General features: G+C 66.6%; 54 protein-coding genes and 1 pseudogene (2 of these 55 only partly in view). 36 read left to right on the forward strand and 19 right to left on the reverse strand.

Annotated elements, in window-relative coordinates; translation table 11 throughout:
• Window positions 1-380, reverse strand: partial view of an ABC transporter substrate-binding protein gene (locus tag QW887_RS16055; RefSeq protein ID WP_316175799.1) — the 5' end (the start) only. 781 nt of this gene lie to the left of the window's left edge; 380 of the gene's 1161 nt are visible here — the first part of the coding sequence; its start codon is at window positions 378-380; its stop codon lies beyond the left edge, outside the window.
• Window positions 381-616: 236 nt separating this feature from the next.
• Between QW887_RS16055 and QW887_RS16060 the strand changes: the two genes are divergently transcribed.
• Window positions 617-3139, forward strand: a complete 2523-nt coding sequence (locus QW887_RS16060; RefSeq protein WP_315712764.1) for an EAL domain-containing protein — start codon at window positions 617-619, stop codon at window positions 3137-3139.
• On the opposite strand, the gene QW887_RS16065 is transcribed toward QW887_RS16060, so the two are convergent.
• The gene (locus tag QW887_RS16065; RefSeq protein WP_316175806.1) at window positions 3093-4157 is read right to left on the reverse strand and encodes a helix-turn-helix domain-containing protein; all 1065 of its coding nucleotides are present in this window, start codon (window positions 4155-4157) and stop codon (window positions 3093-3095) included. The genes QW887_RS16060 and QW887_RS16065 overlap by 47 nt on opposite strands.
• 383 nt (window positions 4158-4540) lie before the next feature.
• A complete protein-coding gene (locus tag QW887_RS16070) occupies window positions 4541-4786 on the reverse strand; it encodes an Lrp/AsnC ligand binding domain-containing protein (protein ID WP_315712762.1) in 246 nt (81 codons plus the stop codon).
• Between the two features lie 122 nt (window positions 4787-4908).
• Between QW887_RS16070 and thiD the strand changes: the two genes are divergently transcribed.
• Together thiD and QW887_RS16080 are read left to right on the forward strand one after the other, a co-directional pair.
• On the forward strand, window positions 4909-5709 hold the full coding sequence (gene thiD / locus QW887_RS16075; RefSeq protein ID WP_315712760.1) for a bifunctional hydroxymethylpyrimidine kinase/phosphomethylpyrimidine kinase: 801 nt from the start codon (window positions 4909-4911) through the stop codon (window positions 5707-5709).
• Between the two features lie 114 nt (window positions 5710-5823).
• A complete protein-coding gene (locus QW887_RS16080; RefSeq protein WP_409977945.1) occupies window positions 5824-6279 on the forward strand; it encodes an ester cyclase in 456 nt (151 codons plus the stop codon).
• A gap of 33 nt (window positions 6280-6312) precedes the next feature.
• Here the strand turns inward: QW887_RS16080 and QW887_RS16085 are convergent, their stop codons facing one another.
• Window positions 6313-7362: an AraC family transcriptional regulator gene (locus tag QW887_RS16085; protein ID WP_315712759.1), complete on the reverse strand. Its 1050-nt coding sequence runs from the start codon at window positions 7360-7362 to the stop codon at window positions 6313-6315.
• A gap of 140 nt (window positions 7363-7502) precedes the next feature.
• Here QW887_RS16085 and QW887_RS16090 point away from each other — a divergent pair, with 140 nt between their 5' ends.
• From QW887_RS16090 to QW887_RS16140, 11 genes are all read left to right on the forward strand, one after another.
• On the forward strand, window positions 7503-8327 hold the full coding sequence (locus QW887_RS16090; RefSeq protein ID WP_316169679.1) for an alpha/beta hydrolase: 825 nt from the start codon (window positions 7503-7505) through the stop codon (window positions 8325-8327).
• Between the two features lie 15 nt (window positions 8328-8342).
• A complete protein-coding gene (locus QW887_RS16095) occupies window positions 8343-8855 on the forward strand; it encodes a hypothetical protein (RefSeq protein WP_315753202.1) in 513 nt (170 codons plus the stop codon).
• Between the two features lie 27 nt (window positions 8856-8882).
• The gene (locus tag QW887_RS16100) at window positions 8883-9527 is read left to right on the forward strand and encodes a hydrolase (RefSeq protein WP_315828191.1); all 645 of its coding nucleotides are present in this window, start codon (window positions 8883-8885) and stop codon (window positions 9525-9527) included.
• A 14-nt stretch (window positions 9528-9541) separates the two neighbouring features.
• Window positions 9542-9829 carry a XapX domain-containing protein gene (locus tag QW887_RS16105; protein WP_315712754.1) on the forward strand — a complete coding sequence of 96 codons (288 nt, stop codon included), beginning with the start codon at window positions 9542-9544 and terminating at the stop codon, window positions 9827-9829.
• A complete protein-coding gene (locus QW887_RS16110; protein WP_316169678.1) occupies window positions 9826-11703 on the forward strand; it encodes an amidohydrolase in 1878 nt (625 codons plus the stop codon). Before QW887_RS16105 ends, QW887_RS16110 begins: the two co-directional genes overlap by 4 nt.
• 1 nt (window position 11704) lies before the next feature.
• A complete protein-coding gene (locus QW887_RS16115) occupies window positions 11705-12130 on the forward strand; it encodes a DoxX family protein (protein ID WP_316169677.1) in 426 nt (141 codons plus the stop codon).
• Between the two features lie 26 nt (window positions 12131-12156).
• Window positions 12157-13047 (forward strand): glyoxalase, encoded by an 891-nt coding sequence (locus QW887_RS16120; RefSeq protein ID WP_316175798.1) that lies wholly within the window; start codon window positions 12157-12159, stop codon window positions 13045-13047.
• Between the two features lie 12 nt (window positions 13048-13059).
• Window positions 13060-14475, forward strand: coding sequence for an alginate export family protein (locus tag QW887_RS16125; RefSeq protein ID WP_316175797.1), 1416 nt, complete (start codon window positions 13060-13062; stop codon window positions 14473-14475).
• 19 nt (window positions 14476-14494) lie between these two features.
• Window positions 14495-15187 (forward strand): YoaK family protein, encoded by a 693-nt coding sequence (locus QW887_RS16130; protein WP_315828186.1) that lies wholly within the window; start codon window positions 14495-14497, stop codon window positions 15185-15187.
• Between the two features lie 312 nt (window positions 15188-15499).
• Window positions 15500-16765, forward strand: a complete 1266-nt coding sequence (locus tag QW887_RS16135; protein ID WP_315753196.1) for an HlyD family secretion protein — start codon at window positions 15500-15502, stop codon at window positions 16763-16765.
• 12 nt (window positions 16766-16777) lie between these two features.
• Entirely contained in the window at window positions 16778-18361 is a 1584-nt protein-coding gene (locus QW887_RS16140) for a DHA2 family efflux MFS transporter permease subunit (RefSeq protein ID WP_315753195.1), read from the forward strand.
• Between the two features lie 122 nt (window positions 18362-18483).
• On the opposite strand, the gene QW887_RS16145 is transcribed toward QW887_RS16140, so the two are convergent.
• Genes QW887_RS16145 through QW887_RS16160 form a run of 4 tightly spaced genes read right to left on the reverse strand, consistent with a single transcriptional unit; the run spans window position 18484 to window position 23176 of the window.
• Window positions 18484-19335 carry a fumarylacetoacetate hydrolase family protein gene (locus QW887_RS16145; protein WP_316175796.1) on the reverse strand — a complete coding sequence of 284 codons (852 nt, stop codon included), beginning with the start codon at window positions 19333-19335 and terminating at the stop codon, window positions 18484-18486.
• A 9-nt stretch (window positions 19336-19344) separates the two neighbouring features.
• Window positions 19345-20667 (reverse strand): MFS transporter, encoded by a 1323-nt coding sequence (locus QW887_RS16150; protein ID WP_315753193.1) that lies wholly within the window; start codon window positions 20665-20667, stop codon window positions 19345-19347.
• Between the two features lie 27 nt (window positions 20668-20694).
• Window positions 20695-22251 carry a bifunctional 3-(3-hydroxy-phenyl)propionate/3-hydroxycinnamic acid hydroxylase gene (locus tag QW887_RS16155; RefSeq protein ID WP_315753192.1) on the reverse strand — a complete coding sequence of 519 codons (1557 nt, stop codon included), beginning with the start codon at window positions 22249-22251 and terminating at the stop codon, window positions 20695-20697.
• Between the two features lie 31 nt (window positions 22252-22282).
• Window positions 22283-23176, reverse strand: coding sequence for a VOC family protein (locus tag QW887_RS16160; protein WP_315753191.1), 894 nt, complete (start codon window positions 23174-23176; stop codon window positions 22283-22285).
• Between the two features lie 174 nt (window positions 23177-23350).
• Here QW887_RS16160 and QW887_RS16165 point away from each other — a divergent pair, with 174 nt between their 5' ends.
• Window positions 23351-24067: a GntR family transcriptional regulator gene (locus QW887_RS16165; RefSeq protein ID WP_315828184.1), complete on the forward strand. Its 717-nt coding sequence runs from the start codon at window positions 23351-23353 to the stop codon at window positions 24065-24067.
• A 2-nt stretch (window positions 24068-24069) separates the two neighbouring features.
• On the opposite strand, the gene QW887_RS16170 is transcribed toward QW887_RS16165, so the two are convergent.
• Complete coding sequence (locus tag QW887_RS16170) at window positions 24070-24726, reverse strand: TetR/AcrR family transcriptional regulator (protein WP_315753189.1); 657 nt, start codon at window positions 24724-24726, stop codon at window positions 24070-24072.
• A 189-nt stretch (window positions 24727-24915) separates the two neighbouring features.
• On the opposite strand from QW887_RS16170, the gene QW887_RS16175 reads away from it, so the two are divergent.
• The gene (locus QW887_RS16175; RefSeq protein ID WP_315828183.1) at window positions 24916-25344 is read left to right on the forward strand and encodes a CHRD domain-containing protein; all 429 of its coding nucleotides are present in this window, start codon (window positions 24916-24918) and stop codon (window positions 25342-25344) included.
• Window positions 25345-25374: 30 nt separating this feature from the next.
• Here QW887_RS16175 and QW887_RS16180 read toward each other — a convergent pair whose 3' ends face one another.
• The 5 genes from QW887_RS16180 to QW887_RS16200 all read right to left on the reverse strand — a co-directional run bounded on the left by QW887_RS16180 (window position 25375) and on the right by QW887_RS16200 (window position 30640).
• Entirely contained in the window at window positions 25375-26949 is a 1575-nt protein-coding gene (locus QW887_RS16180; RefSeq protein ID WP_315828182.1) for an EAL domain-containing protein, read from the reverse strand.
• Window positions 26950-27111: 162 nt separating this feature from the next.
• Window positions 27112-28299: an MFS transporter gene (locus tag QW887_RS16185; protein WP_316167148.1), complete on the reverse strand. Its 1188-nt coding sequence runs from the start codon at window positions 28297-28299 to the stop codon at window positions 27112-27114.
• A 27-nt stretch (window positions 28300-28326) separates the two neighbouring features.
• Window positions 28327-29691 (reverse strand): NAD(P)-binding domain-containing protein, encoded by a 1365-nt coding sequence (locus QW887_RS16190; protein ID WP_315753187.1) that lies wholly within the window; start codon window positions 29689-29691, stop codon window positions 28327-28329.
• Between the two features lie 48 nt (window positions 29692-29739).
• A complete protein-coding gene (locus QW887_RS16195) occupies window positions 29740-30057 on the reverse strand; it encodes a metalloregulator ArsR/SmtB family transcription factor (protein WP_315712726.1) in 318 nt (105 codons plus the stop codon).
• A 103-nt stretch (window positions 30058-30160) separates the two neighbouring features.
• A complete protein-coding gene (locus QW887_RS16200) occupies window positions 30161-30640 on the reverse strand; it encodes a hypothetical protein (protein WP_316167147.1) in 480 nt (159 codons plus the stop codon).
• Window positions 30641-30718: 78 nt separating this feature from the next.
• Between QW887_RS16200 and QW887_RS16205 the strand changes: the two genes are divergently transcribed.
• The 4 genes from QW887_RS16205 (at window position 30719) to arsB (ending at window position 33377) form a co-directional block, all read left to right on the forward strand.
• Window positions 30719-31369 (forward strand): Crp/Fnr family transcriptional regulator, encoded by a 651-nt coding sequence (locus tag QW887_RS16205; RefSeq protein ID WP_316167145.1) that lies wholly within the window; start codon window positions 30719-30721, stop codon window positions 31367-31369.
• Window positions 31370-31461: 92 nt separating this feature from the next.
• Complete coding sequence (locus QW887_RS16210) at window positions 31462-31824, forward strand: metalloregulator ArsR/SmtB family transcription factor (RefSeq protein ID WP_316167144.1); 363 nt, start codon at window positions 31462-31464, stop codon at window positions 31822-31824.
• Complete coding sequence (locus QW887_RS16215; protein ID WP_315753184.1) at window positions 31817-32344, forward strand: arsenate reductase ArsC; 528 nt, start codon at window positions 31817-31819, stop codon at window positions 32342-32344. Before QW887_RS16210 ends, QW887_RS16215 begins: the two co-directional genes overlap by 8 nt.
• 4 nt (window positions 32345-32348) lie before the next feature.
• Window positions 32349-33377, forward strand: coding sequence for an ACR3 family arsenite efflux transporter (arsB, locus tag QW887_RS16220; protein ID WP_315712719.1), 1029 nt, complete (start codon window positions 32349-32351; stop codon window positions 33375-33377).
• A gap of 33 nt (window positions 33378-33410) precedes the next feature.
• On the opposite strand, the gene QW887_RS16225 is transcribed toward arsB, so the two are convergent.
• Entirely contained in the window at window positions 33411-33692 is a 282-nt protein-coding gene (locus QW887_RS16225) for a hypothetical protein (protein ID WP_316167143.1), read from the reverse strand.
• A gap of 360 nt (window positions 33693-34052) precedes the next feature.
• Here QW887_RS16225 and QW887_RS16230 point away from each other — a divergent pair, with 360 nt between their 5' ends.
• From QW887_RS16230 to glgX, 9 genes and pseudogenes are all read left to right on the forward strand, one after another.
• Window positions 34053-34358 carry a PepSY domain-containing protein gene (locus QW887_RS16230; protein WP_315712717.1) on the forward strand — a complete coding sequence of 102 codons (306 nt, stop codon included), beginning with the start codon at window positions 34053-34055 and terminating at the stop codon, window positions 34356-34358.
• The gene (locus QW887_RS16235) at window positions 34359-35024 is read left to right on the forward strand and encodes a response regulator transcription factor (protein WP_315712715.1); all 666 of its coding nucleotides are present in this window, start codon (window positions 34359-34361) and stop codon (window positions 35022-35024) included. It abuts the gene before it with no gap.
• On the forward strand, window positions 35021-36439 hold the full coding sequence (locus QW887_RS16240; protein ID WP_315712714.1) for a sensor histidine kinase: 1419 nt from the start codon (window positions 35021-35023) through the stop codon (window positions 36437-36439). The genes QW887_RS16235 and QW887_RS16240 overlap by 4 nt, the downstream gene beginning before the upstream one ends.
• 108 nt (window positions 36440-36547) lie before the next feature.
• The gene (locus tag QW887_RS16245; protein ID WP_316167141.1) at window positions 36548-37096 is read left to right on the forward strand and encodes a cytochrome b; all 549 of its coding nucleotides are present in this window, start codon (window positions 36548-36550) and stop codon (window positions 37094-37096) included.
• Window positions 37097-37156: 60 nt separating this feature from the next.
• Window positions 37157-37848, forward strand: a pseudogene (locus QW887_RS16250) (VIT1/CCC1 transporter family protein).
• 1050 nt (window positions 37849-38898) lie between these two features.
• Window positions 38899-39378 (forward strand): cysteine hydrolase family protein, encoded by a 480-nt coding sequence (locus QW887_RS16255; RefSeq protein ID WP_315753179.1) that lies wholly within the window; start codon window positions 38899-38901, stop codon window positions 39376-39378.
• Between the two features lie 352 nt (window positions 39379-39730).
• Complete coding sequence (locus QW887_RS16260; protein WP_409998352.1) at window positions 39731-39979, forward strand: DUF3551 domain-containing protein; 249 nt, start codon at window positions 39731-39733, stop codon at window positions 39977-39979.
• A 652-nt stretch (window positions 39980-40631) separates the two neighbouring features.
• Window positions 40632-40904, forward strand: coding sequence for a DUF3606 domain-containing protein (locus QW887_RS16265; protein WP_316194690.1), 273 nt, complete (start codon window positions 40632-40634; stop codon window positions 40902-40904).
• A gap of 65 nt (window positions 40905-40969) precedes the next feature.
• Window positions 40970-43204: a glycogen debranching protein GlgX gene (gene glgX / locus QW887_RS16270; RefSeq protein ID WP_316167136.1), complete on the forward strand. Its 2235-nt coding sequence runs from the start codon at window positions 40970-40972 to the stop codon at window positions 43202-43204.
• 21 nt (window positions 43205-43225) lie between these two features.
• On the opposite strand, the gene QW887_RS16275 is transcribed toward glgX, so the two are convergent.
• Entirely contained in the window at window positions 43226-44143 is a 918-nt protein-coding gene (locus tag QW887_RS16275; RefSeq protein WP_315712703.1) for a LysR family transcriptional regulator, read from the reverse strand.
• 129 nt (window positions 44144-44272) lie between these two features.
• Here QW887_RS16275 and QW887_RS16280 point away from each other — a divergent pair, with 129 nt between their 5' ends.
• From QW887_RS16280 to QW887_RS16300, 5 genes are all read left to right on the forward strand, one after another.
• Window positions 44273-45568 carry a D-galactonate transporter gene (locus tag QW887_RS16280; RefSeq protein WP_315828171.1) on the forward strand — a complete coding sequence of 432 codons (1296 nt, stop codon included), beginning with the start codon at window positions 44273-44275 and terminating at the stop codon, window positions 45566-45568.
• Window positions 45569-45589: 21 nt separating this feature from the next.
• Entirely contained in the window at window positions 45590-46663 is a 1074-nt protein-coding gene (locus QW887_RS16285; protein WP_316194691.1) for a tartrate dehydrogenase, read from the forward strand.
• 155 nt (window positions 46664-46818) lie between these two features.
• Window positions 46819-48237 (forward strand): pyruvate kinase, encoded by a 1419-nt coding sequence (gene pyk / locus QW887_RS16290; protein ID WP_316175794.1) that lies wholly within the window; start codon window positions 46819-46821, stop codon window positions 48235-48237.
• A gap of 192 nt (window positions 48238-48429) precedes the next feature.
• Entirely contained in the window at window positions 48430-49242 is an 813-nt protein-coding gene (locus QW887_RS16295; RefSeq protein WP_315828168.1) for a UDP-2,3-diacylglucosamine diphosphatase, read from the forward strand.
• A gap of 47 nt (window positions 49243-49289) precedes the next feature.
• Window positions 49290-50279 carry a threonine/serine dehydratase gene (locus QW887_RS16300; protein ID WP_315828167.1) on the forward strand — a complete coding sequence of 330 codons (990 nt, stop codon included), beginning with the start codon at window positions 49290-49292 and terminating at the stop codon, window positions 50277-50279.
• 10 nt (window positions 50280-50289) lie between these two features.
• On the opposite strand, the gene QW887_RS16305 is transcribed toward QW887_RS16300, so the two are convergent.
• On the reverse strand, window positions 50290-51969 hold the full coding sequence (locus tag QW887_RS16305) for a caspase family protein (protein ID WP_315828166.1): 1680 nt from the start codon (window positions 51967-51969) through the stop codon (window positions 50290-50292).
• 205 nt (window positions 51970-52174) lie between these two features.
• Complete coding sequence (locus tag QW887_RS16310; protein WP_316194692.1) at window positions 52175-53785, reverse strand: hypothetical protein; 1611 nt, start codon at window positions 53783-53785, stop codon at window positions 52175-52177.
• A gap of 75 nt (window positions 53786-53860) precedes the next feature.
• Between QW887_RS16310 and QW887_RS16315 the strand changes: the two genes are divergently transcribed.
• Window positions 53861-55048 (forward strand): MFS transporter, encoded by a 1188-nt coding sequence (locus tag QW887_RS16315; protein WP_316194693.1) that lies wholly within the window; start codon window positions 53861-53863, stop codon window positions 55046-55048.
• Here the strand turns inward: QW887_RS16315 and dgcA are convergent.
• On the reverse strand, window positions 55030-56025 hold the full coding sequence (gene dgcA, locus QW887_RS16320; RefSeq protein WP_315712693.1) for an N-acetyl-D-Glu racemase DgcA: 996 nt from the start codon (window positions 56023-56025) through the stop codon (window positions 55030-55032). The two genes, QW887_RS16315 and dgcA, sit on opposite strands and share 19 nt — an antisense overlap.
• Window positions 56026-56183: 158 nt before the next feature.
• Between dgcA and QW887_RS16325 the strand changes: the two genes are divergently transcribed.
• Window positions 56184-56266, forward strand: the beginning of a protein-coding gene (locus tag QW887_RS16325; RefSeq protein WP_315713623.1) for an ABC transporter permease. The gene runs 1051 nt beyond the window's last position; only the first 83 of its 1134 coding nucleotides appear in the window; it begins with the start codon at window positions 56184-56186; its stop codon lies beyond the right edge, outside the window.

Consider the following 56266-nt stretch of genomic DNA (forward strand, 5'->3'; position numbering starts at 1 on the left):
TTCGACGCCGCGATCGGTGCGGTGGCCATCGCGGTCGGGGTGCCGACGGCGCCGATCAGCGCGAACACCTTGTCCTCGTAGATCAGCTTGATGGTCTCGACCACCGAACGATCGGGGTCGTAGCCGTCATTGCGGCTCGCCAGCTTGAGCCTGCGGCCGTAGACACCGCCCTTGGCGTTGAGCTCGTTGAAGGCCGCCAGCAGTCCCTGGCGCGCCGCCTGGCCCAGCGCGGCCGACGGGCCCTCCAGCGCCGCCACCTGGCCGAACATGATGGAGTCGTTGGTGACGCCGAGCTCGTCGGCGCGCGCAGACCCGGGCGGGAGCACGCCGGCGATCAGGGCGAGAACGATGGAGATCCGAAGGCTTGAAAACCAGTTCATTGCGATCTTCGATGCACGAGTACGCTTGATGACAACTCAGTCTAGGCGTGTTGAATGAAGACCTCGCTAAAGACGTGGCCCGCGCTTGATCGCGTTTTGGGCGGCCCTCAACAGTCAGCCGTTAACCAAGCCCGGTTTCTGGTACGCCACGACGGATCATCTTTGACCGTCCTTAACTTACCGCGGCCAGCATCGGCCGCATCGTGGTGAGGGGCAGCCGTTTGGCGGGGGCCATATTGCAGGTTGAAGAGTACAGCGCACCGACGCTGCAGGAAAAGGATGATGCTCGCAGCGGTAGCGGGCGCGAGAGGCTGCGCGCGTCGCTATCGCGATACCGGCTTTATCGCCCTGCGATCATCGCGGCATGCGTCGGCGTCGTGCTGTCGGTCGTCGGGACGGTTGCCGTGGGACGCTGGGAAAACCGGCTGGCGCGGACAGATTTCGAAGGCGTGGCCGAAGCTCAGGCGATCCTGGTCCAGAACGGTGTCAACGAATATGTCAGCCGGCTGACCGCGCTGCGCACCCGCTTCGAATCCGCCAACGACGACATCACCCGCAGCGAGTACCAGACCTTCAGCGCGCGCCTGTTCGAGGCGCATCGCGGCATGCTGCGCTTGGCGTGGCTGCCGCGGATCAAGCGCAAGGAGCGCGGCGAATACGAGGCGGCGGCGATCACCGATGGCGTTCCCGCCTTTCGCATCAAGTCCTATCCCGACGGCACGGTCGCGCCGGAGAGCGACGAATATTATCCGGTCTACTTCTCCACCGAGGCGAAGACCTCGCCGGTCTACGGTCTCGATTATTGGAGCATTCCCGACCATCGCGCCGTGCTGGAGCAGTCGCGCGACTACGACGTGATCGGCGCATTGCGCACGCGTCAGAACCTGATCAATCAGAACGAGCGCAACAACGCCGTGATGATCGGCATCCCCGTCTACGCCAAGGGGACGTCGCGCACGACGGTCGCCGACCGCCGCCGCAATCTCAGCGGCTTCATCATCGGCGTGTTCGACCTGCCGACGCTGTTGCAGTCGGTGCGCGCGAACAATCCCAACAGCCCGGCGCTCGCGATCAACCTTCTGCCGCCCGAGCGCGTGATCAACGCCTCCGGCGTGGACCCGCAGCGCTGGCCCGCGGACCCCAGCATCTGGTCGACGACCTTGCGCATCGGCGATGCCGACTGGGTGTTCCAGGCGGCGCCCGCCGGTGGCAGCCTGATGGCGAGCCACAACCGCGCGCTGGCGCTGTATGCGGCCGGCATGGCGACGACGATCTTCCTCGCCGTGTATCTCGCGCTGTCGAGCCGCAACGCCCTGCAGCTCGCGCTCGCCAATCGCCGCGTGCTCGAGCTGGCGCAGACCGACGCGCTGACGGGCCTTGCGAACCGCGCCTTCTTCCTCGAGGAAATGGAGCGCATCAACGACGAGAAGAGCGGCCGCTTCACCGTCTTCCTGCTCGACCTCGACCGCTTCAAGAACGTCAACGACTCGCTCGGCCATGGCGCCGGCGACGAACTGCTGGTGCAGGTCGCTCAGCGGCTGAGATCGCAGCTGCGCGACGAGGACGTGCTGGCCCGGCTCGGCGGCGACGAGTTCGCCCTGATCCAGGCCGGATCCGCCGACCAGCGCGCCGCCGCGATCGAGCTTGCGCAGCGCATCACCAAGCTGATCGCCGAGCCGTTCCAGCTCGGCGGGCAACGGGTCGAGATCGGCACCAGCATCGGCATCTCGCTCGCGCCCCAGCACGGCCGCGACCAGGAGCACCTGCTCAAGAAGGCCGACCTCGCGCTCTATCGCTCGAAATCCGCCGGCCGCAGCTGCTACACGCTCTATGACGATGCGATGTCGGCCGAGCTCGAGGCGCGCAACACGCTCGAGGGTGATCTGCGCGACGCCATCGCGCAGTGCCAGTTCGAGGTGCACTATCAGCCGTTCTACGACGCCGAGACACGCGAGCGCCGCGGCGTCGAGGCGCTGGTGCGCTGGCGTCATCCGGTCAAGGGGCTGGTGCCGCCGGACAAGTTCATCCCGCTTGCGGAGTCGACCGGCCTGATCGTGCCGCTCGGCGAATGGATCATCGGGCGCGCCTGCGACGACGCCACCGCATGGCCGGACGACGTCAAGATCGCCGTCAATCTGTCGCCCGTCCAGTTCAAGCAGGCCGAACTGTTCGACGTCATCCAGTCGGCGCTCGCGAGGTCCGGCCTCGATCCGAAGCGTCTCGAGATCGAGATCACGGAGTCGGTGCTGCTGGAGCGCGCGGCCGAGAACGAGAGCTTCATCGACCGGCTGAAGGGCCTCGGCATCTCGCTGGCGCTCGACGATTTCGGCACCGGCTATTCGTCGCTGCGTTCGCTGACGGCGTTCCCGTTCAACAAGATCAAGATCGACAAGTCCTTCGTCGCCAATCTGAGCGTGCGCGACGAAAGTGCCGCCGTCATCTCCTCGGTCGTGACGCTGGCGCGGGGGCTTGGCATCCAGATCACCGCCGAAGGCGTCGAGACCGAAGAGCAGCTGGTGCAACTTCGCGCGCTCGGCGTCAACTTTGCGCAGGGCTATCTGCTGGGCCGGCCGATGCCGGTCGAGCAGCTCGAGCAGCATCTGGAGATCGCGCGCGCTGCGTCCGATGCCGACGAGCCGCAGCCGGCCGAAGACGCATCTGAGGACGACGCATCCGAGGACGACGACCCGCACTCGGCGGCCGTCGTCGCGCTCATTCCCCGGTCCGGGGCGCTGCTATCCCTCGCATCCAACGGCTGAGCGTCGAGGCGGTTTCGGCGTCCGCGTCGACCGGCAGGCGTGGCGAGCCCAGCATGGCGGCCTCGCGCGCGGCGCTCGGCGTGATGCCGTAGGCGGCCTTGAACAGCCGCGTGAAATGCGCATCGGTCCCGAGCTGCCAGCGCCGCGCGACCTCGCTGATGCGCTGCGTCCGCGATCCCGTCCCGGCGAGATCGAAGAATGCGCGGTGCAGGCGGCGGCTGCGGATGTAGTCGGCGATGCCGCCGATCGGCGCGAACAGGCGATAGAGCGACGCGCGAGACATCCCGAAATGCAGCGCCACCGCGTCGGCGCTGAGTTCAGGGCTCGACAGCCGCGCTTCGATATATTGGCGGACGCGGAGCAGCGAGGCGTCCGGCGTCACGCTGCGGTCGGCATCGCGGCGTTCGAGCTCGCCGCGCAGGCACGCCGAGATCAGCGCGATCGTGCCCTCGACCGCGGCCTGGCACTCGTCGAAACTCATGCGCGGTGCACAGTCGAGCAGCGCGCCGAAATGCCGCGCCAACAGCGGCGCCAGCGCGCCGCTGCGCGGCAGCACCAGGCCGTGCAGGTCGTCGACCTGCAGCAGGCGCGCATCGAACATCGGACGCGGCACCACCAACGTGACGTTCTCGAACGGTGTCGCGCGCGTTTCGAGTGTCTGGGCGAGATCGAGCACGCAGAGGTCGCCGGCCTCGACCCGGATCGGCGAGGCGCCCGCGACGCCCTCATAGCTGCCGTTCACGTAGAGCTGCAGGATGATGTGATCCACGCCGCTGCGGGCGACGGTTTCGGCCGATCGCCGGAACCGCTGGCCGCTCGCACGGGCCGATCCCAGCAGCACGGAGCCCAGCGCATAGGACAGCACGTCCGCTCTGAACGGAGCGGCCTCGCCGGCCGCGAGCTGGTCGACCTCGAAGAACGTCGACGTGGCCTCGCGCCACGCCGCAATGTTCGCCTCGGTGTCCATCTGCTCGGCGCAAAAGCCGTAGCTCGGCAGCAGGGACGAAACGGCTTTGATCTCACTCTTCACGCGGCGCCGCAGTCATTCTTGAGTTTTCGTCTCAACTTCTTGATCGACCGTATCGGATCGGCCGCCCGCCTTGACCCGGTGCTCCGCGTACCCGCTATAGAACGCCTGTCGCCAAGTTGCCGAAGGGAAAGCCGGGCCGTTCGACGGTCCCCCCATTGCCCCTCACGATCGAAAGGTCCGGCTTTCCGGCCCACTGGTGCGAATTGGCGGACAACGGTCTCCGGCCGCCACCGTCTTTCATGACGAAACCATGCTTGACTCATTTTCAGGACCTCGGCGCCCGTCGGTCACGACGGGCGCCTTTGTCGTGAGGCAGGTGTTGAGGCAGGCGCCCGACGGGCAGGCCGCGCCGGGTGAGAAAGCGCGCCTCGTCAGGTGGCGCCGAAGGCCTTGAACGTGATGATGGTGTGGGTGTCCTGAATGCCGGGCAGGATCTGGACCTTCTCATTCACGAAGTGGCCGATGTCGGTGGCATTGTCGACGTAGAACTTCACCAGCAGGTCGTAATTTCCCGCCGTCGAGTAGATCTCGGAGGCGATCTCGGCTTCCGCCAGCGCATTGGCGACCGTGTAGGACTGGCCAAGCTTGCACTTGATCTGGACGAAGAAGGGAACCATTGCGGGCTGTCTCCGGAAGGCATCTTTCGCCTCAATATAGCGTTTTCCGACGAAGTCGATACGCTTTCTCCGGTGGGCCGGCCTGCTTGCCGGGCGCGGCCGGCCCGCGCTAGGAAGGGGGCATGAGCACCCCCGTCGCACTTACCATCGCCGGTTCGGATTCCTCCGGGGGAGCCGGTATCCAGGCCGACCTCAAGACCTTCGCGGCGCTCGGCGTCTATGGCGCCTCGGTGCTGACGGCGCTGACCGCCCAGAACACCAGGGGCGTGACCGGGGTGCATCTGGTGCCGCCCGATTTCGTCGCCGCGCAGATCGATGCGGTGTTCGATGACCTCGCGGTCGGCGCGGTCAAGATCGGCATGGTGGCGCAGGCGCCGATTGCCGACGCCATTGCGGCAAGCCTCGCGCGCTGGCGGCCGCGGCACGTGGTGCTCGATCCGGTGATGGTCGCAACCTCGGGCGCCCGGCTGTTGCCGGAGGATGCGATCGACGCGCTGCGCCGCGGGCTGATCCCGCGGGCGTCGCTGATCACGCCGAACCTGCCCGAGGCGGCCGCGCTGCTCGACGAGCCGGTCGCGACCTCGGACGAGGCGATCGCCGCGCAAGGCCGCCGGCTGCTCGCGCTCGGCTGTCCGGCCGTGCTGATCAAGGGCGGCCACGGGCAGGGCGCCGACAGCACCGATTACCTGATCACATCAGCAACCAGCATCCCATTGCCGTCGCCGCGCATCGACACGACGAACACCCACGGCACGGGGTGTTCGCTGTCGTCGGCCGTGGCCGCAGGGCTGGCGAAGGGGGAGAGCCTCGAGGCGGCCGTACGCAACGCCAAGGCCTTCATCTCCGGCGCGATCGCGGCTGCCGATCGCTTCACGGTCGGACGCGGCCACGGCCCGGTGCATCATCTCCACCGCTATTATTGAGGTCACTCATCTTTGAGGTCACTTCCCGTGGGAAGTCCGCTTAGCTGGCGACAGCCGAAATAGCTGGGGTGGGCAACGGCTGCATCATGTCTGCGCCCCGGGGGAGATGACGGAATGATGACGCGTTTCGCCGCGGTGGCCGCGGTGCTGTTCGCCACGGTCGCAACACCGGTGCTGGCTCAGCGGGCCTATTCGGCCCAGGAGGAGCGCAACAAGGCGATCGTGCTCGACTTCTATGAGCAGGGCCTCAATCGCAAGGATTTCGAGGCGGCGTCGAAATATCTCGGCACCTACATCCAGCACAATCCGAATGCCGAGGACGGCCCGGAGGGATTTCGCAAGTTCATCGAATTTCTGAAGGCCAAATTTCCACAGTCGCACAGCAGGATCACGCAGGTGCATGTCGACGGCGACTTCGTCGTGCTGCGCGTTCACGCCGTCCGCGAGCCCGGCACGCGCGGCAACGCCATCGTCGACATCTTCCGTCTCAAGGACGGCAAGATCGAGGAGCATTGGGATTCGGTTCAGCCCGTTCCCGAGCAGTCGGCCAATCCCAACGGGATGTTCTGAAGAACGCGTCTGAAGCCGTCTCCCGCCGGCGGATCATGGTCCGCGCGCGACAGCGACTTCCCGCCGCACGCCCTCCATCAGCCGCGAGCGGTATTCGCCCGGTGATTCGCCGAACCAGCGATTGGATGCGCGGAAGAAGGTGCTCTGGTCGGCATAGCCGAGCAGATAGCCGATGTCGGTGAGCGTCATGCGGAAATCGGCGAGATGGCGCTGGGCGAGCTCGCGCCTGACATCGTCGACGAGATCGCTGAAGGAGAGGCCTTCGTCCGCCAGCCGGCGCTGGAAGGTTCGGTCGCTCAAGCCCAGCTCGGCTGCGATGGCCGAGCGCAGCGGGCTGCCGTCGGGCAGCAGCCTGACGATCGCGGCGCGGGCGCGATACGCAGTGTCGGCCTTGACCAGACGCTCCAGCGCCTCGTCGGCGATCCGATCGTGGATTGCCGAAAGCTCGGGCGCCGAGGTCGTCAGCTTGCAGGCGAGATCCTGATCCGACACCAGGAAGCCGTTGAATGGCGCGTCGAATTCGAGTGGGGATTGGAACGCCCTGTTGTAGCACGCGATCGATAGCGGCACCGCATGCGAGAAACGCGTGGCGAGCGGCGTCAGCGGACGATCCAGCATCCACCGGCATAGATTGAGCAGATTGACGACGCCGTAGTCATAGCGCTGCCGCGGAATCGGGCATTCACCGCCGAACACGTCGGTCCGCACCCAACGGCCGCCATTGCCCTGCTCGAGCGTGATGGTCACCGCGTCGCTCACCAGGCACATGTAGCGGATCAGTCGCGTCAGCCCGGCGAGGAGCGTGGGGCTCGACATCATGGCATAGCCGGCGACGCCATAGTTGTCAGGTCGCGGCGCATCGAGCTTTGCCAGCCCGATGTCCGGATTGCCCGAACGCTCGGCCGCCAGCACCCACAACCGGCTCAGCGCCTCGGTCGGCCAGCGGCGATCGCAATCGTCGAGATCGTCGATCGACAGGCCTACGTCGGCGAACAGCGCAGCCGCATCCAGACCTTGCTCGTTCAGCGTCGTCGCGACGCCGCGCATCCAGGACGACGATGTGGTTCGAATCTGCTGAGCCATCCCTTGGCCTTCTGGGGCCAGTGCTTTGGCCTCCTCGGGTCATTGTGCAGATGCACATGAGATTGCATAGCACCGGGTATTGGCGATCGCGACACGAAATTCGTTGGTGCGACCGCATGGCTGGCGCGCAGGAGAAAATCATGCCCGTTCTGAAAACCAATGACGGCACAGAGCTTTACTACAAGGATTGGGGCTCCGGCCAGCCGATCGTGTTCAGCCATGGCTGGCCGCTGTCAGCGGATGATTGGGATGCGCAGATGCTGTTTTTCCTCAATCACGGCTTTCGCGTCATCGCCCATGATCGCCGCGGCCATGGTCGTTCGGCCCAGGTCGCCGACGGTCACGACATGGACCACTATGCCGACGATCTCGCGGCCTTGACCGCGCATCTCGATCTCAAGCGCGCGATCCATGTCGGCCATTCCACGGGCGGCGGCGAGGTGGTGCATTACCTCGCGCGCCATGGCGAGAGCCGCGCGGCCAAGGCTGCCATCATCGCCGCGGTGCCGCCGCTGATGCTGCAGACCGCGGCCAATCCGGGCGGGCTGCCGAAGTCGGTGTTCGACGACTTTCAGACCCAGGTCGCCACGCGCCGCGCGGAATTCTATCGCGACGTCGCCGCTGGGCCGTTCTACGGCTACAACAAGCCCGGCGCCAAGCCGTCCGAGGCCGTGATCCAGAACTGGTGGCGGCAGGGCATGATGGGCAGCGCCAAGGCGCACTACGACGGCGTCGTCGCCTTCTCGCAGACCGATTTCACCGAGGATCTCAAGAAGATCACCTTGCCGGTGCTGGTCATGCACAGCGAGGACGACCAGATCGTGCCTTACGCGGATTCCGCGCCGCTGTCGGCCAGGCTGCTGAAGAACGGCGTGCTGAAGACCTACAAGGGCTTTCCGCACGGCATGCCGACCACGGAGGCGGAGACCATCAACGCCGACCTGCTGACCTTCATCAAGGGCTGATCAGAGGAGGCTTGCATGACCTGGGGAATTCCGACGGCCCTGTTTCTTCAGATCCACGTGGTGCTGAGCCTGATCGGAATCGCGACCGGGCTCGTCATGCTCGCCGGCATGCTGGCAGGCCGCCATCTGGCGGCCTGGGCGGCGCTGTTCCTGGTCACGACCTTCCTCACCGGCGTGACCGGCTTTCCGCTGCCGCCGTTCGGTCTCGACCCGCCGCGCATCATCGGCATCATCCTGCTCGCGCTGTTGATTGCGGCCAGCGCCGCACTCTATGCGTTCGCGCTGTCGGGATGGTGGCGACGGGTCTACGTCGTCACCGCGCTGCTCTCGCTCTATCTCAACGTCTTCGTCGCGATCGTGCAGTCGTTCCAGAAGATCGGCGTGCTCAATGTCCTGGCGCCGACGCAGAGCGAGCCGCCGTTCGCCGCAGCTCAGCTCGTCACGCTCGCTCTGTTCATTGCTTTCGGTGTCTTCTCGTGGCGGCGTTTCGCGCCAACCACGCTGGCGCCGCGAGCTTCTCTCACCTGATCGATTCGACCCTTCAAGGAGAACCTCGTGTCCAAGCTCGAAATGCTGACCCCGCAGAACTGCGCCGTGGCGCTGATCGACTATCAGCCCGCGATGTATCAGGGCGTGCAGTCTCATGACCGCCTCGGCGTGTTCAACAACATCCAGATCGTCGCCAAGGCGGCCAAGCTGTTCAAGATTCCGACCGTGCTCACCACGGTCGCCAAGGACTCGTTCTCCGGTCCCTTCATGCCGGAGGTGACCGAGATGTTTCCAGAGCACGACATCGTCGACCGCACGGCGATGAACTCCTGGCTCGATGCCGGCTTCCGCAAGCAGGTCGCTGCCACCGGTCGCAAGAAGTTCATCATCGCGGGACTCTGGACCGAGGCCTGTGTGCTGTTCCCGACGCTCGACATGCTGCGCGAAGGCTATGAGATCTACATCCCGGCCGATGCCTGCGGCGACCTGTCGCTCGAGGCGCACAACAGGGCGATGGACCGCGCGGTGCAGGCCGGCGCGGTGCCGATCACCTCGTGCCAGTTCGCCTTCGAGCTGCAGCAGGACTGGGCGCGTGCCGAGACCTATGACGGCATGATGGAGATCCTGAAGGCGCATTCGCCCTACGGCATCCAGATCCGCTTCTCCAAATGGGCGCTTGGAGAGCACGCCTCGGAGGGCGGGGCCAAGTAGTCCCGGGACGAACGATGAAGATCTATCTGTTTTCGCTCGGGGCAGGGCTGCTGGTCGGCGTGATCTACAGCCTGCTTCAGGTCCGCTCGCCGGCGCCGCCATTGGTGGCGCTGGTCGGCCTGCTCGGCATCCTCGTCGGAGAGCAGGTGATCCCCGTGGGCAAGCAGCTCCTGAACGGGACCACGCTTGCTGCCGCGTGGCAGAAGGCGGCCTGCGCCACGCACATCTTCGGCCTGCTGCCTGGCCACCACGGCCGGGCAGAGACGACCAATTCTACTGTGCAGAATGAGAAGGCCTCATGAGCGATTACCCCGATCTCATCCTCCATCACGGCCTGTTCACGACGCTCGATCGGTCCAATCCCACGGCGAGCGCGGTGGCGATCAAGGACGGCGCCTTCACCGCGGTCGGCCACGAGCAGGACGTGATGAAGCTCGCCGGTCCCCGAACGAAGATCATCGATCTCAAGGGCCGTCGCGTGCTGCCGGGGCTGATCGACAATCACCTGCACATCATCCGCGGCGGGCTCAACTTCAACATGGAGCTGCGCTGGGACGGCGTGCGCTCGCTCGCGGACGCGATGGCGATGCTCAAGGCCCAGGTCGCCATCACACCGCCGCCGCAATGGGTGCGCGTGGTCGGCGGCTTCACCGAGCATCAGTTCACCGAAAAGCGCCTGCCGACGATTGACGAGCTCAACGCCGTCGCGCCCGACACGCCCGTGTTCCTGCTGCATCTGTACGACCGCGCCATCCTGAACGGCGCCGCGCTGCGTGCCGTCGGCTACGACAAGGATACGCCGCAGCCGCCAGGCGGCGAGATCGCGCGTGACGCACAGGGCAATCCGACCGGCCTGCTGCTCGCCCAGCCGAACGCCGCGATCCTCTACGCGACGCTGGCCAAGGGTCCAAAGCTGCCGTTCGACTATCAGCTCAACTCGACGCGGCACTTCATGCGCGAGCTGAACCGGCTCGGCGTCACCGGTGCGATCGATGCCGGCGGCGGCTTCCAGAACTATCCGGACGACTACGCCGTGATCCAGAAGCTGGCCGATGACGGCGAGCTCACGATCCGACTCGCCTACAATCTGTTTACCCAGAAGCCAAAGGGCGAGAGAGACGACTTCCTGCGCTGGACGCAGAGCTCGACCTACAAGCAGGGCAACGACTATTTCCGCCACAACGGCGCCGGCGAGATGCTGGTGTTCTCTGCCGCCGATTTCGAGGATTTTCGCGTACCGCGGCCGGACATGCCGGCCGAGATGGAAGGCGAGCTCGAGGAGGTCGTGCGCATCCTGGTCCAGAACAAGTGGCCGTGGCGGCTGCACGCGACCTATGACGAGACCATCTCGCGCGCGCTCGACGTGTTCGAGAAAGTCAACCAGGATACGCCGCTCGAGGGTCTGCACTGGTTCTTCGACCATGCCGAAACGATCTCGGACCAATCGATCGACCGCATCGCGGCGCTCGGCGGCGGCATCGCCGTGCAGCACCGCATGGCCTATCAGGGCGAGTACTTCGTCGAGCGCTACGGCTTCGGCGCGGCCGAGGCGACGCCGCCGGTGAAGAAGATCCTCGACAAGGGCGTCAAGGTCTCCGCCGGCACCGACGCGACCCGCGTCGCTTCCTATAACCCCTGGGTGTCGCTGTCGTGGCTGGTGACCGGCCGCACCGTCGGTGGCCTGCGGCTGTATCCGCAGCGCAACTGCCTCGATCGCGAGACCGCGCTCAGGATGTGGACCGAGAACGTCACCTGGTTCTCCAACGAAGAAGGCAGGAAGGGCCGCATTGCGGTCGGGCAGTTCGCCGATTTGATCGTGCCGGATCGCGACTTCTTCTCCTGTGCGGAGGCCGAGATCGCCGATATCACCAGCGACCTCACCATGGTGGGTGGCCGCATCGTCTACGCCGCCGCCGCGTTCAAGCCGCTGGACGACGCGGCTCCGCCGCCGGCCATGCCGGAGTGGTCGCCGGTGCGCCGCTTCGGCGGCTACGGCGCCTGGCTGGAGAAGGACGATCACGGCGGCATCCGCGCCCAGGCGATGCAGATGTGCGGCTGCGCCAGCGCATGCGGCGTGCACGGCCATGACCACGCGCGGGCATGGTCCTCCAGCCTGCCGGTCTCCGATCTCAAGAGCTTCTGGGGTGCGCTCGGCTGCGCCTGCTGGGCGGTCTGAGATGGCGGGGATGTCCGACACGCCACGGCCGATCGCCGCGGTGCTCGACTGGCGCTGGCTGTGGCACGCGGCGCGGGTCGCGCTGGTTTCAGCCTATCTGATCGGCGGCATCCAGAAGTTCATGGACTTCCCAAGCGCGATTGCCGAGCAGGCGCATTTCGGCCTGCAGCCAGCGGCGCTGTGGGCGGCGGCCGCGATCGCCGTCGAGCTGATCGGCTCGGTGCTCGTCATCGCGAACCGGTTCGTCTGGCTCGGCGCCGGCGCGCTCGGTGTGCTCACGCTCGTTGCGATGCTCGCCGCCAACGATTTCTGGCACATGTCCGGCCATGACCGGTTCATGGCGCTGAACGCCTTCTTCGAGCATCTCGGCCTGATCGCCGGCCTCGTGCTCGTCTCGATCATCTCCTGGCGCACGCACCGCGCTTGATCCACATCTGCTCATTCGAGGTCGTCATGGTCCGTTCCTGTCATCTGCTCGGCGCCGTCATCGCCACCACGCTGCTCGCCGCGCCCGCTCTCGCCAAGGACGCGGCGCCGCTGATCGGCGTGGGCGCGCAATACGACACCACGCATGTCTATGTCGCGCCGGACGACGTCGAGAAGTTCGCCACCAGCTTCCTCGCCACCTTCGGCGGCCAGAGCACCAAGCAGGTGGTTGCGACGGTGACGCCTGCTCCGAGCAGCACGACCTCGCAGCTGTTGCAGACGCCAGTCGGCACGGTCTCGCTGTTCGGCTTCAAGACCGGAATTCCGTATCCGTTCGGGGCCGAACGCACCGGCTATCTGGTCACCGATCTGGACGCGGCGATCGAGGCGGCCAAGGCCGCCGGCGCCGACGTGCTGGTCGCGCCATTCCCCGATCCGATCGGACGTGATGCCGTGATCCAATGGCCGGGCGGCGTCAACATGCAGCTGTACTGGCACACGACCAAGCCGTCCTATCCGGCGTTCGACACCGTTCCGGACAACCGCGTCTATGTCTCGCCCGATCGCGCCGAGGCCTTCACCCGCGCCTTCCTGCGTTTCTCCAAGGGCAAGGTTGTCTCCGACGATGCCAAGGCGCCCGGCGTCGAGATCGGCCGCCCGAATGATCACTATCGGCGCATCCGCATCGGGTCGGTGTTCGGCCGCATGACCGTGCTCGTCACCGACGGCCATCTGCCGTATCCGTTCGGACGCGAGACGACCGGCTACGAGGTGACTGATCTCAAGGCGACCCTGGACAAGGCAAAAGCAGCGGGCGCCACCGTGCTGGTCGAGCCGTTCAACTCGGACAGGCGCGAGCAGGCGGTGGTGCAGTTTCCCGGCGGCTATGTCGCGGAGATTCATGCGCTGGTAAAGTAGGCGCACTCAACGATGAGGACGCGCGTGCGAATCGGTTGGGCACTGACGGGGACGGCGGCAGCGGTTGTGATGGTCGCTGCGTCATGCGGCGCGGCACTCGCGGAGGACACCGCCACACGTCCCGCCATCCGCACCAACCGCTGGCAGGAGGATTGGTCGGTGCTGGCCGATCCGGCGCTGCGCACAGGGCCGTTCGATCCCATCAAGTACATCCCGCTGCACACCGGCGTGCCGCAGAGCTATGTCTCGTTCGGCATGAACCTGCGCGAGCGGTTCGAGAGCCTGGATGCCGCGAGCTTCGGCATCGGTGGAACGAAACCCGATCAGCATGTCCTGCAACGGCTGCAGATCCATGCGGACGCACATCTCAACGAGAACTGGCAGTTGTTCGTCCAGCTGGAGGACGACCATGCCTTCGGCAAGGCCAAGATCACGTCCGTCGACCAGGACCCGCTCGACCTCCGGCTCGCCTTCCTCGCCTATGTCAATACGACGGACAGCGGCACGTTCAAGGCCCGGGTCGGGCGGCAGGATTTCGACTTCGACCTGCAGCGCTTCGTGTCGTCGCGCGACGGGCCGAACGTGCGCCAGTCTTTCGACGCGCTGTGGGCCGACTGGGAAAGCGGCCCATGGCGCTTCATCGGCTTCGTCAGCCAGCCGGTGCAATATAATCTGGTGCGTCCGTTCGACGACACGTCGAACGGATCGTTCCTGTTCCACACCTTCCGCGTCGAGCGCCAGGTGCTCGGCACCAACGAGTTGTCGTCGTATTATTCCTACTATCAGCGCGACAATGCGCGTTTCCTCGACGCAGCCGGCCTCGAGCAGCGCCACGTGCTGGACATCCGCTTCGCCGGCAAGCTCGCGGGCTTCGACTGGGATCTCGAGGCGATGGGGCAGGCGGGCTCGGTCGGGGCGAAGCAGATCCGCGCCTGGGGCGCCGGCGCCCGCGCCGGCTACACTTTCGCCGACCTCGCCTGGCAGCCGCGCATCGGCCTTCAGCTCGACGGCGCCTCCGGCGACCGCCATCCCGGCGACAACAGGGTCGAGACGTTCAATCCGCTGTTCCCGAACGGCTATTACTTCACGCTGGCCGGCTTCACCGGCTACACCAACCTGATCCATCTCAAGCCGTCGCTGACGGTGAAGCCGACCGCCGCGCTGTCATTCATGGCCGCGATCGGCCTGCAATGGCGCGCGACCGATGCGGACGCGATCTACGTCCAGCCCAATGTCGCGGTCGCCGGCACCGCGGGGCAGGGCAGCTCGTGGTCCGGCGTCTATGCGCAGTTGCGCGCCGACTATCGCTTCAACGCCAACCTCACCGGAGCGTTGGAAGCCGTGCACTATGAGATCGGCGATACGCTGCGCCGCGTCGGCGGCCATGACTCCGACTACATTGGCGTCGAATTGAAATACGCGCTCTGAGCAACGAAAGTAGGACGACATGTCGCAATTCGAGTCCCGCAACGTGGTGCCGCTGCTGCTCAGCGTCAATGCCGGCTATGTCGACACCGCCGGGTTCCTGGCGCTGCAGGGCCTGTTCACGGCGCATGTCACCGGCAACTTCGTGACGTTTGGCGCGGCGCTGGCGCTCGGGACCTCGGGCGCGATAGCCAAGCTGCTGGCGCTGCCGGTGTTCTGCGTGGTCGTGATCGCGACGCGGCTGACCGGGACCTTGCTGTCCCGGCTGTGGTCACGCGCCTTCGAGATCCTGATCGGCGTCAAGCTGGTGCTGCTCGTCCTCGGCGCCGTGCTCGCCATCCATTTCGGCCCGTTCCACAATGGCGACAGCCGCGAGGCGATCATCACCGGCATGGTGCTGGTCGCGGCGATGGCGATCCAGAATGCCGTGCACCGGATCCATCTGCCGAGTTCGCCGCCCTCGACCCTGATGACCGGCACCACGACGCAGGTGATGATCGACCTCGCCGACAGGATCTATGTCGGCGACAAGGGCCAGGCGTCGCCGCCGGCGCGGCTCATGCAGATGGCCATCAACGTGCTCGCCTTTGCGCTCGGCTGCGGCGCCGCCGCGCTGCTGTTCGTGCGGCTGGGCAGCTGGTGCTTCGTCGTGCCGCCGGTCATTGCCGCGCTGGCGCTCGGCGTGCGCCTCGCCGGGCCGGAGCCGGCGCGCTGAGGACGCCGTCAGGCGCCGGTGCCGCGCGCCGGCTGGACGTTCGGCGCCGGCGCCGTCGGCGGCAGCCGCGTGCGCGTGTTGTATTTGCCCGAGTTCATCGAGCCATCGCGATGACGTGAGACTGCAACCGCGGCGGCGGAACGCAGTTGACGTTGCTGACGGCGGACCGCGGTGAAGGCGCAGCGGAACGCGCGCCGGCGGCCTTCAATGACGAAAAGTTTAGCCGTCCGCATCGCGGCTCGCCATTGCGTCCCACCTGCCTCACCTCCAATTCTAGAAACGAAACGGTTCCGTTCTATTCAAGGAGACGTGATGACACGGCAAGCTCTGTCGTCGGCCGAGGTCCCATCGGCGGCCAACGACGATCCGGCGGTCTCGGCCCGCGATCGGGCCGTGCAGCAATGGCGCGGGCGGGCCTCCGGCGAGCCTCGGCAGCAGGTCGAGGCCAAGATGCCGGCGGCGGAGCCCGGCCCGCCGCCGACGGAGCACGGGGAGCGCCAGGAGGGGTCCCGGAGGAGCCTGATCCGGCGGCATCCGCTCGGGGCAGCGCTGGGTCTCGTGCTGCTGCTCGCCGTCGGCGCCGGCGGCTACGTCTACTACGATGCGGCCGGTCACTATGAGACCACCGACGACGCCTTCATCGCGGCCCGCCAGTTCTCCATTGCGCCGAAAGTCTCCGGCTACATCACCGCCGTCCCGGTCACCGACAACCAGCACGTCAAGGCCGGCGACGTGATCGCGCGCATCGACGATCGCGACTACAAGACCGCGCTGGCGCAGGCCGATGCGCAGGTGAAGTCGGCGCAGGCGGCGATCCGCAACATCGATGCGCAGATCGACGTGCAGCAGGCGCAGATCACCGCGGGCCAGGCCCAGGTCGAGCAGGCCCAGGCCGGGCTGACCTTCGCAGAGCAGCAGGCCAAGCGCTATCAGGACCTCGCCCGCACCGGCTCCGGCACGGTGCAGAGCGAGCAGCAATACACATCGCAGCTCCAGCAGCAGAAGGCGGCGCTGACCTCGGCGCAGGCCAACCTCTCGGTCGCGCAACGCCAGTTGGAGTCGCTGAAGGCGCAGCACGAGAGCGCCGACGCCAATCTCGCTCAGGCGCAGGCCCAGCGCGACCAGGCCCAGCTCAATCTGTCGTACACGACCGTGACCGCGGCGCAGTCCGGCCGCATTGTCAATCTCAGCGCCGCCGATGGTCAGTTCGCGGCACAAGGGACGGCGCTTTCGATGTTCGTGCCCGATGACGTCTGGGTGACCGCCAATTTCAAGGAAACCCAGCTCGACGAGATGCGACCCGGCCAGCCCGTGACCCTCGAGATCGATGCCTATCCGGAGCGCGAGATCCGCGGCCATGTCGCGAGCGTGCAGTCCGGCTCGGGCCCGGCATTCTCGCTGCTGCCGCCGCAGAATGCGACCGGCAACTACGTCAAGATCGTGCAGCGCGTGCCGGTCAAGATCGACATGGACGATCCGCCGACGGACGTCGCGCTCGGCCCGGGCATGTCGGTGGTGCCGACCGTTCGCGTCGATCCCAAGCCGTCGCTCTATGAGCGGCTGAAGGCCGTGCTGTGAGAGAGGTCGGCCATGAGTGAGGCTGCTCCTCTCGCCGCGTCGCGATCCGCAGGCAGTCCGTGGATCATCGCGGTGCTGGTGGCGCTCGCGACCTTCATGGAGGTGCTGGACACCACCATCGCCAACGTCGCACTGCCCTATATCGCCGGCGGCATGGGCGTCAGCCAGGACGAATCCTCCTGGGTGGTGACGACCTATCTCGTGTCCAACGCGATCATCCTGACCGCCTCGAGCTATCTCGCCAAGCGCTTCGGCCGCAAGACCTTCTTCCTGCTGTGCCTCGGCCTGTTCACCTTGAGCTCGGTGCTGTGCGGCTTCGCCTGGAATCTGCAGGTGCTGCTGCTGTTCCGGATCATGCAGGGCCTCGGCGGCGGCGGCATGGTGCCGGTGGCGCAATCGATCCTCGCCGACTCCTTCCCGCCGGAAAAGCGCGGCCAGGCGTTCGCGCTGTTCGGCGTCGCCGTCGTGGTCGCGCCCGTCGTCGGTCCGACGCTCGGCGGCTATCTCTCCGACAACGTCTCCTGGCACTGGTGCTTCCTGATCAACGGCCCCGTCGGCGTCGCCGCGATGATCCTGATCGGGCTCATCCTCAAGGAGCCAGAAGAGGTCACGGCCGAGCGGCGCAAGCAGGCGCATGGCTTTGACGTGGTCGGCTTCGTGCTGGTCGCGACATTTCTCGGCGCGCTCGAACTGATGCTGGACCGGGGCCTTGAGGACGACTGGTTCGACTCGCGATTCATCATGGTGACCGCCGCGGTCTGCGTCGCGGCCTTCATCGCCATGATCCCGTGGGAGATGAACCAGAAAAATCCGACGGTCGATGTCCGCATGCTGGCGTCGCGCCAGTTCGGCGCCAGCTTCCTGGTGATGCTGGCGACCGGCGCGATCCTGCTCGGCACCACGCAGATGCTGCCGCAGATGGTGCAGCAGGATTTCGGCTACACCGCGACCTGGGCCGGCCTCGTGCTGTCGCCGGGCGGCCTCGTCACGATGGCGATGATGTTCGTCGTCGGACGCCTCTCGGGCAAGGTGCAGCCGAAATACATGATCATGACGGGCGCGGCCGTCGTGGCGTTCGCGATGTACGACCTCACCCGGGTCTACGCCAATGTGGATTTCTGGTTCTTCGCCGAATCCCGCATGCTGATCGGAATTGGCCTGCCGCTGATCTTCCTGTCGATCACGACCGCGTCCTACAACGGCATTCCGCCTGAGAAGACCGACCAGGCCTCGGCGCTGATCAACGCCGCGCGCAACACCGGCGGCTCGATCGGCGTGTCGCTGGCCGCCAACATCCTGGCGCATCGAGGGCAGTTCCACCAGAGCCGGCTGGTGGAGAATGCGATTCCATCCAATCCGGCCTATCAGGACACGCTGCACCAGGTGACCAATTACTTCACCGCGCATGGCAGCTCGCTGGTCCAGGCGCAGCAGCAGGCGCTCGCCTGGATCGGCCAGACCGTGCAGATGCAGTCGTCGCTGCTCGCTTATGTCGACGTCTACTGGGCGCTGATGCTGATCTCGCTGTCGGCGATTCCGCTGGCGCTGACGCTCCGCAAGGTCAAGCTCGGCGGCGGGCCGGCGATGGCGCATTGAGTAGGCACTGTTGTTCGGCTGTCATTCCGGGGCGATGGCAAGCATCGAACCCGGAATCTCGAGATTCCGGGTTCAGCCCTGACGGGCTGCCCCGGAATGACGGTCAAGAACATCAGGGGCGCTTACACCGCCTCGTCGGCGATGCCGTTCCGCAACAGCCCGATGCGGTCGATCTCGACCTCCACCACGTCGCCCGGCTTCATCCACAGCGGCGGTGTTCGGCGCGACCCCACGCCGCCCGGCGTCCCCGTGGCGATCACGTCGCCCGGCTCGAGCCGGGTGAACGACGAGCAGTATTCGATCTGGCGCGGGATATCGAAGATCATCTGGCTGATCGTGGCGTCCTGCACCACCTCGCCGTTCAGCCGCGTCTGCAGCCGCAGCGGACCGAGATCGTCGATCTCGTCCGGCGTGACCAGCCACGGGCCGAACGCGCCGGTCGCGGGAAAATTCTTCCCCGGCGTGAACTGGTGGGTGTGGCGCTGGAAGTCGCGCACGCTGCCCTCGTTGTAACAGGCATAGCCGGCGATGTGCTGCCAAGCCTCGCTGCGCGGGATGTAGCGGCCGGGCTTGCCGATGACGATGGCGAGTTCGCCCTCGAAATCGAGATCGGTCGAGACGCGCGGGCGGATGATGTCGGTGAGATGCCCGGTCTGGCTGTTGGCGAAGCGGCCGAACACCGTGGGGTTCTCGACCTCGGAGCGGCCGGTCTCCTTGCGGTGCGTCTCGTAGTTCAGGCCGATGCAGAGGATCTTGTCCGGGTTCGGAATCACCGGCACGAAGCTGATGGCCGAGAGCGGATACCGCCTTGCGCCCGAGGCCGCTGCAGCCGCTTCCTTCAGCGCGTCCGCTGCGATCGCCGATTTCAGATCCGGGAAGCGGTCGCGCAGGACAGCACCGAGATCGGCGATGTCAGTGCCCTCGACCAGTCCCCAGGTCGGCGCATTGTCGATGGTGAAGCTTGCAAATCTCATCCGATGTCCTCAGGTCGAAACCGCCGCTACGGCGGAGGGAGAAGCCGGTTCTTGCGCCGATTTCGCGAAGCGCGCGATGGTGCGCTCCGGGAAGATCAGCGCGAAGGCCGAGATGGCGCCAACGATCAGCACGCCGGCGGTGAAGGTCATGGCGTGGGCGTAACCAAGCGGCGCGTTGCCGCCGGCCTCGCCGACGATCCAGCCGGTGAGCGCATTCGACACCAGCGCGGATGCCGCGTTGCCGGAATAGATCACGACGATGAGCCGGCCGCGCTGGATCGCCGGCGCCACGGCGCCGAGCGCGACGGGGCCGAAGATCGTGGTGAGGCTCGGTGCGGCGAAGGCGATCGCGATACAGGCGAGCTGCAGCGGGCCCGAGGTGACGATGCTCAACAGCAGTGCGCAGCCGGCGGCGAGCAGCGCGAGACCGGAGGCGTGGCCGAGGCAGGCACGCAAGCTGAAGCCTTTGCGCTGCAGAACTTGCGTCAGCCAGGAGCCGCCGAGCAGCAGCGGCGACTGGAACAGATAGATCCCTGAGATGATCCAGCCGACATCGACCTGCTTGTAGCCGAGCCCGAGCTGCAGATAGGGCGGCAGCCAGGTCGCGGACATGCCGACGATCCAGTACGACGCGGTCGACATGATGATGACGCCGATCACGGTCGGATCGGCCCACAGCACGCGCGCCGGCAACGCCTTGTCCTTGGCCGCCGCAGCCTCCGGCGCATGGGCGGAGTAGGGTCCTTCGCCGCCGATGAAGAACCAGCCGAGCATCCAGGCCAGCCCGAGCAGGCCGCAGAACAGGAAGCCGGTGCGCCAGCCATAGCTCACGATGACATAGGTCAGGATCGGACCGCCGGCCAAGAGGCCGACGCTGATGCCCTGCAGCACCACGGCGCTCGGCACGCTGCGCCGGTCGGCGGGAAACCAGTTGTAGCAGGCGTGCAGCGCGGTCGGCAGCCCAGGCCCTTCGCCGGCGCCGAGGATGATGCGGCAGATCACCAGCACGGCGATCGAGCCGGAGAAGAAGATCGGGATCTGCGTCGCCGACCAGACGCCGGCCATGATCAGGAGCAGCCATTTCACCGGGAAGCGGCCGACGACGAACATGCCGACCGCCATCCCCGACAGCGAGAACAGCAGGAAGAAGCTGCTGCCGATCAGCCCGAACTCCTTCGGGCTCAAGCCCAGCTCCTTCATCATCGGCACGGCCGAGAGGCCGAATACCAGCTTGTCGAAGAAGTTCAGCGTCTGGAACAGGAACAGCATGATGAGGACGGCGATCGCGCGTCCTCCCATACTGGATCTAGCGGTGTCCGATGATGTCGTCATGGCGTTTCCCCGTTTGATAGTCTCTTGTTATGATGAGTGCAGTCGTTCGTTCAGCTCGCTCAGCAGCGCGGCGAGCCCTGGCGCGTCCGTCGCGACGCCGTAGACATAATGGTCGGGTCGCACCAGCGCGGCGCCGCAGCCGTGGCGTTCGAACCAGCGTGCAACGACGGCGCTCTCCTCGTGCAGGCCGTGACCGCCGATGGCGATCAGACTGATCCCGGCGTCGCGGGTGGCAGCGTCGATCGCGCTCGAGTTCAGCGCACCCCGCCCGTCGAGGACGAGCCGCCATCCGGTGCCGGCCACGGTATCGAGCAGGGCCCGCCCACCGTCGCCGACGATCCAGGGCTGCGGAAACAGCGTGCCGTTGGCCGCATTTGCCTTGGTCGCGAGCAGTCCCTGCGTCAGCGGCGGCACGATCTCCTGCCGGGTGATGGTGCGCGGCGCGCCGCCGCCTTCGGCAAGGATACGCGCGTCGCGCGCCGCTGCGGCCTCCGGATCCTGCTCGCAGATGACGCGGCCGATCGCCTTGATGCGCGTGGTCAGCTCGCGCACATGCGTGCTGCGCTCGATCTCGTAGCTGTTGAGCAGCGCCGCGGTCGATTGGCCGCGCAACACGCGCGCGAGCTTCCAGCACAGATTGGCTGCATCGCGCAGGCCCTGGCACATGCCCTGGCCGATGAAGGGCGGCTGCTGATGCGCGGCGTCGCCGGCGAGCAGGACGCGCCCCTGGCGCCAGCGGCGTGAGACCAGCGCATGGAAGCGATAGCTGGCCGCGCGCCACAGCTCGCCATCGTCCGGAGAGAGCCAGGGCGAGAGCAATTGCCAGACCTGATCCGGCTGCTCCATCGCATGTCGGTCCTCGCCCGGCCGCAGCATGATCTCGAAGCGGCGATGGTTGCCGGGACCAATGATGTAGGTGGTCGGCCGCGCCGGATTGCAGAACTGAGCGGCTGTCTTCGGCAGCTTGCCGACGCCGCTGTCGTTGACGAGGAGGTCGACCACGAGCCACGGCTCGTCGAAATCGAGATCGTCGAAGCTGATGCCGAGCTTCTGGCGCACGCTGCTCGAGGCGCCGTCGCAGGCGATCACGTAGTCGGCGGTGACCTCGCGCGTGGTGCCGTCCTCGCGCTTCAGCACGACCGTCGCCGCAGAACTGTCCTGGCGGATGTCGACCAGCGTCGTGCCGAGCTCGATCGTCACGGATGGGCAGCGGCCGACACGATCGCGCATCACCTGCTCGACCGGCGGCTGGGTGAACACCATGCTCGGCGTGTAGCCGAGGGGATAGGGCGGGCCTACCATGTCGATGCGGCGGATCAACTGCCCTTGGGCGCCGAAATGCTCGGACGCCGGGAACGGCGCGACGTACCGGCTGACTTGTTCGGCGATACCGAGATTGTCGAACAGCCGCATGATCTCGTGATCGAGCGCGATCGCGCGCGGCTTGTCGTAGATCTCGACAGCGCGGTCGATCGCGAGCGTTTTGATGCCCTGCATGCCGAGCAGGCTCGCGGCGATGGCGCCGGTCGGACCGAAGCCGACGATCACGGCCTCGAAATGCTTGTGATCTGACGTGGCGGACATGGATCTGGAAACTCTGGAGTTGGAAAACGAGTCAGGCGGCGTAGCCGACCGCGAGCTGCGCGGACTTGACGTGCTCGGCCTTGGGCGGAGCGATGCCCCATTGATCGGTGCGGCCGGGCGGCCAGACCCAATGCTCCGGCCCGCGCACGACGTAGTCGTCGTCGACCTGCAGCACCTCGGCGGTGTATTCGATCACGGTCCCGACGGGATCGATGAAGTAGGCGAAGACATTGTCGCCGGGGCCGTGGCGTCCGACGCCCCACGCAATCGGATGGCCGGCATCGATCATGCGGCCCGCACCGCGCATCACGCCTTCCCAGGTCGGCATCAGGAAGGCGACATGGTTGAGCCCGTTGACCTTCGCCGCAGCGATCACGACGGCATGGTGGTCCGAATTGCAGCGAACGAAGGCCATCGCCGCGGAGCGGTCGGTCAGGCGGAAGCCGAGCGCCCTCTCGTAGAAGGCCGCCGAACGATCGACATCGGTGCTGTTGAGATTGACGTGGGCGAGCCGCTCCGGGAGCTCGGGCCGCGGCGGCCTGGCGTCGTGCCTGATGTCGCCATGCACGAAGCGCAGCACGCCACCTTCGGGGCCGCGCAGGCTCATGATCACGCCGCCGTCGGGGCCGGGGTTCGGCGCCGGCGCTGCGATCAGCGTCGCGCCTTCATGGATGGCGTTGCGGCTGACGGCATCGAAATCACTGGACTCGGCGAGGCGGAAAGTCACCGCCTGCAGCTCGGTGCGCTCGCTCTGGTGCAGCGCCACGACATGATGGTCGCTGCCGGTCGCACGGAGGTAGACGATGCCGTGGGCCTCCGCGACGCGCTCCAGCCCCCAGGTCTGTCGATAGAACGCTTCCGAACGCGCGAGATCTGGCGTGCCCAGATCGACGCTGCGCAGAGCCGTGACCGGAAACCGGGTCATGAGCGTGTCCTCCTGCGCGATGCCCGGATGAGGACGCGCGACGTTTCTGTCCCTGGCCGGCGAAACCGGCTCGTCCCTTTTATTACATAAAAAATCGAAATCAATCAGAATTTATAAATTTTATGTTCTGCAGCCTCGCTCTATACATGTCGTCTGATTCAGAGGAGATCGGGCGTGGATGCGGTTTTGGAGGCCGAGGGGCAGGGCCCGTCGACGCAGGCGAGTCATGTGTATGACCGGCTGCGCGAGGACCTGCTGTCCGGCCGGCTGGCGCCGTCGCGCAAGCTGCAGATGCGGTTTTTGACCGAGACCTATCAGACCGGGCAGACACCGCTGCGCGAGGCGCTCAACCGCCTGACTGCCGACGGACTGGTCGAGGTGCGCGAGCAGCGCGGCTTCTACGTCAAGGACATCAGCCGCGCCGAGCTCGCCGAGCTGACCAAGACGCGCTGCTGGGTCGAGGCGCTGGCGCTGCGCGAGTCGATGGCGGCGGCGACGCCCGATTGGGAAGAGCAACTGGTGCTGGCGCAGCATCGGCTCAGCCGCGCGCCGCGCTCGCTCAGCGCGACAACGTTCGAGGACAATCCGGAGTGGGAGAGGCTGCACCGGATCTATCATCGGGTCCTGATCTCGAACTGCGGCTCGCAGTCGCTGATCGCGTTCTGCGGCCAGCTTGCCGACCAGCTCTATCGCTACCGCCGGCTGTCGATCCGCAAGGCGTTTCCGTCACGCCCCGTCGGCGACGAGCACGCCGACATCGTGAACGCCGTGCTCGACGCCGACACCGAACGCGCGGTTGCGCTGCTCACGGCGCACTATCAGCGCACCGCGGACGTGATCCTGCAGGACGAGACGATCTTTCCGGAGCTGCGCAAGGACAGAAAGATTTAGGATCACGTCGTCGCGGCGAGGAAGAAGTCGACGCGCTTCTCGACATGCGCCTGGGCTTCCTTCTTCAGGGCGCGCATGTCCTCGCCGAGCAGGCTGCGGATCAGCACGGCGAACACGACGAGATCGAGGAAGATCCGTGCGCTGTCCTCGATGCGGTCGGCCGAGAACGCGCCCTTGCCGGCGAGACCTTCGGCGCGCGCGAGCTCGCCGATCGCGTGGCTCACATTGCAGGTGGCGCGCTTGCGCGCCGTGTCCTGGATCTCGAGCGTCAGCTCGGGAAAGCGCGGACTTTCCGCAATCGCGGTGCGCATCAGGCCGATCGTGTCCTCGACGAAGGCGCGCTCGATCAAGGTGAGCCCGAGGCTGATCAGCCGGGCGCGGAAGGTGCGGCCCTGCGGCACCAGGTTCTCATACTGCGTGTTGCGCGCGGCCTGGCGGCCGATGACGGCCGCGAACAGCGCGGCCTTGCTGGGAAATCGCGCGTAGATGGTCGGCTTGCCGGCGCGCGCGGTCTGCGCGATTTCGTCGACGCTCGCGCCTTCGAAGCCGTTTGCGAGGAACACCGTCTTTGCCGCGTCGAGAATGCGCTCCTCGACCTCGCCGGCACGTTCGAGCGGAGGCCGCCCCACCTTGCCGCGCGCCGTCCTGGAAGCAACCATTCGATCCGCCATGGCTTTCTTTCGAGGCCTTTGTGTTCCCGTCCTGTTTGGCACAGGGGTCGGGATTGTTCAATCAACGCGGCCGGGGCCGCTGCTCATGCCTGGGGTGTTAATGCGTTCCACGGAATATCAGCTTGCCCGTGGGGTCTCGAACACTGAAACTGCACATAACGAATTAGGAGGAAAATCATGGGACGGACATTCGTTCATTTGGCGTTGCTCGCCGTCGTCTGCGTCGCGGCCGCGCCGATGGCTCGCGCCGAAACCGTCGTCTTGAAGTCCGAGCTCAAGGCCGCCAACGAGGTGCCGCCGAACGCGTCCGCCGCGTCGGGCGCGGCCGAAGCGAGCTTCGACACCGCAACCAAGACGCTGAGCTGGAAGGTCACCTTCTCCGGCCTCAGCGGGCCGCCGATCGGCGCGCATTTCCACGGTCCCAGCGAGCCCGGCAAGAATGCCGGCATCGTGCTGCCGTTCAAGAGCCCGGAGCCGCCGATCACGGGCTCCGCCGTGATCACCGATGCGCAGGCGGCCGATCTGCTGGCCGGCAAATGGTACGCCAACGTCCACACCCAGGCGAATCCGGGCGGCGAGATCCGCGGACAGATGACCCGGCAGTGAGGCGCGTGCCCGACGCGCGCGGGCTCGCCGTCACGCGGCCAGTTCCGGCTCGCCGGCCTGGCCGGGAACGGCCGAGGCCCGGCGCACGTCGAGGAACTGCTTGAAGCGGCCGAGCGACAGCGGCGGCGCGACCAGGTAGCCCTGGCCTTCCTCGACGCCGCAGGCGATCAGCGCATCGACCTGCTCCTGATGCTCGATGCCCTCGGCGACCACGGACATGTCGAGCTCGCGCGCCAGCGCCACCAGCATCTGCACCACCACGATGGCGGACTGGTCGCGGGTGATCGCGTCAACGAAGAACTTGTCGATCTTCAGGATGCGCGCGCCGAGCCGCTGGATATAGGACAGGCCACTATGGCCGATGCCGACGTCGTCGAGCGCGACGCGGAAGCCGAGTTCGCTGAGCTCCCTTACGACATCAGTCGCCTTGGCGAGATCGGCGAGCTCCTCGCGCTCGGTGACCTCGAGCACGACCTGGCGGGTAGAGACCGACGACGACGCGACCGTCTTGCGCAGATCGTCGATGAAGCGGTCGCCGAGCAGATGGCGCGGGGTGATGTTGACGGACAGCTTGAACAGCTTGTCCTGCTTCATCTCCGGCTGCAGTTCGCGCAAGGCGGTCTTGAGAAGCTGCCAGGTCAGCTTCTCGATGCGGCCGGTGGTCTCGGCGAGCGGGATGAAGCTCATCGGCGGGATCAGCCGGCCGTCCGGCTTCTCCCAGCGTGCCAGGATCTCGCAGCCGACGATGTCGCCGGTCTTCAGTCGGAAGGTCGGCTGTACGTAGGGCTTGAACTCGTTGGCCGCGAGCGCGCGGTCGAGCTCGGCGACCGGGTCCACCGGCCGGCTGAGATAGCTCGCCAGCAGCAGGCCGAACATGCCGCCCAGCGTGCCGGCGGCGAGCATGGTCAGGAGATAAGCGAGGTCGCCGCGGGTGCTCAGGCTCTGCGGCCGCACATGGATCGTGGCCTGCAGCGGATAGCGGTCGGACACGGTGGTGAACGCGACGGTCTGCGCCGGAGACTTGGCGGATGCATCGGGATGATAGCCGGCCACCTGCTCGCCATCGGGCAGGGTCAGGGTGACGTTGCTCTCGGCGCGCAGGCCGACCGGCATCACGTCCAGCAGGTTGCCATCGATGCGCAGGATCGCAGCCAGAGACCGTTGCGCGTCGATGTCGCGCATCACGCCGAACGCGGCGCCGGTGAACTGCTCGACGCGGAACAGCCGCAGCTCGCCGTCGGCGGACTTGAACATCTCGTCGCGCCGCGCCCAGCCATTGTCGAATTCGAGCGTTTCGGAATAGGCCGCACACTCGACCGCGCCGTCGCGGTCGACGGTGCGGATGTCCTTGATGATGGTGCCTTGATAGACGTGAAGGCGCAGCGCCTGCAGCGCGACGGCGCTGCAGTCCATCGGACCTTTCGCGATCAGGCGGTTCAGGATCGATCCGGCCGAGTCGATGGCCGCCTCGGAGCGGCGCAGCGCCACCTTGCTGAGCTCGCTGAGCTGCCGCGCGGTCTGGTTGCCGATCAGCGCGGTCACGGCGAAATCGGCGCCGGCCAGGAAGATCCCGACGCAGGCGGCCACCGCCCCGACGCGAAGCATGTGTTTGCGCTGCAATGCCATCGTGTCGTGAATGACCCCCGTATGACCACGGGTATCCTTCAATCCAACCTTCAACTTTCCGTATATGCGCTCATGGATGCCCGTCCGCAGCGGCACGGTGAGCGGTGGGCGCAGAAAGCTGGTTAAGAAAGGGCTACCGGCTCAAGCCGCCTTGTCGGTGGTGTCGAGCGGCACCGCCGTCTCGGCGCGCTCGGCCGGCAGCAGCATCAGGGCGGCGAGCGCCGACAGGCTGAGGCTCGCCGACACGATCAGTACGCCGCGGCCGAGCCCATCGATCAGCAGGCCGAACAGCAGCGGCGCGAAGGCCTGGCAGATCCGCGACGGGGCCCCGATCAGGCCGAGCCGGTAGGCGTAGTTGACGGGGCCGAAGATGGCGAGCGGCAGGGTGCCGCGAGCGATCGTCAGGATGCCGTTGCCGGAGCCGTGCAGCAGCGCGAACGCCGCCGCGGCGCCCCCGCCGAACAGCCCGATCGTCACGGCGCCGATCGGATGGGTGATGCAGGCGAGCCGCGCCGAGGCGAGCGGATGGAAGCGGCTGAGGAAGCCGGCCTCGAACACGCGCGCCGCGACCTGCGCCGGCCCGATCATCATGCCGGCGAACAAGGCTTGCGCGGGCGTCGCGCCGAACGCCTGCATCAGCCGCGGCAGATGCACCGCCATCGCCGCGGTCACGGTCCAGGCCGCCGCCATCGCGAACGCGATCAGCACCATCGGGCGGTCGAGCGGGATGTTGGGCTTGCCCGTCGGGATATCGCCGGGCGCCATCACGGTCGCCCGCGGCAGCGACAAATTGAGCGGCAGGCCGATGACGAGATGCGCGATCGCCCAGGCGAAGCAGGTCTCGCGCCAGCCGATCGTCGCGAGCCCCCATGTGCTCAGCGGCCAGCCGACGGTGGAGGCGAAGCCCGCGATCAGGGTGATGCCGGTGATCGCGCCGCGCGCGTCCTTGCCGTAGATGCGCCCGAGCGCGCCGAACGCGGCGTCATAGAGGCCGAGCCCCATGCCGACGCCGAGCCACAGCCACGCCAGCGCCATCACCCACAGCGAATGCGACAGGCCGAGCAGTGCGAGCCCGATCGCCAGCACGATGTTGGAGGCGCACAGCACCTGGCGGCCGCCGACGCGGTCGATCTGGCGGCCGATGCGCGGACCCAACAGGCCGGAGATGATCAGCGAGGCGGAAAAGGCGGCGAAGAACCAGTTGTTGGACAGGCCGAGATCCCTGGCGATCGGGTCGGCGAGGATGGCGGGAAGATAGTAGCTCGATCCCCAGGCCAGCGTCTGGGCGGTGCCGAGAGCGATGACCACGCCCAGCCGTCTTGCCTGCATTCCCGTCGACCTCTCCTTGGCTCGGCGTCATGAGCAGCCGCAGCCGCTGCGGCCAGCCAGCTTGGCTTTGGCGTCATCGGCACAGCAACTGTCTACGCCCGATGGCGCCGGTCCGCCACAGCAGCCGGGCAGGGCTGCAATGCTCTCCACTCCGCCGCGGGTGCAGACGCCGGTCTCCGGCAGTTTCAACTCGACACGATGCGCGGCGGCCTTGTCCCCGGCGATGTCGGCGGTGATCGAACGGACCTGCTCATAGCCCGTCATCATCAGGAAGTTCGGCGCGCGGCCATAGCTCTTCATGCCGGCGAGATAGAACCCGGGCTCGTCGGCCTGCGCCAGCTCGCGCGCGCCATGCGGCCGCACCGTGCCGCAGGAATGCTCGTTCGGATCGATCAATGGCGCGAGCGCAACAGGAGCCTCGATCGCGGGATCGAGCCGCAGGCGCAGCTCCGCGAGCAGCGACAGATCGGGGCGGAAGCCGGTGGCGACGATAAGCTCGTCGGCGGTGATGCGGCGGTCGCCGTCCGCGGCGATCCGCAACCGGCCGTCCTCATCGGTGATCCCCGTGACGCCGAAGCCGGGCTCGAGCCGGATGCGGCCCGAACGTACCAGCGCGGCGAAGGCCAGGCCGAGTTCGCCGCGCGCGGCGAGCTGGTCGGCGCTGCCGCCGCCGAACGCCTTCGCGGGATCGTCGCCGCGCAACAGCCAGATCGCCTGCGTGCCCGGCGCGACCTCGGCCAATGCGGCCAGGTCGATCAGGGTGCCGATCGCCGAGTGGCCGGCGCCGAGCACCGCGACCGTCCTGCCAGCATAACGGCTGCGCTGCGCGCCTCGGACGTCCGGCATCGCGTAGGCGATGCGCGCCGCATGCGCGGCTTCGCCGAGCGCGGGCAGTCCGCTATGGCCGGCAGGGTTGGGCGAGAACCAGGCACCGGAGACATCGATAACGGCGTCGGCCTGCAGCGCCGCCTCGCCCTTGCCGTTGTGGATGCGGATCTCGAACGGCGCATCGGCGCGTCCCTTCGACGTGGCCTTGTCGAAGCCGGCCCGGCTGATCGCGGTGACGCGATGCGAGGTCCTGACGACGTCGCGCAGCGCAGTGCGCGTCGCCAGCGGCGCGAGATAGGATTCGATCAGCTCGCGCCCGGTCGGATAGACCTCGGGCTCGGGCGAATTCCACCCCGTCGCAGCGAGCAGCCGCGCCGCCGCGCTATCGATGTTGTACTTCCACGGCGAGAACAACTGGACGTGCTGCCATTGCCGCACCGCGTGCGCGGCTTCCGGACCCGCTTCCAGCACGACCGGGGTCAGGCCGCGCGCCAGCGCATGGGCCGCTGCCGCCAGCCCGACCGGGCCGGCGCCGATGATAGCGACAGTCTTGGCGTCCGTCATGTACGTCCTCCTATACTTCTAGAATAATCGAATTAAAGGGCGAAATCATCAGGCCGCCGGCCTCGCGGTGCCGCAGTCGCGCTCCTCGACGCAGCATTCTGAGACGAGAAAGCCGAGCAGGGAGCGCATCACGTCGTATTCGGCATGGCAGACCAGCGTCGTGCCCTCGCGCATTTGCGAGATCAGCCCGACCGCGACCAGCGTCTTGACGTGGTGCGACAGCGTGGAGGCCGGGACCTTCAGCCGCTCCTGCAGCCGGCCGACCGGCATCCCGGCATGCCCGGCGCGCACCAGCGCGCGGTAGATCTTCAGGCGCGTGGTGTTGCCGAGGGCTTCCAGGCGGGCAGCGGCGTCATCGAGCTTCATGGTGAGGAGGATGCGGCATGCGGCCCGCCGGAGTCAAACGATATTTCTAGAATATTGGAAATATCCATGAGTGCGCGCCGCGCGCGGTCGGTTGTCCGGCGCGCTATCGCAGCCGGTAGCCGGCATGGCAGCCGACGCAGGCCGCCATCGTCTGGCCGAGCGCCTTCAGCGCCGGCTTGAGGTCGCCGGTCACACCCGCATTCTGCGCTTCGATGGCGAAGCGGCTCGCCGCTTTGTGCATGGCGGTGCCGGCCTCCTGCATGCCCTGGGGCATGAACCCGGCGACCTCGGCGGCGCCGTGCAGCCGCAGCGAGCTCATGCCCAGGCGTTGCTCGGCGATCTGGCCGGCCTTGTCCGGCTCGCCCGCCGCAAGCGCGTCGTTGATCTGCTGCAGCGCCAGCAGATGGTCGCGCATGTTGGCGAGGGTGTGCTCGGCGAGATCGGGCGGAAACGCCACCCGCTCGCGCTGGTCTGGCGGAAGCGCCCCATGGCTGCCGTGGTCGTGATGGCCGTGGTGCTGCGCCGTGGCGATGCCGGCGGACGCAACAAGGGCCAGCGTGATGGCGGCGAGACGCAGGCGCATGAGGACCTCCCATTCGGGCGAACGCGGTGGCGTCTTCCCTAGACCGCGCAGCCGGGCGGCGCATATGATCCTGATCATATGCCGAGGACCTTCCATCTCTCGCCCGAGGGCACGCGCCCGTCGCTCGACTGGCGCGCTCTTGCACGGCTGTCGCCGTTGCTCGCCGCGCTGCCCGCGGCCGCGCGGTTGCAGACCCGGCGCATCCAGGTGCCGCGCCAGGGCACGGTGTTCTGCCGGGGGGATCGGCCGCGGGCGATGTTCTTCGTGCTGACCGGCGAGGTGAGGCTGGTGCGCCGCTCGCGCGCCGGCGACGACATCGTCCTGCAGCGGGCCCGCCGGGGCTTTCTCGCCGAGGCCAGCCTCGATCAGTCAACGTATCATTGCGACGCCGTCGCGACACAGGACTCAGCGCTGCTCGCGATCGACCGCAAGGCCTTCGCCGAAGCGTTGCGTCGTCCCGAGATCGGGGACCGATGGTGCGATCATCTCGCCCGCGAGTTGCGCAAGGTCCGGGCGCAGTCGGAGCGGCTCAGCCTGAAGACGGCGCGCGAGCGGATCGTGCATTTCATCGAGACCGAGGGGGAGGGCGTCGAGGTCGAGCTCGGCCGGTCGAAGAAGGACTGGGCCGCCGAGCTCGGCGTCACCCATGAGGCGCTCTATCGTGCGCTGGCACGCATGGAACGGGACGGCGAGCTCACCGTCGATGGCACCCGCCTGCGCTTGCGGTGAGCCTTCGGGCGCCGCGTCTCCCGATCGTCGACACTGACCATTCGAACTCGTCAGCCTTGACGCCGGATCATCATATCGATAGTTCTGGATATATGGAAAACGAGCAAGCCGTTCTGGCCTTGGCGGCGCTGGCGCAGCCGACGCGCCTGCAGGCCTTTCGCACCCTGGTGCAGCACGAGCCCGACGGTCTGCCGGCCGGCGAGCTCGCACGTCTGCTGGAGGTGCCGCAGAACACGCTGTCGGCGCATCTGTCCGTGCTGGCGCGCGCCGGCCTCGTCAGTTCGATCAGGCACAGCCGCTCGATCGTCTACCGGGCCGATCTCAAGCAGTTTCAGAAGGTCGCGCTGTTTCTGCTGCAGGACTGCTGCGGCGGCCGGCCGGAGGTCTGCGCGCCCGTCATCGCAAGTCTCACCCCGTGCTGTCCGCCGAAGCGCAAGGAGAAGAGCCGTGTCTGACCGCATCTACAATGTATTGTTCCTCTGCACCGGAAATTCGGCACGCTCGGTGCTGGCCGAGTCGATCCTGCGCAAGGACGGCGCGGGCCGCTTCCACGCTTTTTCCGCCGGCAGCACGCCGAAGGGCGCGGTGCATCCGTTGGCGCTCGAGACGCTCGCGCGCATGGACTATCCGACCGACGATCTGCGCTCGAAGAGCTGGAGTGAGTTCGCCGCCGCCGGCGCGCCGGCGATAGATTTCGTCTTCACGGTCTGCGACAACGCCGCCGGCGAGGCGTGTCCGATCTGGCCGGGGCAGCCGATGACTGCGCATTGGGGCATCGAGGATCCGGCGGCGGCCGAAGGCACGGAGCTGGCGAAGCTCGCGGCGTTCACGACCGCCTTCCGCTATCTGAAGAACCGGATCGACGCCTTCATCAATCTGCCGCTCGGTCGCATCGATTCGATGTCGCTGGGCACGCGGCTGCGCGAGATCGGGACGGGCGAGGGCGCAACGTCGTTCCGCTCCGACGTGGCCTGATCCGATGACGATCTTCGAGCGCTATCTGACGGTCTGGGTCCTGCTCTGCATCATCGTCGGCATCGGTCTCGGCCATCTGATGCCGGGGCTGTTCGCGGCTGTCGCGTCGGCGGAGGTGGCGCGGGTCAATCTGCCGGTCGCGGCTCTGATCTGGCTGATGATCATTCCGATGCTGCTGAAGATCGATTTCGCGGCGCTCGGCAACGTGAAGGAGCATTGGCGGGGCATCGGCGTCACCCTGGTCGTGAACTGGGCGATCAAGCCGTTTTCGATGGCTCTGCTCGGCAGCGTTTTCATCGGCCACGTGTTCGCGCCGATGCTTCCCGCAGGCCAGTTGTCGTCCTACGTGGCCGGTCTGATCCTGCTGGCGGCGGCGCCGTGCACGGCGATGGTGTTCGTCTGGTCGAATCTGTGCGACGGCGAACCGCACTACACGCTGAGCCAGGTCGCGCTCAACGACGTCATCATGGTGTTCCTGTTTGCGCCGCTGGTGGGCCTGCTGCTCGGCGTCGCCTCGATCTCGGTGCCCTGGACCACCCTGCTGCTGTCGGTGCTGCTCTATATCGTCGTGCCGGTCATCGTCTCGCAACTCTGGCGCCGGGCGTTGCTGCGTAGCACGGACGGGGCATTGGAGCGCACCTTGCGGGTACTGCAACCGGTCTCGCTCGTGGCGCTGCTCGGTACGCTCGTGCTGCTGTTCGGCTTCCAGGGCGAGCAGATCCTGAAGCAGCCGGTCGTCATCGCGATCCTGGCCGTGCCGATCCTGATCCAGGTCTATCTGAACGCGGGGATCGCCTATTGGCTGAGCCGCCGGCTCGGCGTGGCCTGGTGCGTCGCGGCTCCGGCCGCCTTGATCGGCGCCAGCAATTTCTTCGAACTGGCGGTTGCCGCCGCGATCAGCCTGTTCGGGCTCGACTCGGGGGCTGCGCTCGCGACCGTCGTCGGGGTTCTCGTCGAAGTCCCCGTGATGCTCTCGGTCGTGCGCATCGTCAGGGCGACGCGTCGCTGGTACGAAGCGGGACTGCCGGCTTAGCTCCGGTCAGTGCTTCGGCAGAGCCGGTTTGCCTCACCGCCGCGACTCGTCCTGATCGTCGTCGTCGCCTTCGCGCTCCCGGCGGGCCGGCTCGTAGCTCAGCGGCTCGCCTTCGGCCCGCGCATGCAGCGCCGCAAGATGCGGGTAGGCTCCAAGACCAGCTCCAAGACCAACTCCAAGATCAGCTCCAAGACCGCCGTCAACGGCACGGGCCACCGGCACCAGCGTGGGCGCTGCGTTCCGGCTGGCTTGTGACATGGCCAAGAGGCCGCCCAGCCCCGCCAGCACGGCTGCCAATGTCATCGTCTTACGCATTCTCGTCTCCGAACTCACCGCGCCCCCGGCTCGCTCCGTCCGGACGCGATGATGTCGCAACGAGCGTGACAGCATCCTGTCAGGTTGAGTCAGCGAGACGTCAGCTTGTCTCGGGCAGGATGCCGATCCCTTGGAATTTCCCACCCCCGCATCGGCCTGAGCGCAATTCCGACATCGGAAGTTCAAACTAAAATCCGCACCAGCTCCTTAGCATTTGCGAACGCTCCGCAAGTCGACCCCCGCAAGTCGACCTCCGCAATTCGAACACAGTGGCGAGAGCGCAACAAATCACGACGAGCTTTGAAGATCAGAGCGTCAGGCCCCGGGAAGATCATGCATTTGCCTCAAATCGGACGGTTCATGCGCATCACGGTATTTGCGATGCTGATCTCGACGGCGGCATCCGCGGCGACGGTGGCGCGCGAGGACGATCGCGAGCGCCGTGACGCCGTGCGTCGCGCCGTCGAGGCGGGCGACGTCCTGCCGCTATCGGAGATCCTGCCGCGATTGCGCGGCCGGGTCGCCGGCGACGTGATGGGAATCGATGTCGACCGCCAGCGGGGCCGCTGGCGCTATGAGTTTCGGGTGATCGGCCGCGATGGCCGCGTGCGCGAGGTCTATGTCGATGCGCGCAGCGGCGAGATCGAACGGATCGAGGAAAAATAGATGCGAGTGCTGCTGGTCGAGGATGATCCGCGGCTGGCGTCCGACCTGGCCCGGACGCTTCAGGCGGCGGGCTATCTGGTCGAAACGTCCGACAACGGCGAGCAGGCCTGGTTTCTCGGCGACACCGAGGACTATGGCGCCGTGATCCTCGATCTCGGCCTCCCCGGCATGGACGGGTTGTCGGTGCTGAAGCGCTGGCGCGGCGCCGGGCGGCACGTGCCGGTGCTGATCCTGACCGCGCGCGCGAGCTGGGCGGAGCGGGTCGATGGCATCGACGCCGGCGCCGATGACTACCTGCCGAAGCCGTTTCGCAATGAAGAGCTGTTGGCGCGGCTGCGCGCGATCGTGAGGCGCTCCGCCGGCCATGCGGCGCCGGTGCTCTCGTCCGGCGATCTGGCGCTCGACGAGCGCCAGATGAAGGTCAGCCTGTCCGGCGTGCCGGTGACGCTGTCGCAGCTCGAATACCGGCTGATCGCCTATCTGCTGCGGCAGAGCGGCCGCGTCGTGCCGCAGCATGAGCTGGAGGAGAACGTCTACGGCCTCGGCCACGAGCACGACTCCAACGCGCTCGAGGTGCTGATCCGGCGCGTCCGCAAGAAGCTCGGCGCCGAGATCATCGAGACCCGCCGCGGCTTCGGCTACATGATCCCGGAGACGGCGGAATGAGGCTCGGCTCGCTGCGGCTGCGGCTGGTGGCGGCGGGCACCATCGCGCTGCTGGTCGCGCTCGGCGTCGCCGGCTTCGGCATGGTCGTGCTGTTCAAGCGCCACGTCGCGCGGACGCTCGCCTCCGATCTCGACATTCACCTGCGCCAATTGCTGAACGGCCTCGAGGTCGATGCGGAAGGGCGCATCGTGGTCGCGCGGCCGCCAGCCGATCCGCGCTTCGTGGTCCCGCTGTCGGGGCTGTACTGGCAGATCTCGGACGATCACGGCCAGTTGCTGCGCTCGCGCTCGCTGTGGGACACCATCCTGCCGCTGCCGATCGACGAGCCCGGACCGAGCGACGTGCATCAGCATGAGCTTGCCGGGCCGGATGGCGAACACGTGCTGGTCGCCGAGCGCGGCATCCTGATGAATCCGGAAAGCCAGATCCGCGTGCGCGCGGCCGTGGCCTACGACCTCGACGGCGCCACCAGCGCGGTGCGGACCTTCGCCAAGGATCTATCGATCGCGCTCGCCGTGCTGGCCGTCATCCTCGCCGTCGGCACGTCGGTTCAGGTCACGCTTGGCCTGCGTCCGCTCGGCGTGCTGCGCCGTGGCGTCGCCGAGATCCGCAGCGGTCGGCGCCAGCATCTTCCCGTGGACGTGCCGACCGAGGTGGCGCCGCTGGTCGACGAGGTCAACGCGCTGCTTGATGCGCAGAGCCGCGAGATCATGCGCTCGCGCAGCCGTGCGGCCGATCTCGCCCACGGCTTCAAGACGCCGCTCGCCGCACTCGCGGCCGACGCCGCGCGGTTGAGGGAGCTCGGCCAGCTCGAGCTGGCGCGCAATGTCGAGGATGTCGCCGAGGCGATGAGCCGGCAGGTCGATCGCGAGCTGGCGCTGGCGCGGCTGCGCGGCAAGGCCCGCGGCGGGCCGGAGGCCGCGACCGAGCTGGCGCCCCTGGTGAATGCGCTGCTCGGGACGCTCGGCCGCACGCCGGCGGCCGCCCATGTCAGCTTCGATGGCCAGGTGCCCCCAAGCCTGCGCGTCGGCATGGATCGGACGGATCTCGCCGAGGTGCTCGGCAATCTCTTGGAGAACGCCGCGCGTCATGCGGCGAGCACGGTTCGCATCGTCGCCAGTGCGACCCCTCTGATCGTCACTGTCGAGGACGACGGTCCGGGCATTCCGGACGCGAAGATCGGCCGCGTGCTCGAGCGCGGCGGCCGCCTCGACGAGCAGGGGCCGGGCAGCGGGCTGGGGCTCGCGATCGTGCAGGACGTGCTCGAAGCCTATGGCTGGCGGCTGCAGATCGGCCGTTCCCAGCTCGGCGGCGCCAGGATCACGATCGCGCCGGCCATCGTCTCGGCACTCCGCTGGCCGCAGCCTGCGACGTCCCAGGCCACCCCGGCGCCGTCCATTCTGACAGCAGGCTGACATCCCGCGTCAGCGGCGCGACGCCCCCGGTCAGCTATCTCCTCCGGTCCTACCACCCCGCGCTCCGGCTTGCCGGCAGCGGGGCCAAATGGCCGAAGGAAGCTGATCATGCGTATTCGAAACTCCGCCAAGACGTATGGCTCCGTCGCGATCGCACTGCACTGGATCGTCGCCGTGCTGGTGCCGGCGGCCTGGATTTCAGGCCATCTCGGCGACATGCTGCCGCGTCCCTCTCATGACACGGGCCTGTTCATGCACGTCTCGCTCGGGCTGGCGATGCTGGGCTTCGCGCTGGCGCGCCTGGCCTGGCGTCTGGCCGATCCGCCGCCGGCGCCTGCAGCGACCAAACTCGGCCCGTGGACGGTTCATGTCGGCGAGATCACGCATCTGCTGATCTATGGCATCATGTTCGCCATTCCGGTCCTCGGCATCGTCACCCAGTTTGCCCGCGGCTACGGCTTGCCGGTGTTCGGCCTGTTCGAGATCGCCTCACCCTGGGTCGGCGACCGCGGCTTCGCCCACGACATGAAGGAGATGCACGAGGCGCTGGCCAATGGCCTGATGATCCTGATCGGCCTGCACGCAGGCGCTGCCTTGCTGCACCATTACTGGCTGCACGATCGCACCCTGCGGCGGATGGTGCCGGGACTGCGGTGATAGGCCCTGTCATCCGGGCCTGCTAAAAGGCCTCCGTCGATCACGCCATCGGAGGCCGCCATGCCGGCAACGCCGCACATCGAAAAGCACTTCACTTCGTCGGAGGTCGTCCGCGACGTCGTGATCGGCATGGCCGACGGGCTCACCGTGCCCTTCGCGCTCGCCGCCGGTCTTTCGGCGGCGGTCGCCAAGACCGACGTGATCGTCACGGCCGGCCTCGCCGAGGTCGTCGCCGGCGCGATCGCGATGGGGCTCGGCGGCTATCTCGCCGCCCGCTCCGACGCCATTATGCCGCCGAGGAGACGCGGGAGCATGACGAGATCGAGCATCTTCGCGGCCGCGAGGTCGAGGAGGTCGCCGCGATCTTTCGCGGCTATGGTCTCGAAGGCCAGGCCTTGACCACCGTGGTCGACGCCATCGCGTCCGATCGCAAGCGTTGGGTCGACTTCATGATGCGCTTCGAGCTCGGTCTCGAACGCCCGGATCCGAAACGTGCGCCGGTCAGCGCCGTGACCATCGGCGGCTCCTACGTGATCGGCGGCCTGATCCCGCTGATCCCCTACATGCTGGCCCAAGACATCTCGTCCGCGCTCCGGATCTCCGTGATCGCGACCGGCATCGCGCTCCTGATCTTCGGCGCCATCAAGGGCCACTTCACCGGCGTCAACAAGATCAAGTCTGCGCTGCAGACCGCGCTGGTCGGCGGCCTCGCCGCCGGCGCCGCGTTCTGGCTGGCGCATCTGTTCGGGTAGGGCGGGACAGGATTGCGGCTGCGACATTCGCGAGCCCGTGCCATGCGGCGCAACGCGTCCGCACGTCACTTTGCCCACCGCACCCAAGATATATCCCCACGTCATTCCGGGGCATCGCGAAGCGATGAGCCCGGAATCCATAACCACGAATTGCTGTGGCGTGCGTGACGGCGGCGACGAGCTTCTCGGGCCCTACGGGCATCCTGAGTATGGATGCCGGGCTCGCGCTGACGCGCGCCCCGGAATGACGACGAGGGGAGAGTTGCCAAGCGCACTTGCATCCGTGCGTGCAGGACCATTCCACGTAGATCGTCAATCCATCGGGGACCAGGAAGCATAAGCGACAACGCCGCGTCGCATCGTGCCCACCACATTCGGGCGGTGGCAATGGTGGGCGCGCGCGGCCTGACGGCAGGGCGTGCCATCTCGACGCAAGCGTCAAGAACGGTGGCACGTTGGATCAACGAGCACGGTGTCGTCGCGGCGAACGCCGGGACCCATAAACCGAGGGAGCCGTTTGGGGCAGGCGCGTTGGCGCGGATGCACGGTAGTCACGCGCCGCTTCGCCAGCTCGGTGCCGCGTCAAGATTGATGGCGCGCTGGATTAACGAGGGACCGTGTAGGGTGGGCAACGGCGCGCCGCGTTGCAGTCTTGTCGGGCGAGCTTTCGCGCGCGCCGTGTCCACCGCCCGCACCCAGCGCCGCCGATGGTGGGCACGCGCCGCCTTTGGCGTCGCTTTGCCCACCCTACGGCAGCATCGTCTGCGGCAAAGGGCTTTACCCGAGTTCGAGATCTTTGGTGCCCTGCGGATATGGAGACGCTCTGCCGTAGCGTCCTGACGACGGCGTTGGGTTGAGACCATTTGTCAGCCTTGAATCGGCATAGCTCAGCTTTAGGCCAGAGAGCCGATCGTCTTGGTCGGGATGCGGCGGCTTTGGCCACAAGCGGAATCCTGCTCGGCTTGATGAGACGCTTTCGCATAAGATTGACTCCTGTCAGAATGCGTGCGCGCACGGCCGTGATGCAAACCGCCGCAAACAGGTGACGAGTTGGATCTCTCGAAGCAAGCATTGCTCGTAGTTGATGTTCAGCCGAGCTTTCATGTGCCCGATGCGATCGTCGCGGGTATCACCGAGCTCACACGGAAGGTTCCTACGATAGCCACCGTGGAACGGCATAACGAGGCCGTCACGCCCTTTCTAGGTCAGTTGGGCTGGACCCCCAGTGCAAACGACAAGTGTTTGGTGCCTGCTGACAAGGTCTTTATCAAGCACGGCTATCTTCCGCCTAAGGCCGCCATTGACTATCTAAAGGACCTTGCTGTGGACCGAGTGCTCGTCTGCGGCATACAAGCCGACACCTGCTGTCTGGCTGCGGGCTTCATGCTGTTTGACGCAGGCCTAAGGCCGACGCTCCTGAAGTGGCTCAGCGTAGGGTCGTCCCTCGATCGATCAGCTACCTTAGGAGCTAAGCTCTGGAAACATCATTTTGGATGCGTGCTGAGCGAGCCTAGTGAATTGCAGATCTAGACCACCGCGTTGGAACGGACAAACCGCAAAGTGTTTGGGGGAGCGAGGTTCACTACAACTAACAATACTGAGCGGAGACCATTGCATCACAGGAATACAGGGACGCTCAGACCGACCATGTCTGATTCGGGGCGCTGTCGAGGAAGGCTGGTCGGCTTCACCCAGGACAGCCATACGTCGGCGGGCAGCCCCCCATCAGCTTCGGTCGGCGGGCGTGTGCACCGGAGCAAGAGATGGTCACCTGACAACGCGGATACCGAAACCCGCCGCGCCTGCAGATCAAGCCCGCGTGGACGTGGCCGCGCCGGCAGACCCTTTCGGATTGGTCAGCCTCATGCCATGATGTGTGATGATGCGCGCGCTTCTCCTCATGACTTCGATCATCGTGCTTGCAACCGCTCCGGCCGCAGCTCAGCGGTTCGATGGCAATGATCCGGTGTGCCTCCAGACATGGGAATGGGGCGGTTCCAGCACAATCTCGTGCCAGTATCGGTCGTGGGAGGCGTGTAGAGCGGGGGCTGCGGGCCTTTCGGCCATGTGCTTGCCGAACCCCTATGCACAACGCCCGCCGGAGCCAAGCCGCCGTCGGCCTCCCCGATAGGCGCCGGTTGCGGTCTGACAACACCCCAAGCTTCAACGGAGCTGGCACGTGCCATCCGATGCTTGCTCGGCTGATTGGATCCGGTCTTCATTCTGAGAAAAATAAATCGATTGCTAGTTTTCAGAATACGTGCTTGATTGTCGCCGTCCCGTGCTCCTCGAGAGGGGCGCTTCGCGATCGTCACGGAACGTTGGGTGCGGGATGCGGTGGCTGCAGGGTGCCGCAGCGTGGGGCGACTTGCGCGGACGAACGGCAGCTTGCGGACGCGAAGTCGCGTGGTCCTGGCGCCCCGATGCTGGCGCCAAGTCGTCGGGCGATGATCCCGAGGGCGACGGTGGCTACCAAGCCGGACACCGGGGAGATCGCGAAGTAAGCGTGAAAACCATCGCGCGGGGAATGCCGGGATGTCTCGGCTGAACCTGTGGTGACTGCCGCCTGCTTTTTTTCTGCAGGCGGGCCATGGGGGCGGCCAGCTCCCGGCATTCCCTGCGCCCTCTGCCCGATCAGGGGGCAACACCGATGACATCACTCGGGCGCATGGCGCCGCGAGAGCAGTGACGCACGTCTTCATGGCGATGCCCAGGGGGGAGGGAGCCGGTCGCGGGAACCAAATTCCGCAGCCAAGGTTAGCTGGCATGCAGGAGGACTCCCGATGCGCCGTCCGAAGATTCAGCCGTCCCGCAACAAGCTCGACATGACCGATCAGGCCCAGGTCCGCGTGGTGACCAAGCGGCTGAAGATGTCGCCCGGGGAATTGACCGAGATGGTCGAACGCATTGGCAACTCCATCGCAGCCATCACCAAGGAAGTCACGCAGCAGCGGGCCGCGAAGGCTGCGCCGGAAGGAGCCGTGATCGCCTCGGTGACGGTGACCGAGACCAAGGCGGAAGTCATCGTGCCGGACGAGACGCCAGCGGCAACCTAGCAATCGACGCTGATCATCGAGACCCCCGGCAATCGATCTGGGGACTCGGACGAAGGGGGCAAAGGATGGACCAACGCACCGACCTCGGTGACGCTTTGACGCAGGCGGCGTTCAATCTGCGCAAGACCAGGATCAGCGAAGGCCGTCCGTTTCCTCTCGGCGCGACCTGGGACGGGCTCGGCGTCAACTTTGCGATCTTTTCCGCGCATGCGACCAAGGTCGAGCTGTGTCTGTTCGACGACACCGGCGAGACCGAGCTCGAGCGCATCGAGCTGCCCGAATACACCGACGAGGTCTGGCACGGCTACCTGCCGGCCGCGCGGCCCGGCACGGTGTATGGCTATCGCGTGCACGGACCCTACGAGCCGGACGCCGGTCACAGGTTCAATCCCAACAAGCTCGTGATCGACCCCTATGCCAAGCAGCTCGTCGGCAACCTGCGCTGGGGGCCGGAGCTGTTCGGCTATCGGCTCGATCACGCCGACAAGGATCTGTCGTTCGACGACCGAGACAGTGCGCCCTTGATGCTGAAGTGCCGGGTCATCGATCCCGCCTTCACCTGGGGAGGCTCGCGCAAGCCGGAAATTCCGTGGGAGCGGACGATCTTCTACGAGATGCACGTCAAGGGGTTCACCAAGCTGCATCCAATGGTGCCCGAAGCCGACCGCGGCACCTTCGCCGGTCTCGCGCACCAGGACATTCCGGCCTATCTGCGCTCCCTGGGCATCACCTCGGCCGAGCTATTGCCGATCCACGCCTTCATCGATGACAGCTATCTGGTCGAAAAGGGCCTGCGCAACTACTGGGGCTACAATTCGATCGGATTCTTTGCGCCGGAGCCGCGCTATCTGAAGACGCCGTTCGCGACCGAATTCAAGACCATGGTCAACCAGTTCCACGCCAACGGCATCGAGGTGATCCTCGACGTGGTCTACAACCACACCGCCGAAGGCAACGAGCTCGGGCCGACCTTGTCGTTCAAGGGCATCGACAATGCCAGCTACTACCGGCTGATGCCGGATCAGAAACGCTACTACATCAACGACACCGGCACCGGCAATACGGTGAACCTGTCGCACCAGCGCGTGCTGCAGCTCGTCGCGGACTCGCTGCGCTATTGGGCGACCGAGATGCGGGTGGACGGCTTCCGCTTCGACCTCGCCACCATCCTGGCGCGCGAGCCCTATGGCTTCGACGAGGGCGGCAGTTTCCTGGATGCCTGTCGTCAGGACCCGGTGCTGTCGAGCGTCAAGCTGATCGCCGAGCCCTGGGACATCGGTCCCGGCGGCTATCAGGTCGGCCAGTTTCCGCCGGGCTGGGCGGAGTGGAACGACAAGTTTCGCGACACCGCGCGGGCATTCTGGAAGGGCGACGGCGGCACGCTCGCCGATTTCGCCAAGCGCATCTCGGGCTCGGGCGACCTGTTCAACAAGCGCGGCCGCCGGCCCTGGGCGAGCGTGAACTTCATCACCGCGCATGACGGCTTCAACCTCAACGACCTCGTCTCCTACAACGACAAGCACAACGAGGCCAATGGCGAGGATAATCGCGACGGCCACAGCAACAACCACTCCTGGAATTGCGGCGTCGAAGGACCGACCGACGACCCCGAGATCACCGCGTTGCGGGAGCGGCAGAAGCGCAATCTCCTCGCCACGATGCTGCTGTCGCACGGCACGCCGATGCTGCTTGCCGGCGACGAGTTCGGCCATACCCAGAACGGCACCAACAACGCCTATGCGCAGGACAATGAGACCACCTGGCTCGACTGGATGGGCATCACGCCGCAGGGGCGGGCGTTGCGCGAATTCACGCGCAAGCTGATCGCCATGCGCAAGGCGTTTCCGATCCTCTATCGCAGCCGCTTCCTGATCGGCTCGCACAATGAGGACCTCGGCGTCAACGACGTGACCTGGCTCGACCCGTCGGGCGAGGAGATGACGACGGAGCAGTGGACCGACGATCACGCGCGTTGCTTTGGCATGCTGCTCGACGGCCGCGCCCAGGAGACCGGCGTCAAGCGGCGTGGCTCGGATGCGACGCTCCTGCTGGTCTACAACGCGCATTTCGACGTCGTGAACTTCACGCTTCCGTCCGTGCCCGAAGGCCATAACTGGCTGGCGCTGCTCGACACCAACCAGCCGGATGCTCAGCCGCAGTCGTTCCCGTTCGGCCACGTCTACGCGGTGACCGGGCGATCGCTGCTGGCCTTCGGCCTGTCGTCGGAGCAGCAGCCGATGCGCGGCCTGCGCCATGGCCTCGGCGCGCTGCTAGACGTCGCGGAGGCGCCGCTGGGGTAGGATGTTCGGCGGATTTTGCGGTCAGGCACCGCGGGCGTATTTCGCAAGCCTCGCGTCGAGCACGCCGAGCATGGCCTCGCGCGCCGGATCGCGCGAGCCGCGCAGCCAGACGGCCGCGAGCGGAAGCCGTCCGGCGGTGCTGCCGCGTGTCATCCGCAGCGGCACGAAGCGGACGCCGGAGACCGCGAGCCGCGAGGTCCAGCGCGGCACGATGGCGATGCCGAGCCGCGCGGCGACGAGATGCACGATGGTCTGCTTCTCATCGGCGAACTGCGCGATAGCCGGCGACAGCCCGGCCTGTGCGAACAGCTTCATGGTGAGGTCGTGGCTGTGCGGCCGCGACCGGCGGTCCGGGACGATCAGCGGCTGGTCGGCAATGTCGGCGAGCGAGACCACGGCACGCGAGGCCAGCCGGTGCCGTTGCGGCAGGGCCACCACGGCGCTCTCGCTGAGCAGCGCGCGGAATTCGAGCCTCATATCGGTGCGCTCGGGCGGCCTGACAAAGGCGAGGTCGAGCGCGCCGGACAGGATCCTGGGCAGCAGCCGGATCGTCTTCTCCTCCGTGAGCTGCACCGCGATGTCGGGATGCCGCGCGCGAAAATCGTGCAGCAATTGCGGCAGCAGCCCGGCGGCCGCGCTGTCGATGGCGCCGACGCGCAGCCGCTGCGCCTTCGTGCTTCGGGTACGGCGGCGGAAGCCGGTTTCGACCGCCTCGACACGGGCCAGGATCGCCCGGGCATCGCGCAGCAAGGTCGTGCCGTGCTCGGTCAGCGACACCGCGCGCGTGGTCCTCGCGAACAGCGGGGTCGCGAGATCCTCCTCCAGCAGCTTGATCTGGCGTCCGAGCGCCGAGGGCAGCATCTGCAGCCGCTGCGCCGCCTTGCCGAAATGCAGTTCCTCGGCGGCGGCCACGAAGCAGCGGAGCTGGTGCAATTCCATGGTGGGGTCCTGAAGAGGCGATGGGCCGGATTATATCATTTTTTTGTATAATGATGCGAGCATTGAAGCCGGCCTGGTTCGACGCCTACGCTTGTCAGATCAACGACAAGACGGGACAGGGAGGTGACGATGGCCGGAGAGCTGGAAACGCGCGTGCTGCGCAGGATCACGTTGCGCATCGTGCCCTTCATCATGCTGCTCTATTTCGTAGCCTTCATCGACCGCGTCAACGTCGGCTTCGCAGCGCTGACCATGAACAAGGACATCGGGCTGTCGGCCTCGGCCTATGGGTTCGGCGCCGGCATCTTCTTCTGGGGCTATTTCCTGTTCGAGGTCCCCTCCAACCTCGCGCTGGACAAGTTCGGCGCGCGCATCTGGATCGCGCGGGTCATGATCACCTGGGGCCTCGTCTCCGGCGCGATGGCGTTCGTACAGGGACCGACGAGCTTCTACGTGCTGCGCTTCCTGCTTGGGGCTGCGGAAGCAGGCTTCTTCCCCGGAATCATCCTCTATCTCTCCTACTGGTTCCCGGCGCGCCAGCGCGCAGCCGTCACCGCGCTGTTCATGGCCGCCGCGCCGCTCTCTACGGTTCTCGGCTCTCCGGTTTCCGGCGCGCTGCTGGAGATGGACGGCATTCTCGGCTTCAAGGGCTGGCAGTGGCTGTTCCTGATCGAGGCGCTGCCGGCGGTGCTGCTCGGCTTCGTCGTGCTCGCCTACATGACCGATCGTCCGGAGCAGGCCCGCTGGCTCGCCGACGACGAGCGCGACTGGCTGGTGCGCACGATGAATGCCGAGCTGGCGAGCAAGGCCGCCACCGCGAGCCACAGCATCTGGCGCGGGCTGGCCGACATCCGCGTGCTGGCGCTCGCGCTGGTCTATTTCGGCACCTCGGCCGGCCTCTACACGCTCGGCGTCTGGGCGCCGCAGATCATCAAGCAGTTCGGCCTGTCGTCCTTCACCGTCGGCTTCCTCAACGCGGTGCCACCGACCGTGGCCGTGGTCGTCATGATCCTGTGGGCGCGCCATTCCGACCGTACCGCCGAGCGCACCTGGCACGTCGTGCTGGCCTGCGTGGCCGCAGCCGTCGGGCTCTGGTTGGCCGGGCTGTCGACCAGTGTCGCCGCCGTCCTCGCTGCGCTCACGCTCGTCAATGTCGGCATCTCCTCCTCGAAGCCGCCGCTGTGGAGCATGCCGACCATGTTCCTGTCCGGCTCGGCCGCCGCGGCGGGCATCGCAACCATCAACTCGATCGGCAATCTCGGCGGATTCGTCGGTCCCGCGATGATCGGCTGGATCAAGGACCAGACCGGCAGCTTCAATGGCGGGCTCTATTTTGTCGCCGGCCTGCTGGTGGTATCGGCGGTGCTGACCCTGTTGCTGTCACGTTCACAAAGTGCGAAGGCCCAAGCAGCCACGCCGTCCTGACCTCATCAACGGAGCTCTTTCATGCGCACCCATTCCATCGCCGCCATTCCCGCCGACGGCATCGGCCCCGAGGTCATCTCCGAAGGCGTCCGCGTGCTCGAGGCACTCGCCAAGCGCGCGGGCGACATCAGCTTCAACGTCAAGACCTTCGACTGGGGCTCGGACTACTACAAGAAGCACGGCGTGATGATGCCGGCCGATGGACTCGCGGAGCTGAAAAAGTTCGACGCGATCTATTTCGGCGCGGTCGGCGCTCCCGAGGTGCCCGACCACATCACGCTGTGGGGCCTGCGGCTGCCGATCTGTCAGGGATTTGATCAGTACGCCAACGTCCGCCCGACCAAGATCCTGCCCGGTGTGGCCTCGCCCTTGCGCAATGTCGGCGTCGGCGATCTCGACTGGGTGATCGTGCGCGAGAATTCTGAGGGCGAATATGCCGGCATGGGCGGCCGGGCGCATCGCGGCCTGCCGGAGGAGGTCGGCACCGAGGTCGCGGTCTTCACCCGCGTCGGCGTCACCCGCATCATGCGCTACGCGTTCAAGCTGGCGCAGTCGCGCCCGCGCAAGTTCCTCACCGTCGTCACCAAGTCGAATGCGCAGCGCCATGGCATGGTGATGTGGGACGAGATCGCCGCCGAGGTGGCGCGGGAATTCCCCGACGTGACCTGGGACAAGATGCTGGTCGATGCGATGACCGTGCGCATGACGCTGCAGCCGAAGAGCCTCGACACCATCGTCGCGACCAATCTGCATGCCGACATCCTGTCCGATCTCGCCGGCGCGCTGGCCGGCAGCCTCGGCGTGGCGCCGACCGGCAACATCGATCCGGAGCGGCGCTTCCCGTCGATGTTCGAGCCGATCCATGGTTCGGCGTTCGATATCACCGGAAAGGGCATCGCCAACCCGGTTGCGACGTTCTGGACCGGCGCGCAAATGCTCGAGCATCTCGGCGAGACGGACGCGGCCGCGCGGCTGATGGCTGCGGTCGAGAAAGTCTGTGCAGCAGGCATCCTGACCCCCGATGTTGGCGGCACGGCGACGACCAAGCAGGTGACCGACGCCGTCATCGACGCGATCCATGGCTCCAACGCCTGAGGCGTGCTGTTCTCTTGCACAATTCTGGCGTGTTCCGTGTCGCGCTTGCAATGGACGCTGCGGGGCGTATATCAGCGCTTCCGCTGCGTCCGCGCATGCCAATCACATGCGTGTCATAGAGACGCGAGACACGGCTTAAGGAGAAAGGACACATCATGCGTCGTCACCGTCGAGCCAAGATCGTCGCGACTGTCGGTCCCGCGAGCAATTCTCCGGAGATGCTGAAAGCGCTGTTCCTCGCCGGTGTGGACACCTTTCGTCTCAACTTCAGTCACGGCACCCAGGCCGATCACGCCAAGGTCCATGCCGCGGTCCGCGCCCTCGAGAAGGAGATGCAGCGGCCGATCGGCATCTTGATGGATCTGCAGGGTCCTAAGATTCGCGTCGGCACGCTGCGCGACAAGAAGATCCAGGTCGAAGCCGGCGAGACGATTCGATTTGTCCTCAACGGCACCGAGGGCGACAAGACATCGATTCCGTTGCCGCATCCGGAAATCTTTGCGGCGGTCGCGCCTGGTCACGATCTTCTGATCGATGACGGCCGCGTGCGCGTCCGCGTCATGGGCCTCGGCGACGACTGGATCGAGGCCAAGGTGATCGTCAGCGGCGCGATCTCCAATCACAAGGGTGTCAATCTGCCCGGCACAATTCTGGAGCTGTCGCCGCTGACGGCCAAGGACCGTTCTGATCTTGCCTTTGGGCTCGACCTCGGCGTCGACTGGGTGGCGCTGTCGTTCGTGCAGAAGCCGTCCGACGTGCTGGAGGCGAGGGGCCTGATCAATGGCCGCGCCGGCATCATGTCCAAGATCGAGAAACCGGCGGCGCTGGAGCGGATCGACGACATCATCCAGCTCTCCGATGCGATCATGGTTGCGCGCGGCGATCTCGGCGTCGAGATTCCCAACGAGGACGTGCCGGGCAAGCAGAAGGAGCTGGTGCGCGCCTGCCGGCTCGCGGTGAAGCCGGTGATCGTCGCGACGCAGATGCTGGATTCGATGGTCGCGACGCCGACGCCGACGCGCGCCGAGGTCTCCGACGTCGCAACCGCGATCTATGACGGTGCGGACGCGGTGATGCTGTCGGCGGAATCCGCCAGCGGGCAATATCCGCGCGAGGCGGTGGCGATGATGGACAGCATCATCAAGGCCACCGAAGGCCACAAGATGTACCGCTCGATCGTCGAGGCGACGCAGCCGGGCGAGGAGCAGACGCCGCCGCATGCGGTGGCGACCGCAGCGGCCGATCTCGCCTCGGCGATCCACGCCAAGGCGATCGTGGCCTATACGTCGAGCGGTACCTCGGCCTCCCGCGTTGCGCGCAAGCGGCCGAGCCTGCCGATCCTGGCGATCACGCCGAACGAGGACACCTCGCGGCGGATGTGCCTGTTGTGGGGCGCGCACAGCGTGCTGTCGCAGGACGTGCAGAGCTACGAGGAGATGGTCGAGCGCGCGACCTTCTTCGCCGTGCAGGAGGAGTTTGCGGAAGCCGGCGACCTGCTCGTCGTCGTCGCCGGCATCCCGTTCGCGCAGACCGGCACCACCAACAATCTGCGCGTCGTCACCGTGCCGAGATAGGAGGCTGATTTTCCCTGTTCGCGCTGCCCGCCTGTCGCCTGATTGTCGCACCCCGCTGGTATCGCGGGGCAGTGACGAGGGACATCGCGAGTCGTCAAACGAGCGGTGTCCGGTCGCGGTCCGGCAGGATGGGTTCTGCCGGTGCGGCGTTTCGTCATCGCGGTGTCATCAGGGACTGTTAGGTGGGCGCGCATGGGACTTGAGACTGCTGGTGAAGAAAGCCCGGCTCGGCGCTTTCGGACGTTGTTCATCTCGGACGTTCATCTCGGAGCCCGCGGCTCGCAGGCCAATCTCCTCGTCGATTTCCTGCGTCACCATGATGCCGACACGATCTATCTGGTCGGCGACATCATCGACGGCTGGGCGCTCAAATCGAGCTGGCATTGGCCGCAGTCGCATAACGACCTGGTGCAGAAGATGCTGCGCAAGGCCCGCAAGGGCGCCAAGATCGTCTATGTCCCCGGCAATCACGACGAGTTCCTGCGCGGCTATTACGGCACGCATTTCGGCGGCATCGACGTCGTCGAGAACATCTTGCACACCGGCACCGACGGCAAACGCTATCTGGTGATCCACGGCGACATCTTCGATCTGGTCGTGCAGAATGCGCGCTGGCTCGCCCATCTCGGCGACAAGGCCTATGACTTCGCCATCCAGATGAACCGTCTGGTCAACTTCTTCCGTCGCATGTTCGGCGTTCCCTATTGGTCGCTGTCGCAATGGGCCAAGCAGAAGGTCAAGAACGCCGTCAACTACATCGGCGCGTTCGAGACGGCGCTGGCCTCGGAGGCGCGGCGGCATGGCGCTGATGGCGTGATCTGCGGCCACATCCATTGCGCCGTCATCCGCGACCAGGACGGCATTCGCTACATGAATTGCGGCGACTGGGTCGAGAGCTGCACGGCGCTGGTCGAGCACGAGGACGGCCGTTTCGAGATCCTGACTTGGACCGATCCGCAGCGGCAACCCGCGCCGGTTCCGCAGCTGGCCGCCCGCGCCGCCTGACACCGGTTCCCTTGCCTCTCGGCAATCGGGCGCGGTAAAATAGGGGTATGACAGCTCATTCCCCGATCCTGCCCGTGACCGCCGCCGACATCGAGGCGGCGGCACGCGTCCTCGCGCCCGTGGCCGTGCGGACTCCGCTGCTGCCGGCTCCCGTGCTCAACGAGCGGTTCAAAGCGAACGTCTTCGTGAAGCCGGAGGTGCTGCAGCGGACCGGCTCGTTCAAGTTCCGCGGCGCCTACAACAAGCTGGCGTCGATCCCGGAAGCAGCGCGCGGCAACGGCGTCGTCGCATTCTCCTCCGGCAATCATGCGCAGGGTGTCGCCCATGCCGCCACATTGCTGGGCATGGACGCCACGATTGTGATGCCCTCGGATGCGCCGGCGGCCAAGCGCGAGCGCACCAAGGCGTTCGGTGCCGACGTCGTGCTCTATGATCGCGATCGCGAGGACCGCGAAGCGATCGCGCGCGACATCGCAGCAAAGCGCGGCTCGACGGTGGTGCCGCCCTATGACGATCCCTACGTCATCGCAGGGCAGGGCACCGTCGGTCGTGAAATCGCCGAAGATCTCGCGGCGCTCGGCCTGTCGCCGGATCTGGTGATCGTCCCGGCTTCGGGCGGTGGACTGCTTGCAGGCGTCTCGACCGCGGTCAAGGCGCGCTTTCCCAACACCCGGATGGTCGTGGCCGAGCCAAAGGGTTTTGACGACCATGCGCGCTCGCTACGGGCCGGCCACCGCGAGGCGCACGACGCAAAGGGCCGGACCATCTGTGACGCGCTGATGGCGGCGATTCCAGGCGAGATCACCTTCGCCATCAACAGCCAACTGCTGTCGGCTGCGGTCGAGGCTTCGGATGAGGAGGTGGGGCGCGCGGTCGGCTTTGCCTTCCGGGAGCTGAAGCTCGTGGTCGAGCCCGGCGGTTCGGTCGGGCTTGCAGCATTGCTGGCCGGCCGGCTGGATGTGGCGGGCAAGACGGTGGTGATCGTTTTGTCCGGCGGCAATGTCGATGCTGAGCTCTACGCCAGGCTGATCGCCTGACGATCAAGCCTCAGTGAAAGCTGAGGCCGCCTTTTGCAAATCCCCCGCCGCCCATCCGCAGTCCGGACTGCGCGACGTGCGGCGTGCTCCGCGCCGGGCCGCCCTGCATCCCGCCTTGGCCACGCGCCATCGACGGATGCGACGCGTTGATGTTCGGCTTGAACGGTCCGGAATTGCCGGGGAAGGGACGCCGCACTTCGCGGGCGTCGAATGGCCGCCCAGGACTGCGCTTCAGTGGATCGCGCTGGATTTTCGTAGCCACAGGCGGATTTGTCGGCGGCACGATCCTGTCGCGCAACTTGGTCTGAGCGATAGGCCCGGGATCGACGACCTTGTTGGGACCCGCGTTGTTGATGGCATTGCCTTTCGTGACCACCGTTGGCGGCAGCGGTCCGTGCGGCACGGTGGCGGCCGGCAGCGTCGGTTGCGGGGCTGGATGGCTCTGGATCTGCGGACCGGGATTGAACGGTCGCGCGATCGGTGCCAGTTGCGGTGGCATCATGAGACGGCTCGGTTGCAGCACGGGGATGGGCCGAGGCTGTCCCTGCAGCCGCAGTGCGACCGGCGCATATGGGCTGTCGGCATAGGATTCACGGAAGCTCTGATAGGCGGCCGGCGAATTCGCCAGCACGGCCTGGTGCCAGGCCGTGGCCTGCACGAGGCCGGCGAGCAGTGCGCGGATGCGGTCGGCGAGCGGATCGCGCGGATACAGCTCGATGAACTCGCGATAATATTGCGGACGGTTCTCCGACAGCACGTAGTCATAGGCCTGCCGCACGGACCGGCTGGGCAGGTTGGCCGCCATCTGGATCACCGGCGCGTTCTCGGCAGGGCGCGCCGCCGCGACCAGCGTATCCCCGAAGAAGGTGAAATCACTGGTCAACGAGGAGCTTTCCCATGGCGTCTGTCGTCCGTCGGTGCTCTGGTTCACCTGTAGGCGAATGCGCTTGAACAATTGCTCGATCGGCAGGTTCGGCTGCCGCGCCAGGTTCAGGAACGCCTGCGCGTACGGGCTGTGCTCGCCACGCCCGTCGAGCGCCTCCGCGCCAGGCGAGGTCGAGTATCCGAGGATCGAACCGTTCGGCGCGTCGACGATGGCAAGTCCGCGTCCGGCATCGTTGATGGCAGGGAATGGATTGTTGCGGCAGGCGTCCAGCACGACGATCCGCATCCGGCTCGGGATGGCGTCGAGCGTTGCCATCAGGTCCACCAGACGGATGGTCCCCGTCGTCAGGTCGGAGGGCGCTGAGATACGGGCATCGATCGGGATCAGATAGTTCTCGCCCGCGAGCTGAACCCCGTGGCCGGCGTAGTAGACCATTGCCACGGTGTTCGGGCCGTGTGCTGCCACCCGGCTCGAGAAATCCTCGACGACCTTGAGCATCTCGTTCTGCGTCAGGTCGGTCGCCGTGATCACCTCGAAGCCGGCTGAGTTCAACAGCTTGGCAACAGCATGGGCGTCGTTGTCCGGGTTCTCCAGCGGCGGCGCGTTCTGATAGCTCGCATTGCCGATCACGAGCGCGACGCGTGGCTCGGCTCCTTGAGGGATCGCGGCGGGCGTGTTGCTCTCTTTTGCCGGTGAGGGAGCTGCCAGCGCGCGCGGTGGTGTGTGAAGGATGTCGAGCTCACTGCCGGCGGCGAACGCCGAGTCCGGGCCGACCCAGGCCATCAGGCCCAGCAGCGCGGACATGAGCAGGGATTTCCAGGCGGATGTTACAGCGCGAAATTTTGGAACGGACACGGCGTTCTCCTCGAGCATGCGCAAAGCGAATGGCTTGAGGATCAGGCTACGCAGGTCGCGCAACAGCGTAAGTGATCCGCGTCACCCATCAATGCGGCACCTTTCGGTGCTCAGCGATCGAGGTTCAACAGGAGGCGGCCGAGATGCACTCGCCCTACGAGAAGAATGCGATCTTCTCAGGCTGGGTCATGCGACGGATCGGCGCCAACGAGTCGTTGGCGGGTGCCTGCGGCCGCTGCAGAAGGCCGTTCGACAGCAGCGTCGATCCCAGCGACGGCTCGTAGGCAGGCTTGGGCCTCGCGGACGCGCTGGTGCTGTGAGCCGCGGCGGCGGTCGGGCGGACCTGCTGGATCGGCGCAACGTCGGCCTTCGGGGCCGCTGCGGGAGATTGAGCTGCGACCGCAGCCGCCACGGCGGCCAGGGTCTCGATGGTGATCGCCTCCGGAAGCGGTGGCGATACGGGCACGCTGGGGACCGGCGCCGGGGCTGCAGGCGAGGCCATGCGCGGGGCCGCCGCGGGCGGGGCCGGCATCGGAGGGGAAGACATCGGCGGAGCCGACATCGTGGGCGCAGCGGGAGCCGGCGCCGCGCTGGCAACCGGGGCTTCTGCCGTGGTCAGCACGAGATCCGGCTCCGACGGCGCTGTCTCGCTGAAGCTCGCGACGATGTCGTCGTCGACCGAGGTCGGCTCCTCAATGTCGAAGCCGAGCGTCCTGGCCCGGCTGAACTCCTCATCGTCGATCGGATCGGGGGCACCCATCTCCGCCGCGACCAATTCCAGGATGGCTTCGTCGTGGGCTTCTGCGGCGACGGCGTCATCCAGGGCCGCCGCGGCGTGCTGCTCGATCTCGAGCAGGGCTTCGTCCACCGACGGCTCGGTCGCAGCTTCCGGGGGCTGCACCACCGCCGAAGCGGCGGTGTCGACCATCCTGGCCTCAACCGCTGCAGCCGCCATGATCACAGCATCAGCGCCGGAGGATGTCTCGACCGATTCGATCGCGGCCACTGCGGCAACGAGCGGAATGGTCATCTCAAGCCCGGCTTGGGCCGCCTCCATCTGTTCCGGCACGGGCTGCGGCTCCGGAGCCACCTGTGGCTCAGCCGAGACCGTCGCCGCCGCAGTCGGACCCGATGCGACATCGGGTGTCGGCGGGGCCGCAGCTTCGGTCGCCGGTTCGATCTCGTCAGCCGCGGGCGGAATGCTTGCTTTCTCCGCGTCGAACTCCTTCAGCCGCGTCTTGATGATCTCGAAGGCCGCAAGCAGCGCGACCTTGGGGTCGGCGCACGCAAGCTGGTCGCAGGCGGCCTCGATCGACGTGACCTGTGAATCGATCAGGTCGCAGATCCGCGAGTCCGCACCGATCTCGCGCCAGCGCCAGGAAATTTCCTTGATGATTCGGATGCCCTTGCGCACCGGCGCCAGGTTCTGCTCGAGGGCCATGCTGTCGACCGCAGTGGCGGCGGCGAGTGCGGCGTCTTCGACCGTGGCGCGGATCGCGGCCAGCGCTTCGGGCAGTGCCTTGCTGTCGGCCTGCTCGAACTCCTGCTGCTGCTGACGCTGTGAGGCCAGCGCATGCTCGATGCGGGCCACCGCGTCGAGCACCATGCTGGTGTCGGCATTGCGGTTGCGCTTGGCGTATTCGCCAAGGAACCAGCGGCCTCGGGACGTCTCCATGAAGGCGTCGCGGATCGCCTCGTAATCGGCCTCGTTCGGCTGAGCCGCACGGGCGGATATCGGCGAGAGGGCGAAGACTTCATCGACCATGGCAAACCTATCGCGCACATTGCTGCGCGTTGGCATAACGATCACCATGATATTGATCGAATCGCAATTGAATTGATGCCACTGTCCCGACAAATCTCCACCATATCGCCGGTATTGTCGCGCCGATTCGCGGACAGGTTGGGGCTGTTCTATGGCGCTGTGTTCGTGCTCTCGGGCACGCATCTGCCGTTCTTTCCCGTATGGCTACGGGCGATCGGCCTGGATGCCGCATGGATTGGGGTCATCGTTGCGGTTCCCGCCGTAACCCGCTTCACCGTCCTGCCGCTGATCACCGCGGTTGCCGAGCGCCGGCAGGCCCTGCGCGCCGCGATGCGGCTGACCACCTTCGCAACGGCATCGGGCTTTGTGGCTCTTGCCTTCCAGCGCGAACCCTGGCTGGTATTCCTGGTCTACGTGGCAACCTGCTGTCTCTGGACACCCGTTGTCCCGCTGACGGACGCTTATGCGCTCCGTGGCGTGATGAGCTATGGCCTGAACTACGGTCGCCTGCGGCTGTGGGGATCGGCCGCATTCATCGCCGGAACGCTGCTGTGCGGCGGGCTGGTCGACTTCGCGCCGTCGTCCGAGCTGATCTGGATCATCGTCTCGGTCGCGCTGTGCGGTGCGGCAAGCAGCCTGCTGCTGCAGGCGCTGCCGCCGCTGCCGCATGGCGCCGGCCTGGCCCGGGACGGGCGCAGTCTGCTGGGCAATCCGAGCTTCCTCTGCATCATCGCCGCTTCGGCGCTGATCCAGGCAAGCCATGCGGCCTACTACACGTTCTCCGCCATCGAGTGGAAGGCGCAGGGCTTCAGCGGGCTGACCATCGCTTGGCTCTGGACCATGGGCGTGCTGGCCGAGATCGTCGTGTTCGCCCTGTCGCCCCGGTTCACGCTGGCGCCCGCGAGCCTGGTCATGATCGGCGCGATGGCGGCCGTGCTGCGCTGGAGCCTCACGGCCCAGGAGCCCCATGCGGGTGGGCTCGCCGCGGTCCAGATCAGTCACGGCTTCACCTTCGGGCTGACCCTGGTTGGAACCATGGGGCTGTTGGTCCGCCAAGTGCCGGCGCAGCTGACGGCGCGCGGGCAGGGCTATTATGCGGCTGCGAGCGGAGTGGTCGGCTCGGCGGCATCGGCCCTCTCTGGGCCGGTCTATGCGGCCTATGGACCCGGTGTCTACTACGTGATGGCCGCGATGGCCGGAGCAGGCGGCGCCCTGATGTGGATCGCGCACCGAAGCCTGTCGTTTCAGCCCCATAACGCCTGATCGGGCGGATAGACCAGGCTGTCCTCGTAGTGCAGGCCGTGCTCGCAATCCTCGGCGAGCAGCAGCGGACCGTCCAGATCGACGAAACGGGCGAAAGGCGTCAGCAGCATGGCCGGTGCCATCGACAGCGATGTCGCCACCATGCAGCCGACCATGATGTCGAAGCCGAGAGCGCGCGCGGCTTCGGCCATCGCAAGCGCCTCGGTCAGTCCTCCGGTCTTGTCGAGCTTGATGTTGACGGCGTCATAGCGTCCGCGCAGCGCTTCGAGCGAGTCGCGGTCATGCACGCTCTCGTCGGCGCAGACGGTGAGCGGGCGCGCGATCTTTCCGAGCGCTTCGTCTTTCCCTGCGGGCAGCGGCTGCTCGACCAGCGTGACGCCGGCGGTGGCGCAGGCTGCGAGATTGGATTCCAAATTCGCTTCGGTCCAGGCCTCGTTGGCGTCGACGATCAGTTGTGACTGCGGCGCCGCCGCTCGCACGGCTGCAATCCGCGCAGGATCGCCGTCGCCGCCGAGCTTGATCTTGAGCAGCGGGCGATGCGCGGCCTTGGCCGCAGCTTTGGCCATCACATCGGGGCTCCCGAGCGAAATCGTGTAGGCCGTGACGCACGGTGCCGGTGCGCGACGTCCGAGCAGGTCCCAGATGCGCCGGCCGCTCCGCTTGGCTTCGAGGTCGAGCAGCGCGCAGTCGAGCGCATTGCGCGCCGCGCCCGGCGGCATCGCCGTCTGCAGGGCGGCGCGGTCGAGACCAGAGGCGACCGCATCGCGCATCCCGAGCAGGGCGCTCAGCGCCGCATCGGGCGTTTCGCCATAACGCGGATAGGGCACGCATTCGCCGCGGCCAACCATCGTCCCGTGTCGCAGCTCCGCGATCACTGTCACGGCTTCGGTCTTGGCGCCGCGGCTGATCGTGAAGCTGCCGGCGATCGGCCAGTGGCCGATCCGGGCGTCCAGTATTGGAAAACCGTTGGAAGTCATTTGAAAGTCTGGCGCTTTGTGAACCGGAATGAGGCGCTTGGGACTTGCGCGATCTGACTGACTATGGCTGTTGATAGTGGTCTCCGGCAAGGTGGTAGCGACGCGGTGGGATTTTTCTCGTCAAGGAGCGGACGTCCAAGGCTCCGAGGATGGCCGTCGTGAAGGGCGGCCCTGATTTGCAGCGCAGTGGCGATGGCAACGCGCTGTCGCTGCGCGCGACCGGCGCCTGGACTGCGCCCTT

It is taken from the genome of Bradyrhizobium sp. SZCCHNRI3052 (assembly GCF_032484895.1).
GTDB lineage: Bacteria > Pseudomonadota > Alphaproteobacteria > Rhizobiales > Xanthobacteraceae > Bradyrhizobium.

What these genes read in the sequence shown, in the direction of transcription:
- QW887_RS16070 (WP_315712762.1), bottom strand. Translation starts at nt 4,786, where the DNA reads ATGGTTCCCTTCTTCGTCCAGATCAAGTGCAAGCTTGGCCAGTCCTAC.
- thiD (WP_315712760.1), top strand. Translation starts at nt 4,909, where the DNA reads ATGAGCACCCCCGTCGCACTTACCATCGCCGGTTCGGATTCCTCCGGG.
- QW887_RS16080 (WP_409977945.1), top strand. Translation starts at nt 5,824, where the DNA reads ATGATGACGCGTTTCGCCGCGGTGGCCGCGGTGCTGTTCGCCACGGTC.
- QW887_RS16085 (WP_315712759.1), bottom strand. Translation starts at nt 7,362, where the DNA reads ATGGCTCAGCAGATTCGAACCACATCGTCGTCCTGGATGCGCGGCGTC.
- QW887_RS16090 (WP_316169679.1), top strand. Translation starts at nt 7,503, where the DNA reads ATGCCCGTTCTGAAAACCAATGACGGCACAGAGCTTTACTACAAGGAT.
- QW887_RS16095 (WP_315753202.1), top strand. Translation starts at nt 8,343, where the DNA reads ATGACCTGGGGAATTCCGACGGCCCTGTTTCTTCAGATCCACGTGGTG.
- QW887_RS16105 (WP_315712754.1), top strand. Translation starts at nt 9,542, where the DNA reads ATGAAGATCTATCTGTTTTCGCTCGGGGCAGGGCTGCTGGTCGGCGTG.
- QW887_RS16110 (WP_316169678.1), top strand. Translation starts at nt 9,826, where the DNA reads ATGAGCGATTACCCCGATCTCATCCTCCATCACGGCCTGTTCACGACG.
- QW887_RS16115 (WP_316169677.1), top strand. Translation starts at nt 11,705, where the DNA reads ATGGCGGGGATGTCCGACACGCCACGGCCGATCGCCGCGGTGCTCGAC.
- QW887_RS16120 (WP_316175798.1), top strand. Translation starts at nt 12,157, where the DNA reads ATGGTCCGTTCCTGTCATCTGCTCGGCGCCGTCATCGCCACCACGCTG.
- QW887_RS16125 (WP_316175797.1), top strand. Translation starts at nt 13,060, where the DNA reads ATGAGGACGCGCGTGCGAATCGGTTGGGCACTGACGGGGACGGCGGCA.
- QW887_RS16130 (WP_315828186.1), top strand. Translation starts at nt 14,495, where the DNA reads ATGTCGCAATTCGAGTCCCGCAACGTGGTGCCGCTGCTGCTCAGCGTC.
- QW887_RS16135 (WP_315753196.1), top strand. Translation starts at nt 15,500, where the DNA reads ATGACACGGCAAGCTCTGTCGTCGGCCGAGGTCCCATCGGCGGCCAAC.
- QW887_RS16140 (WP_315753195.1), top strand. Translation starts at nt 16,778, where the DNA reads ATGAGTGAGGCTGCTCCTCTCGCCGCGTCGCGATCCGCAGGCAGTCCG.
- QW887_RS16145 (WP_316175796.1), bottom strand. Translation starts at nt 19,335, where the DNA reads ATGAGATTTGCAAGCTTCACCATCGACAATGCGCCGACCTGGGGACTG.
- QW887_RS16150 (WP_315753193.1), bottom strand. Translation starts at nt 20,667, where the DNA reads ATGACGACATCATCGGACACCGCTAGATCCAGTATGGGAGGACGCGCG.
- QW887_RS16155 (WP_315753192.1), bottom strand. Translation starts at nt 22,251, where the DNA reads ATGTCCGCCACGTCAGATCACAAGCATTTCGAGGCCGTGATCGTCGGC.
- QW887_RS16160 (WP_315753191.1), bottom strand. Translation starts at nt 23,176, where the DNA reads ATGACCCGGTTTCCGGTCACGGCTCTGCGCAGCGTCGATCTGGGCACG.
- QW887_RS16170 (WP_315753189.1), bottom strand. Translation starts at nt 24,726, where the DNA reads ATGGTTGCTTCCAGGACGGCGCGCGGCAAGGTGGGGCGGCCTCCGCTC.
- QW887_RS16175 (WP_315828183.1), top strand. Translation starts at nt 24,916, where the DNA reads ATGGGACGGACATTCGTTCATTTGGCGTTGCTCGCCGTCGTCTGCGTC.
- QW887_RS16180 (WP_315828182.1), bottom strand. Translation starts at nt 26,949, where the DNA reads ATGCTTCGCGTCGGGGCGGTGGCCGCCTGCGTCGGGATCTTCCTGGCC.
- QW887_RS16185 (WP_316167148.1), bottom strand. Translation starts at nt 28,299, where the DNA reads ATGCAGGCAAGACGGCTGGGCGTGGTCATCGCTCTCGGCACCGCCCAG.
- QW887_RS16190 (WP_315753187.1), bottom strand. Translation starts at nt 29,691, where the DNA reads ATGACGGACGCCAAGACTGTCGCTATCATCGGCGCCGGCCCGGTCGGG.
- QW887_RS16195 (WP_315712726.1), bottom strand. Translation starts at nt 30,057, where the DNA reads ATGAAGCTCGATGACGCCGCTGCCCGCCTGGAAGCCCTCGGCAACACC.
- QW887_RS16200 (WP_316167147.1), bottom strand. Translation starts at nt 30,640, where the DNA reads ATGCGCCTGCGTCTCGCCGCCATCACGCTGGCCCTTGTTGCGTCCGCC.
- QW887_RS16205 (WP_316167145.1), top strand. Translation starts at nt 30,719, where the DNA reads ATGCCGAGGACCTTCCATCTCTCGCCCGAGGGCACGCGCCCGTCGCTC.
- QW887_RS16210 (WP_316167144.1), top strand. Translation starts at nt 31,462, where the DNA reads ATGGAAAACGAGCAAGCCGTTCTGGCCTTGGCGGCGCTGGCGCAGCCG.
- arsB (WP_315712719.1), top strand. Translation starts at nt 32,349, where the DNA reads ATGACGATCTTCGAGCGCTATCTGACGGTCTGGGTCCTGCTCTGCATC.
- QW887_RS16225 (WP_316167143.1), bottom strand. Translation starts at nt 33,692, where the DNA reads ATGCGTAAGACGATGACATTGGCAGCCGTGCTGGCGGGGCTGGGCGGC.
- QW887_RS16230 (WP_315712717.1), top strand. Translation starts at nt 34,053, where the DNA reads ATGCGCATCACGGTATTTGCGATGCTGATCTCGACGGCGGCATCCGCG.
- QW887_RS16235 (WP_315712715.1), top strand. Translation starts at nt 34,359, where the DNA reads ATGCGAGTGCTGCTGGTCGAGGATGATCCGCGGCTGGCGTCCGACCTG.
- QW887_RS16240 (WP_315712714.1), top strand. Translation starts at nt 35,021, where the DNA reads ATGAGGCTCGGCTCGCTGCGGCTGCGGCTGGTGGCGGCGGGCACCATC.
- QW887_RS16245 (WP_316167141.1), top strand. Translation starts at nt 36,548, where the DNA reads ATGCGTATTCGAAACTCCGCCAAGACGTATGGCTCCGTCGCGATCGCA.
- QW887_RS16260 (WP_409998352.1), top strand. Translation starts at nt 39,731, where the DNA reads ATGCGCGCGCTTCTCCTCATGACTTCGATCATCGTGCTTGCAACCGCT.
- QW887_RS16265 (WP_316194690.1), top strand. Translation starts at nt 40,632, where the DNA reads ATGCGCCGTCCGAAGATTCAGCCGTCCCGCAACAAGCTCGACATGACC.
- glgX (WP_316167136.1), top strand. Translation starts at nt 40,970, where the DNA reads ATGGACCAACGCACCGACCTCGGTGACGCTTTGACGCAGGCGGCGTTC.
- QW887_RS16275 (WP_315712703.1), bottom strand. Translation starts at nt 44,143, where the DNA reads ATGGAATTGCACCAGCTCCGCTGCTTCGTGGCCGCCGCCGAGGAACTG.
- QW887_RS16280 (WP_315828171.1), top strand. Translation starts at nt 44,273, where the DNA reads ATGGCCGGAGAGCTGGAAACGCGCGTGCTGCGCAGGATCACGTTGCGC.
- QW887_RS16285 (WP_316194691.1), top strand. Translation starts at nt 45,590, where the DNA reads ATGCGCACCCATTCCATCGCCGCCATTCCCGCCGACGGCATCGGCCCC.
- pyk (WP_316175794.1), top strand. Translation starts at nt 46,819, where the DNA reads ATGCGTCGTCACCGTCGAGCCAAGATCGTCGCGACTGTCGGTCCCGCG.
- QW887_RS16295 (WP_315828168.1), top strand. Translation starts at nt 48,430, where the DNA reads ATGGGACTTGAGACTGCTGGTGAAGAAAGCCCGGCTCGGCGCTTTCGG.
- QW887_RS16300 (WP_315828167.1), top strand. Translation starts at nt 49,290, where the DNA reads ATGACAGCTCATTCCCCGATCCTGCCCGTGACCGCCGCCGACATCGAG.
- QW887_RS16305 (WP_315828166.1), bottom strand. Translation starts at nt 51,969, where the DNA reads ATGTCCGCGCTGCTGGGCCTGATGGCCTGGGTCGGCCCGGACTCGGCG.
- QW887_RS16310 (WP_316194692.1), bottom strand. Translation starts at nt 53,785, where the DNA reads ATGGTCGATGAAGTCTTCGCCCTCTCGCCGATATCCGCCCGTGCGGCT.
- QW887_RS16315 (WP_316194693.1), top strand. Translation starts at nt 53,861, where the DNA reads ATGCCACTGTCCCGACAAATCTCCACCATATCGCCGGTATTGTCGCGC.
- dgcA (WP_315712693.1), bottom strand. Translation starts at nt 56,025, where the DNA reads ATGACTTCCAACGGTTTTCCAATACTGGACGCCCGGATCGGCCACTGG.